Annotated in this window: 22 protein-coding genes, 1 tRNA gene and 3 pseudogenes; 23 read left to right on the forward strand and 3 right to left on the reverse strand. The window is 42.1% G+C overall.

Annotated elements, in window-relative coordinates:
- Positions 1 to 550: 550 nt before the first annotated feature.
- A complete protein-coding gene (locus O9332_RS21845; RefSeq protein WP_288027393.1) occupies positions 551 to 3,268 on the forward strand; it encodes an AAA-like domain-containing protein in 2,718 nt (905 codons plus the stop codon).
- Here the strand turns inward: O9332_RS21845 and O9332_RS21850 are convergent.
- Positions 3,265 to 4,707, reverse strand: coding sequence for an AAA-like domain-containing protein (locus O9332_RS21850; RefSeq protein ID WP_288027395.1), 1,443 nt, complete (start codon positions 4,705 to 4,707; stop codon positions 3,265 to 3,267). The two genes, O9332_RS21845 and O9332_RS21850, sit on opposite strands and share 4 nt — an antisense overlap.
- Positions 4,708 to 5,435: 728 nt before the next feature.
- Here O9332_RS21850 and O9332_RS21855 point away from each other — a divergent pair.
- From O9332_RS21855 to O9332_RS21915, 13 genes are all read left to right on the forward strand, one after another.
- Positions 5,436 to 6,365, forward strand: a complete 930-nt coding sequence (locus O9332_RS21855; protein WP_288027397.1) for a VOC family protein — start codon at positions 5,436 to 5,438, stop codon at positions 6,363 to 6,365.
- A 34-nt stretch (positions 6,366 to 6,399) separates the two neighbouring features.
- Complete coding sequence (locus O9332_RS21860; RefSeq protein WP_002741314.1) at positions 6,400 to 7,059, forward strand: nitroreductase family protein; 660 nt, start codon at positions 6,400 to 6,402, stop codon at positions 7,057 to 7,059.
- A gap of 93 nt (positions 7,060 to 7,152) precedes the next feature.
- The gene (locus tag O9332_RS21865; RefSeq protein WP_288027399.1) at positions 7,153 to 10,947 is read left to right on the forward strand and encodes an AMP-binding protein; all 3,795 of its coding nucleotides are present in this window, start codon (positions 7,153 to 7,155) and stop codon (positions 10,945 to 10,947) included.
- A 195-nt stretch (positions 10,948 to 11,142) separates the two neighbouring features.
- Positions 11,143 to 16,587, forward strand: coding sequence for a type I polyketide synthase (locus O9332_RS21870; RefSeq protein ID WP_288027401.1), 5,445 nt, complete (start codon positions 11,143 to 11,145; stop codon positions 16,585 to 16,587).
- A 70-nt stretch (positions 16,588 to 16,657) separates the two neighbouring features.
- Positions 16,658 to 20,590, forward strand: coding sequence for a beta-ketoacyl synthase N-terminal-like domain-containing protein (locus O9332_RS21875; RefSeq protein ID WP_288027403.1), 3,933 nt, complete (start codon positions 16,658 to 16,660; stop codon positions 20,588 to 20,590).
- A gap of 28 nt (positions 20,591 to 20,618) precedes the next feature.
- Positions 20,619 to 21,938 (forward strand): flavin-containing monooxygenase, encoded by a 1,320-nt coding sequence (locus O9332_RS21880; RefSeq protein ID WP_002798961.1) that lies wholly within the window; start codon positions 20,619 to 20,621, stop codon positions 21,936 to 21,938.
- 49 nt (positions 21,939 to 21,987) lie between these two features.
- Entirely contained in the window at positions 21,988 to 23,163 is a 1,176-nt protein-coding gene (locus O9332_RS21885; RefSeq protein ID WP_002731880.1) for a type III polyketide synthase, read from the forward strand.
- Positions 23,164 to 23,175: 12 nt separating this feature from the next.
- Positions 23,176 to 23,781, forward strand: coding sequence for an isoprenylcysteine carboxyl methyltransferase family protein (locus O9332_RS21890; protein WP_002731647.1), 606 nt, complete (start codon positions 23,176 to 23,178; stop codon positions 23,779 to 23,781).
- A gap of 80 nt (positions 23,782 to 23,861) precedes the next feature.
- Entirely contained in the window at positions 23,862 to 25,493 is a 1,632-nt protein-coding gene (locus O9332_RS21895; RefSeq protein WP_288027405.1) for an FAD-binding oxidoreductase, read from the forward strand.
- Between the two features lie 48 nt (positions 25,494 to 25,541).
- Positions 25,542 to 26,843: an MFS transporter gene (locus O9332_RS21900; RefSeq protein ID WP_287737395.1), complete on the forward strand. Its 1,302-nt coding sequence runs from the start codon at positions 25,542 to 25,544 to the stop codon at positions 26,841 to 26,843.
- A 60-nt stretch (positions 26,844 to 26,903) separates the two neighbouring features.
- Positions 26,904 to 28,259 carry an efflux RND transporter periplasmic adaptor subunit gene (locus tag O9332_RS21905; protein ID WP_288027407.1) on the forward strand — a complete coding sequence of 452 codons (1,356 nt, stop codon included), beginning with the start codon at positions 26,904 to 26,906 and terminating at the stop codon, positions 28,257 to 28,259.
- A gap of 42 nt (positions 28,260 to 28,301) precedes the next feature.
- Entirely contained in the window at positions 28,302 to 31,400 is a 3,099-nt protein-coding gene (locus O9332_RS21910; RefSeq protein WP_288027420.1) for an efflux RND transporter permease subunit, read from the forward strand.
- A 436-nt stretch (positions 31,401 to 31,836) separates the two neighbouring features.
- Positions 31,837 to 32,616, forward strand: coding sequence for a pentapeptide repeat-containing protein (locus tag O9332_RS21915; protein ID WP_002763888.1), 780 nt, complete (start codon positions 31,837 to 31,839; stop codon positions 32,614 to 32,616).
- Between the two features lie 228 nt (positions 32,617 to 32,844).
- Here the strand turns inward: O9332_RS21915 and O9332_RS21920 are convergent.
- Positions 32,845 to 33,271 (reverse strand): annotated as a pseudogene (locus O9332_RS21920) (hypothetical protein); the annotation flags it as partial.
- 461 nt (positions 33,272 to 33,732) lie between these two features.
- Between O9332_RS21920 and O9332_RS21925 the strand changes: the two are divergent.
- The 3 genes from O9332_RS21925 to O9332_RS21935 are packed head-to-tail and all read left to right on the forward strand — an operon-like array spanning position 33,733 to position 36,332.
- A complete protein-coding gene (locus tag O9332_RS21925) occupies positions 33,733 to 34,242 on the forward strand; it encodes a coiled-coil domain-containing protein (protein ID WP_002763892.1) in 510 nt (169 codons plus the stop codon).
- Between the two features lie 44 nt (positions 34,243 to 34,286).
- Positions 34,287 to 34,709 carry a hypothetical protein gene (locus tag O9332_RS21930; protein ID WP_002763893.1) on the forward strand — a complete coding sequence of 141 codons (423 nt, stop codon included), beginning with the start codon at positions 34,287 to 34,289 and terminating at the stop codon, positions 34,707 to 34,709.
- A gap of 57 nt (positions 34,710 to 34,766) precedes the next feature.
- Positions 34,767 to 36,332 carry a protein kinase domain-containing protein gene (locus O9332_RS21935; protein WP_002763894.1) on the forward strand — a complete coding sequence of 522 codons (1,566 nt, stop codon included), beginning with the start codon at positions 34,767 to 34,769 and terminating at the stop codon, positions 36,330 to 36,332.
- 48 nt (positions 36,333 to 36,380) lie between these two features.
- Here the strand turns inward: O9332_RS21935 and trhO are convergent, their stop codons facing one another.
- Entirely contained in the window at positions 36,381 to 37,193 is an 813-nt protein-coding gene (gene trhO / locus O9332_RS21940; RefSeq protein ID WP_002763895.1) for an oxygen-dependent tRNA uridine(34) hydroxylase TrhO, read from the reverse strand.
- 77 nt (positions 37,194 to 37,270) lie between these two features.
- Between trhO and O9332_RS21945 the strand changes: the two genes are divergently transcribed.
- From O9332_RS21945 to O9332_RS21970, 6 genes and pseudogenes are all read left to right on the forward strand, one after another.
- A tRNA-Ala gene (locus tag O9332_RS21945) sits at positions 37,271 to 37,343 on the forward strand.
- Between the two features lie 292 nt (positions 37,344 to 37,635).
- Positions 37,636 to 38,418: a DNA repair protein RecO gene (gene recO, locus O9332_RS21950; RefSeq protein WP_002763897.1), complete on the forward strand. Its 783-nt coding sequence runs from the start codon at positions 37,636 to 37,638 to the stop codon at positions 38,416 to 38,418.
- A gap of 22 nt (positions 38,419 to 38,440) precedes the next feature.
- Complete coding sequence (locus O9332_RS21955; RefSeq protein ID WP_002763899.1) at positions 38,441 to 39,931, forward strand: MFS transporter; 1,491 nt, start codon at positions 38,441 to 38,443, stop codon at positions 39,929 to 39,931.
- A gap of 136 nt (positions 39,932 to 40,067) precedes the next feature.
- A pseudogene (locus O9332_RS21960) lies at positions 40,068 to 40,544 on the forward strand (DUF4351 domain-containing protein); the annotation flags it as partial.
- A gap of 125 nt (positions 40,545 to 40,669) precedes the next feature.
- Positions 40,670 to 41,623 (forward strand): RpnC/YadD family protein, encoded by a 954-nt coding sequence (locus O9332_RS21965; RefSeq protein WP_288027425.1) that lies wholly within the window; start codon positions 40,670 to 40,672, stop codon positions 41,621 to 41,623.
- A gap of 139 nt (positions 41,624 to 41,762) precedes the next feature.
- Positions 41,763 to 42,464 (forward strand): annotated as a pseudogene (locus O9332_RS21970) (Calx-beta domain-containing protein); the annotation flags it as partial.

A 42,464-nucleotide genomic window follows, 5' to 3' on the forward strand; every position in this document is an offset into this window, starting at 1 on the left:
TTGACATCCTCGCCGCACTTTTAGGGCGGCGATTCCTAAACCTCACGATTTAAGTTTCTGCTTCCACCACCGTCGCATACCACAGTTAAAAAACCATGTACTGTCTTACACAGAGTCCACAGACTTTCGCCCCATTTCAGAAGCCCGATTCCGTGTGTCCCACGGTACGTTTCCAGCTAAACGCTTCTTGTACTTGTTGCGCGCGACTTTTTACCCGGCCAAGCTTTTCTGGTCGGAACCCCCTAAGCCGAGTTTTCAAGGCTTCGGCCGTGAGCTCAGCCGAACGGTGCTGCGCCGTCCACTTGGTTTTCGAGACTGGCCTTTTAATTCTAACGTAAAGCCAACCTAGAACGGCGGGGTTTCAGACCCAAAATTTCCGATGAGTTTACCCTAAGAAAATATGCCAATTTCATTCAGAGTAGAACTAGCTTACCAATAATCGGCTATGAGTGAGCGCGGTTTTTTTCTGGATTTATCACCGGGGTTAGTGTAGTTCAAACTGGTATTACTTACCCAAGTTCTGGTTATCTGGTCAATGAAATACCGAAATATGCAAGAAAACGGAACCGCCGAGAATGTTTATAAGTTTTCTAGTACCTTATCTCCTTCCGATCCAAGCTATGTGGATAGAAGGGCTGATCTGGAATTGTACCAAGCTCTGATGAACAGTCAGTATTGTTATATTTTTAATTCTCGCAAAATGGGCAAGTCAAGTTTGACAGTACGCATCCAAACTCAAATTGAAGCCCAAGGAGTTGCCTGTTCCCGTATAGACTTAAATGAATTGGGGACATCAGTAGATCAATCTAGCTGGTATCATTCCTTAATTATTGAAATTGCCGAACAATTAAAACTAAATATGACGGATCTAGAATCTTGGATTGCCAGTCAATCTGTTTCTAATGTTGGGTTACTTAGACAGTTTATTAAAGAAATTTTATTGATAAAAATTTCAAACAACATTGTTATTTTTATTGATGAAATTGATGTGGTTAGAAAACTACCCTTTGCTACTGATGACTTTTTTGCTTACATTAGGTCTTGTCATGAAAAGCGAGTTATTAATGCAGATTTTAATCGTATTTCATTTGTTTTAATTGGCACGGCTACCCCCAATCAATTAATTCAGGATAGTCAAAGAACTCCTTTCAATATTGGTAAAGCAATTGAATTAAATGGACTGTCGTTAGAAGATAACTGTCAACCCTTGATGCAAGGACTAGAAGGGTTGGGTGTTTCCCCTCAAGAAATTCTACAAGAAATTTTTAGCTGGACTAATGGTCAACCTTTTCTAACTCAAAAATTGTGCTATTTAATGGCCAAGTTTAAAGTTACAATACCTCAGTCTCTCTTATCAGCTTGGATGCGAGATTTTGTTTATAAACACATTATTGATAACTGGGAAAAAAAAGATGAACCTGCTTTTTTATCAAGTATAAGAGAGCGACTTATTTATCATCCTGATCAAGGGTATTTACTAAGGGTTTATGCTAATGTTTTAAAAGGTAAATTGGTGAAAGCGAGTAACACACCAGAACATGATGAATTATTACTATCTGGATTAGTTATCGTCGATAATCAGGGCTATCTTAGAGTGGCTAATGCTATTTATCAGGCAATTTTTAATCAAAAATGGTTATATAATGTATTAGCAGCTAGTCGTCCTTATCAATCGGAAATTGCTAAGTGGGAAGACTCAAATTTTACCGATACAAATTGTTTACTGACGGGGAAAAAGTTAGAGGAATCTAAAAAATGGCAAGAAGATAAAGAATTAGATAGTATCGATTATCGTTTTTTAGCAGCCTCTGAAAGCATTACTCGTCAAAAACAATCTCGTTTATTTATGTTAGCAGCGGGAATATTTACTAGCATTGTTACAGGGTTACTTGGGTTGGGATTCTACCAGTCATGGCTGTTACCTTACTTTTATAAAATCCCCTATACTAAGGAGCCTGAACTATTTAGCCAAGGCGAAAAAAAGCTACTTATTAAACAGGAAAATTTTTATAAAGATCGGGGTATTTTAGCTTTTAAAAATGCTAATTATCTGGAAGCTAAACAGTTATTCAAAAAAGCCTATCTTGCTCATCCTGAAGATGCAGAAACATTAATTTATTATAATAATGCCATCGCTTATTTAAGTAATAATTATGTGACTTTGGCGGTGGTTATTCCCAGTGGCAAAAAAAATGAAATTTCCCAAGAAATCCTGAAAGGGATTGCTCAAGCACAATATTTATTTAATAGCCAATTACCGACAAGTGCGAATAATTTATTTTTAAATCTCGTTATTGCCAATGATAATAATGACGAAAAAGTTGCTAAGATAGTCGCCAAGGAAATCGTTAAAGACCCCAAAGTTATTGGAGTAATTGGACATTATTCTAGTGAAGCCACCTTAGCAGCTTTACCTATCTATGAAAGAGCCAAAATTACTTTAATTTCTTCGACAAGTTCCTCGGATGTAATTGAGAGTGAATACTTTTTTAGAACCGTTATCACCAATGAAAAAATTGGTGAAACTTTAGCTAATTATGCCAGCCAACATGATCTAGATAAGGTAATTATTTTTAATAATTATAACCAGATTGATAGCCAAGAACTTACTCAAGAGTTTCATCAAGCTTTCCAAAAAAAAGGCGGTAAAATCACTAAAGTAATTGATTTATCATCTTCCCTAGATATTGACGCAGAAGTTTTAAAAGCATTTTCCCAAGATCAAGTTAGAGGAATTGTCTTATTTCCCAGTTTGGAATCAGCTTCTGTGGTAGTAGAATTATCTCATACTCTTGAACAGTTAAATACCAGCACCACTCCAGAACTGAAAAATAAGCTAGTTCTTTTAGGGAGTCATTCCATGTATGAACATGAAATGTTGGTTGATAGCGGTAAATTTATTAATAATTTAGTTTTGGCTGTGCCTTGGTTTTCCCATCTAATTAAGTCCCAAAATTTTGTCAGAGATGCTCAAGCTTTATGGAAAGAAGATATTAGTTGGCGAACCGCTACCAGTTATGATGCAGCCCAATCATTTATAGCTGCTATTAGAGCCTTGCAATCCCAGAATAAAATTTCTTCAGAGTTGATACAAGAATATTTAGAAAACCTCAATCTTTCGGCCAGTTTGACCTCAGGCAATTCTCTCAGGTTTGTAGATAATGAATCCGAATCTAATCGAGAACCAATTACTGTCAGGGTTAAGAGTAAGTTAGAAGCAAAACTTGAAAACTCAATTCAGTTTCAATTGGAATCTCAACGAGACTAATCAAGCAAGTCGTCAAAATATACTTGATACAAATTGCAACGAACCTCTAGGTTATCATAACTTTTGTGGATCAGTCCCAATCGTTCCAAAAATTGGACAGATTCTCCTTTCATTTGAGCCGGAGTCAGAGCTTTTTTCTGAAGAATTTGCCTAAAAATATTCTGGAGGTTAGCATTACTTTTCAGATATCTCATCAGTAGGAAAAAATGACTTTGAAATGGCTCTCGTCCCTGCAAGGCATCATCTAGAACCTTTTCTAGAGAATTCCCTTCTTGCAATTTTACCAAGATTAACTTAATTAAATAAGGATTACCTCCCACTAAGTTCATGACCTTGTTAACATCTGATAACGTCCAATTAATGCCATTAACTTGAGCGAAAGTGAGAACTTGTTCCGCATTAAAATCCGATAAACTAGCCACATAACCTACACCAATTAAGGGAGAGGCATAAAAATCGTAGTTGCTATAAAATTCCGTTGAATGAATAATAATTAAGCGCAGTTTCCGCCAAGGTTGGGAACGTCTTTCATGCCAACTTCTGAGAATACCACAAATTTCATTACCGATTGTTTCAGTTTCCAAAATTGTATCAAATTTTTCAAAGACAAAAACCAGAGGATTAGCACTGGGTTGGAGAACATATTCCTCTAAATATCGTCGAGTTTTGTGGGCAGGAGTTCCGGGACGAGACCAAAATTTATCGAGAAGAGATTCGTTAATCTTTAATTCTTGGGTAATGGTACGACAAATCGACAGCAGCAAGTCTTCACAACTAAGGGCAATAGTAGCTTTTTCCTCCTCACAATCAATGATAACTGGTTGATAATTATCTTGTTTGAGATGATGGACTAACCAATTAACTAAACGGGTTTTGCCACTATTATGAGGTGCGCGAATTCTTAGCAACGATTGTTCTTGCTGAAGAACTTTGAGACAATTTTCCTCCAGAGGTGGACGTTTTACATAATCCTTAATATAGGTCTGATAATCCTGTTGTTTTTCCTCATCTAAAGAGGAGAAAATAGCAGCAATTGCGGGAGATTGATGTTTACTTTTGTTTGCCCACTCTTGATCAAAGCTCCTTAGGTTGGTTAAAATATCATGACCCCGTTGCCAAAAAGTAATTTGAAAAGTACGAATTTTTCCTTGATTATTGAGACGATGATCTTCCAAAATACCTAAAAACTTTTCGTTAAGATATTCCGTCAAAGCATCACGAATTTGCCATAACTCCAGCCTTTGACCACATTTTTCAGTCAGCATTTTTAAAGCATTAAGTTCGGCTTGAATTTTCAATTTTTTCTCATTAATCCAGCTAAATTTAATCGCCAGATTTTCACAATTATCCACCTCGTAGTTAGCAAACTTTAACAGAGCATTAAGCAGATATTTGGTTCTTTGTCTGGGAATATCCCCATAGGTAACTTTTCTAGACATTATCTCAAGTTTAGTAATTAAGGACTTTGCTGATAATTGAGAAATTTAAGTAATAATTTGGTTACGGATTAAACTTAAAACAGTGACTTTCCTATCCTCCTTTTTGAGTGCAAGCTTCGCTCCCCTGTTTAACGGCGTGCGCTAAATCCAACCGTTCGAGAAAAATTTGACCTGTCAGTTCGCGAGTTTTCAATTGATGCCATTCAGGTGCAACAAGATTGATTTCAGAGGGGTATTTGGGCAGTGGAAACAGAAATAATCCTTGCCGCTGCTACTGATCCCAATATTCTCTGACTTGCTTACTCGAACGATAGCGGATTTTTCTAGAGGGTACCTCAAAAAATAGATTTACTTCAGCATTGCACCGCCTGAAACCCTGATGAAACCTTTGTTGATTCTCAATTAGTGTGAATATTTTCTCAATAAGTCCAATTTAACGAGGTACTCTAGACAACCTTGACCACATCTCTCAAAAAAATTTTCCGCAAAACCCCGAAGTTCCCCAAGGTTTTTCTCCACCCCCAAGTTACTCAAACTCCAGTCTGGGATAGCAATTGAGGGCAAGAAAAATTAGCCTTTGACTGTGGGTGTACCCACAATGCCATAATCAACCACAACAAAGTTCAGATTTTCTTAATAGTCTTTTTCCCCTTGCTATGGCAGCACTTTGACCGATATCTGTCTGGCTATTTTGTGCCGAATTAGACAACTCCACTGGATGACCGACTATGACTAAAATTGCTGATATTGCCTACGTTACCTATCAACATCCGGATTTAGACCTGTGCGAACGTTTTTTGAGGGATTTTGGCCTGATTACCGCAGTTAAAACCGATACAGCCTTGTATATGCGAGCTAGAGGCAAAAAACAGTTTGTCTATGTCGTAGAATGGGGAAAAAAAGCTAAATTTGTCAGTTTTGCCCTAGAAGCGACATCAGAATCCGTCTTACATGAACTAGCCACTTTAGCCTCCGCTTCGACCGTGGAAACCCTATTCACCCCCGGCGGTGGTCAGCGCATCAAAATTATTGACCCCAACGGTTTTAACCTAGAATTGGTCTATGGTATCGAGGAAGTGGAACCTTTGCCGATTCCTGAACCCCTAGAATGGAATCACGCTAGTCGCAAAACCCGTTTAGGTCGCACCCAAAGGCCGAAAAAAGAACCCGCACCTATTTTACGTCTAGGTCATCTAGCTATTGATGTCAAAGACTTTGAGGAAAGCTATCACTGGTATCAGCAGACTTTTGGCTTAAAAGCAACAGATTTAATTTATTACGGCCATCCCAGTTTACGAGTCGGGGGTTTTCTTCGTTGTCAACGGGGAGAGGAATGGGTTGATCATCACACCATCGCCATGTTGCAAGGTTCTCACCCCAAAGTCCATCATACTGCCTTCGAGGTGCAAGATTTTGACTCTATTAAAATCGGCCACGATTGGTTACGAGAAAAAGGATGGACTCCTGTGTGGGGTATTGGTCGCCATTTGTTGGGAAGTCAAGTGTTTGACTATTGGCAAGATCCTTTCGGTAGCCTCATTGAACATTTTACCGATGGGGACCTTTTCGAGCAAACCACCGAGCCAGAACTTCACGCCGGGGGGTTAGATATTCTCTATCAATGGGGACCGGCGATTCCCGAAAGTTTTTTAGGTTAAACCGTTGAAAACGTCTCATAAAAGGGTTTAGATGATGAATATTGCTGAAATATTTCAAAAAAGACGCTCTACTCGTAAATTTCGCACCGATGCCATTCCCGAAGAAATTTTAGCCGAAATTTTTCGTTTAGGATTCCAAGCTCCCTCTAGTTATAATTTGCAACCATGGCGATTTATAGTGGTTAGAGAACCAGAAAATAAGGCAAAATTGCGAGAATTCGGCTTTGAACAAGATAAATTAGTCGATGCACCCGTGGTTTTAATCTGTTGTGGCGATCGCCAAGTTAACCATCGTGGTTACATTAATCAAGTAATTGAGTTAGGAAAACAAGAGGGGACGATTTCCGAAAAACGGGCCAAGTTCATGCACATGGCCATTCCGCCTTTTTTCCAATTTAAACCCTGTTATCAGTCTCCAGAAGCTTGGAGCAACCGACAAGTTATGATTGCGGTTACTTATCTCATGATAGCGGCGCAAAGCTTGGGGGTGGATAGTTGTCCCCTAGAAGGATTTGTGGCTAAACCCTTGCGCGAGTATTTCCAAATTCCCGATACGGTCGATGTCTGTTGTCTGTTAGCCTTGGGATACGCTGATGAACCCTTGAGCGAGTATGGGGGACGTTTTGGGACTCAGAAGCTCTGCTATGGCGAAATTTACGGAGAAACCTTTAATTTAAGCCCAAATCACCCCTAGAGTGACCGTCGCCCCCCGTCACCAGAAACTTTTCCCGGTGCGAGAGGATTAAATCTTTGTCTTCGATTCCATTCAATAATAGGGAGTAAAAAAATGACTCTTTGTTTAGATACTAAGCTTAATTTGTCAGAAATAAGCAGTTTAGTCGATATTATTCGTTATCGCGCCCAATACCAACCCCAAAAAACTGCTTATACCTTTTTAGTCGATGGCGAAACCGAAGAAAAACGCCTTACCTACGGGGAATTATTTCTGGAAGCGCAAGCGATTGCCAATAGTCTCCAATCCATCCTATTACCGGGGGAACGAGTTTTATTAGCATACCCTTCGGGATTAGAGTTTATTAGTGGGTTTTTCGGCTGTTTATTAGCAGGAGTAGTGGCAATTCCAGTTAATTTGCCCAAGAAAAACCAAAAGATGGCTCGCTTAACTTCTATTATTAATAATTCGCAAGCAAGCTTACTTTTAAGCACACAATCGGAATTAGACCAATTAAAAAGGCAACTAGACAGAGATATTCCCTTTCTAGCTACGGATAGCTTAATCGGCAAAAGTTTAGCCGAAGACCACCCCACTCAGATAAAAGCAGATACCTTAGCCTTTTTACAATACACCTCCGGTTCCACGGGGACTCCCAAAGGAGTGATGGTCAATCACGAGAATCTTTTGACCAACCTCCGAGATTTAGATTTAGGCTGGGAACACGATGAAAAGAGCGTTATGGTGACATGGTTGCCAACTTTTCATGATATGGGGCTAATTTATGGCATTTTACTGCCCTTTTATCGAGGATTTCCCTGTTATCTCATGTCCCCGGTTTCCTTTTTACAACGTCCTCTCGGTTGGTTAAATGCCATCAGCAAATACAGGGCCACCCACACTGCCGCCCCTAATTTTGCCTATAAACGTTGTCTTGACAAGATTAAAGAGGAGCAGCTGGCGGATTTAGACTTAAGCAGTTGGAAAGTGGCTTTAAATGGCGCAGAAACCGTCAGAATGGAAATTTTAAGCGAATTTGCTCGTAAATTTGCCCCCTGTGGTTTTGAGTTTGCCGCCTTTTGTCCGGGTTATGGTTTAGCCGAGGCCACCTTAAAAGTTGCTGCTGTCAGGAAAAATCAACTTCCTCAAATCTGCTGGGTTGAAAAAGCCGCTTTAAACCGTCATCAAATCGTTTTTACGGAAAAAAGCCCAAATTCTCAATCCTTAGTCAGTTGTGGACAAACAGAAATCGACACAGAAATTGCCATTGTTAATCCTGAAACCTGTCAACGCTGTCCCTCCCAGCAGGTGGGAGAAATTTGGGTGAAAGGCAAAACCGTCGCCCAAGGCTATTGGCAACATCCCGAAGCTACAGAAAAAACTTTTCAAGCAGTTATCGCCGATACTGGACAGGGTTTTTATTTGCGTACAGGGGATTTAGGTTTTATTCATCAGGGTCAACTATACATCACCGGACGCTTGAAAGACCTGATGATTATTCGCGGTGGTAACTACTATCCCCAGGATATCGAACAGACCGTAGAACAATGCTATCCCGACTTTTGCCCCAGTGGAACTGCCGCCTTTACCGTAGAAATCGAGGCAGAAGAAAAGTTAGTCCTAGTTCAAGAGGTAGAAAGAACGGCAATTCGCCGTTTTAACCAGCAAAAAGCCCTAGAAGCAGTTCGTCGAGCGGTTTTTCAAGAACACGAATTGCAAGTTTATGATATCGCTTTTATCAAACCCGCATCTCTGTCCAAAACTTCTAGCGGCAAAATTCAACGCCACGCTTGCCGTCAACAGTATTTAAACCAGCAACTTCCACTAATTTCATCCCCTATGCCGACGCTAACCCCCCCCCTCAGCAGTCACCAAGCTGACCCCACAACCGCTAGTCAAGAAAAAACCGAGCAAATCTTGACTTGGTTGCGAGATTACGCCAAAACTCGCATTAATTCCCATCTGATTGATGACCGTCGTTGTGTGCCGCCCTATATTGTCATGGATTTTGGCAATCAAGGACTGATGGGAATGCAGATTCCCGAAGAATACGGGGGAATAGCCCTTAATAATCGCAATTTTTTGCAGGTGATGGAACAATTAGCCGCCATTGATTTAACCTTGGCGACGATGGTGAGTCTCAATAACAGCTTAGGTATCCGTCCGCTGCTCAACTACGGGACTATTTCCCTCAAGCAAGAATTATTACCTCTTTTAGCGACAGGAAGACAATTATCCTCCTTTGGCATGACGGAACCGGAAGCAGGAGCGAATATCGGGGCAATTAGTACCGTTGCAGTGCCGGATGGTCGAGATAAATGGCGAATTCGCGGCCTTAAGCGTTGGAATGGTTCTGCTTGGGCCGGAATGATTAATGTTTTTGTCCGTTTGCTTGATTCGGAAGAACCGGGGAATAACGGTTTGACAGGTTTTCTTGTCCGTCAAGGCACCCCCGGTCTGCGTTTGGGACCTGAATCCCTAACTATGGGATTACGGGGAATTATGCAAAATGCCATCTATTTTGAGGATGTTTTAGTCACTAAAGAGCAATTGCTGGGAGAATTGGGCAATGGCACTGAACCCGCCGACGATGCTTTACTTTATGCCCGTTTAGGTATTGGCATGATGGCAGTTGGCGGCATGAAACGCTGTTTACAATTAATGTTACGTTATGCCAGCCGTCGTTCGATCGCTACAGGTAAATTGCTAGAAAGTCCGATTACTTTAGCCCGTTTTGACCATTTAACTGGGGCTACGGTGGCCTTGTCCAGTCTCTTAAAGTGTATTACCACCGCCTTAGACCAAAAAGTTGCCGTTCCCAGGGAAATGGCAGTTATTGCCAAGATTACGGGGGCTGATTACCTCTGGGAAGCGGCCGATAGTCTCGTTCAGATGCTCGGGGGTAGAGGTTACATGGAAACTAATCTTGCCCCGCAAATTCTCCGGGATGCCAGAGTTTTACGAATTGGCGAAGGTCCTAACGAAAGTTTGAAAATCTTTTTGGGCAAAAGTATCACCCATACGGACAAATTAGGCGAATTTCTGACAAAAGTTCTGGAAGCGCCCGAGATTGCCCTGCAACTCCACAGCACCGCCCAATCTATTAATCAGCGTTGTCTCCAGTCTAATCTCTGGGGTGATCGTTCTGCCGCCTTAGCTTGGGCTTATTCTTTAATCGGAGAATTGGGTTGTTACGCCGCTTTAGTAGCAACAACGGCGAAAATGGCCCAAATTCACCCCGGGGAAAAGTACAGTCATGCCCTAGCTTGGAGTCAATTGCAGTTTGATTTATGTGTGCAGAAAGCTCTCCGGGGAACACCCGAAGAAAACTTTGCTTCTTCGGTGGCAACTATCCGCGATCGTATCCTCGATTATACTCAATCTATTGATGATATCGAACAACGTCTAGAGGGTTCCGATTATCAACTCGACGAGTTATTGACGTTGGAACCAGAAGCTAAACAGACTCATCCTCAAGCTGAAACTTCTCTGGTCGAAATTGCTATTCAAACGCGGCAAGACGGAATAAATAGCCCCTCTAGTCCGAAAAAGTCCCTTCTTAGCCAACAAACTCCCGAAAAGGTGGAAATGTGGTTAGGTAATTGGTTACACCAGAAATTAAAGGTCAATCCAGCCACTATCCAAACCAGCCAGTCTTTTGCTGATTTTGGCTTAGATTCAATTTTTGCCGTGGAATTAGCCCAAGATCTTGCCGATTGGTCGGGAATCCCCGTCGAAGCCACCATTGTTTGGAATTATCCCACTATTGATAGTTTGGCAGAATATTTAGCTAACCAGATTAATCAAAGCAATACTGGGGCTGAATCGGCAAATAATCGGGAAAAAAGCGAAATTTTAGCAGTTTTACCCCAAATATCCGAAGAAGAAATCTCTGCCTTCTTTAGTTAATCGCTGGTGGGGATAGGATAGCTAATTTCCCTTGACCTATCCCCCACCTCGGAGTCACGGGGACAATTGTGACTATGCTACTAAATTTTCCCATCCCGACAGTATCAAGGTTTTTCCCGCTTATCCGTGACTTTTTCCCAAGCATAACCTGAGATGAAAGTGACGTGACATAACAAGACAAGAGTTGTTAGGAAGATGAATCAACAAAAACAAGCTTTTTTAGAACAATACAAACACCTCGATGCAATGGTCAAAGCGCAAACCGAACCCATCGCTATTGTGGGGATGGGCTGTCGTTTTCCCGCAGGAGTCAATGATTCCGCAAGTTATTGGCAGTTATTGGTTAATGGCATCGATGCAGTAACAGAAATTCCCCTAGAACGTTGGAATATTGCCGATTATTATCACCAAGATGCCGATGTTCCGGGGAAAATGTATAGTCGGGAAGGGGCATTTTTAGACAAAGTTGACGAATTTGACCCGGCTTTCTTCGGCATCTCACCCCGGGAAGCCGCCGCCATGGATCCGCAACAACGGTTACTGTTAGAAGTCTGTTGGGAGTCCCTAGAAAATGGGGCTATTGCGCCCGAAAGTTTGATTAATAGTCAAACTGGCGTATTTATGGGCATTTTTCGCGATGATTATGCCCAATTATGTTTTCATCAAGGCGTAGTCAATCACATTGATGCTTACAACAGTTTAGGAACCAGTCGCGCTATTGCCGTCGGCAGAATCTCTTATCTATTTGGGTTTCACGGTCCGACTCTGCAAATTGATACGGCCTGTTCTTCCTCCCTCTTGGCAGTACATTTGGCCTGTCAAAGTCTGCGCGGCCAAGAATGCAATCTCGCTTTAGCGGGGGGGGTGAATCTGATGTTAACCCCGGCCACTGCGATTAGTAATTGTAAATTAAAAGCCGTTTCTCCCCAGGGTCGCAGTAAAACCTTTGATGCTTCGGCCGATGGTTATGGTCGCGGCGAAGGTTGCGGTGTCGTGGTCTTAAAACGTCTCAGTGATGCTCTCCGAGATGGCAATCTTATTTTCGCCCAAATTCGCGGTTCGGCTGTCAATCACGATGGAAAAAGTAATGGCTTAACCGCCCCCAATGGTCAGGCACAGGAAGCTTTACTCAGACAAGCCCTCGAAAGAGCGAAAATTCAACCTAAAGATCTGCAATACGTCGAAGTTCACGGTACAGGTACATCTTTAGGAGATCCCATCGAGGTTTTATCCTTAGGGAAAATTTATGGCCAGGGTCATAGCCAAGATAACCCCCTGATTTTGGGAACCGTGAAAACTAATATGGGGCATCTGGAAGGAGCTGCGGGAATTGCGGCGTTAATTAAGACAGTTTTACAGCTACAAAATCAGCAAATAGCCCCTAATCTTCATTTTAAGAACCCTAATCCCTATATTCCCTGGGAAAAACTGCCGGTCAAAATCCCCACCACTCTTACCCCTTGGTTGGTCAGAGAAGGAGTCCGACGGGCTGGAGTGAGCGCTTTTGGGATGAGTGGGACTAACGTCCATTTAATCGTGGAGGAAAGCAATTTTGAGCGGCTTGGTGACGAAAAACCTCATTTAGAGCGTCCTTGTCATTTAATTACCCTTTCGGCGAAAAGTGAGCCAGCCTTACGGGAATTAGCTCAACGCTACTACGATTTTTTAGGTCAAAATTCCCAGACGTTCATGGCAAATCTGGCCTATACCGCTAATACTGGGCGATCGCATTTTGAGCATCGTTTAGCTATTCCCTTTCTGGCTCAAAAACAGCTTGAGCAAGCTTTAAAAGACTTTATTAGGGATGAAAATCGCTTTTCAGGTCAAAAAAGTATTTTAACCTCGAAAAAAGCCCCTAAACTGGCTTTTATGTGTACGGGACAGGGTTCACAATATCCCGGAATGGCTAGGGAACTCTACGAAACGCAACCGACTTTTCGCCAAACTTTAGAGAAATGTGACGAAATTTTACGGAGCTATGGGGTGAAATCCTTACTGCAAGTGTTATATGGGGACGAAAAAACCAGTCAGTTGATTAATCAGACTTTTTACAGTCAAATTACCCTATTTTCTCTGGAATATGCCCTCGCCCAACTCTGGTTATCTTGGGGAGTGAAACCCGATGCTCTCATCGGTCATAGTTTAGGGGAATATGTGGCCGCTTGTTTAGCGGGAGTCTTTAGCTTAGAAGACGGTTTGAAGTTAATTGCCCATCGGGGACGCTTAATGCAGACATTACCGAAAAACGGCATAATGGCGGCAATTTTTACCGATTCCGACACCGTGACCAATCATCTGAGGAAGATTAGGGGCATCTGTACCATTGCTGCGGTCAATAGTCGAGAAAATACGGTCATTTCTGGCGAAACTGAGGCTATTAACCATTTAATCGCTAACTTCAATCAGAGAGGCATTGAAAGTCAGACTTTAGCGGTTTCCCATGCTTTCCATTCTCCCTTAATGACGGGTATGGTGGGGGAATTTGCCAAGATTGCCGAAACTATCACCTATAATTCCCCGCGTCTCCCCCTTATTTCTAACCTGACTGGGGATGTTATCGATGCAGAGATAGCAACTTCCCAATATTGGGTTAATCATCTACTGTCTCCCGTAGAGTTTGCCCGGGGTATAGAAAGATTAGGAGAGTTAAATACGGAAATATTCCTAGAAATTGGTGCCAAAACCACTTTAATTAGCCTAGGTCAGCAAAATCTCACCGACCAAGGTCTCTGGTTAGCTAGTTTATCCCCAAAACAGTCGAATTGGGAAACCCTGCTCCAAAGTTTAGCGACCCTTTATGTAAAAGGGGTCAAAATTGACTGGAATGGATTCGACCTGGATTATTTACGCGAAAAAATCCCCTTACCGACCTATCCCTTCCAAAGAAAACGCTATTGGTTAGATTACATTGATTCTCAGCTAAAAACCCCGACAGTGGCGGCAGCTTTCCACCCCCTCCTACAGCAACCGCTGCATCTATTGGGGTCAAAGGATGTCCACTATCAATCCTCTCTTTCTCCCTGCTCTCCGAGCTATCTGCAAGAACATCAAGTTTTTGGCCAGGTAGTTTTCCCGGCCGCGGCCTATCTAGAGATGATTATAGTGGCAGCCGGTCAACAATATCCCAATCAGCAGTTTACTATTGGCCAATTGAGTCTGAATCGACCCTTAATTTTCTCAGACAACCAGAGTAAAAAGGTACAGTTAAGCTTACTAGCGGGGGGACAATTTCAGATTCTCAGTCTTGGGGAAGGGGAAGTTTCCCTACTGCATCTATCCGGTAATTTAACCAATGAAAACCAGGACTTACCCAGCTGCAATTGGACAGATATCCGGAACCGTTGTCACCAAAAAATCGAAATTGCACAGCATTATCAGGACTGTTTAAGTAAAGGAGTGAACTACGGGGAAAGTTTTCGAGTTATCCAGGAACTTTACCGCAATCAGTCCGAAATTGTCGCAAAAATTCAACTTTCTTCCCATCTACTCTCGCAAGCGGTGGATTACCAGCTACATCCTGTCTTACTTGATGGTTGCTTTCACGCTATGTCGGCACTATTTCCCGCAGGGAATAGCACCTATCTTCCCACTAATATTGACCGATTGACCTTTTCGGGAGTTAAGGACACCTCTATATACTGTCATGGTCGCTTCAGCCATAGCAATTTGCAAAACGGCATCTTAATCGCTGATTTAACTATTTTCAGCGAATCGGGTCAATTAATTAGCCAAATTGACGGATTAACCTTTCAACAGGCCCGGCCAGAAACCCTCTTTTCCCAGACCAACGACCTCAAGGATAGTTTATACGAAATTACTTGGCAAGCCACGGACTTGACGGGAATGGATTGGACAGAAACAGGAGATTGGTTAATTTTTGCCGACAAAAAGGGAGTAGGGCAACAATTAGCCGAAAAATTGGTGCAACAAGGGCATAGATGCCAACTTATCACCGAAAACAATCGCCAGACTTGGCAATATCTCCTCAAAAAACCCTATCAAGGTCTAATTTATCTCTGGGGAATCGATGACGACCAAGCTTTAGAAAATAATCAAAACCTAGCCGTCACTCAGGAGCGAATTTGTGGAACTTTGCTGGAAATAGTGCAAGAACTAGGCAAAATAGAGGTTAATTACTCTCCTCGCCTCTATATTGTCACCCAATCGGCTCAATACATTCCTTCTCAACCCACAGTGATTGCCCTTGCCCAAAGTTCCCTCTGGGGATTAGGACGGACTATTGCCCTAGAACACCCAGAATTGCGCTGTCTGTGTCTAGATGGAGATAAATTTCAGGATAGCCACACCTTAGCCCTAGAGGTGTTCCAATCTTTACAAAGTTCGGAGGAGGAAAATCAAATCGTTTGGCGGCAAGGCCAGAGCTATGTGGCTCGTTTAGGGCGATTTATCCCGAAATCGTCGCTAAAAAACCGAGAAATTGCCGAAAATGCCACCTATCTTATTACTGGTGGTCTAGGGGCCTTAGGGCAGCAAGTGGCTAATTGGTTAAGGAAAAAAGGAGCAAAATCCCTCGTCTTACTAAGTCGCCGGGGAATAACTCCAGAAACCCAACCAATTATAGACCAATGGCGACAAGAGGGAACCAATGTAGAAGTTTTTGCCGCCGATGTTAGCGACTTTGGCCAAATGCGTCGGGCTTTTGAGATAATCGAGCAACAGTTACCCCCCTTAAAAGGAATTATTCACACGGCCGGGGTGTTAGAGGATGCCAGCTTATCCAAACAGACTTGGGAGAAATTTGAGCGCGTCTTTTCCCCCAAAATACTCGGCGCTTGGAATTTGCATCTCCTCAGTCAAGAAGTGGATTTAGACTGGTTTATTAATTTTTCCTCGATGGCCTCGGTGTTAGGGTCTTCTGGACAGAGTAATTATGCTAGTGCTAATGCCTTTTTAGATAGTCTAGCCCATTATCGTCAAGCGCAAGGACTGCCGGCCCTGACCGTTAATTGGGGTCCCTGGGCAGAGGGTGGTATGGCCGAAAATTTAGGCGAAAAAGCGAAAAAAAGGCTAATTAAACAGGGTTTTACCCCTCTTGATCCCCAAAAATGTTTGCATCTCCTCGAAACATTGCTGACGACTTCTCGGACACAGGTAACTGTCGCTTCTCTCAATTGGAATAGCTTTTTTAACAGTTTCGAGAATCAAAAAATTCCGCCTTTATTACGAGATTTCCAGAGTTTTTCAGCCCAAAAATTAACCCCAGACAATAATTTTATTGATGTCTTAATTACAGTACCAATTGAGGAGCGTTTTGCGGCTTTGACTGCTCATGTTCAAGGGATTGTAGCGGAAATTCTCGGTATTCCGGCTAGAGAATTTACCAAAGTTGACCAAGGTTTTTTTGAGTTGGGAATGGATTCTTTAATGACGGTGGAATTACGCAATCGTTTAGCCAAGGATTTAGGTAAATCTCTGGCGGCAACTATCACTTTTAAATACCCAACAGTGACCAGTTTGGTCGATTATCTGGTAACTGAAGTTATTGACCTTGACTTTAGTTTAAAACCCTTAGCAATAGGAGCAAATCAAGATAGCAATATTGATCCCCTCAACGAAGAAGACTTATCCCTAGAAGAATTGTCCGATTTACTGCTACAGGAATTAAATTCCTTAGGTTAGAAAAGCAGACCTCAAACCCTATCTAAATAACCTGTTTACCATGACACAAATACCTGCCAAAACTGATCAAATGAGCTTAATAAAAGATGCCTTAAATCAAATTAAGGTCTTAAAAACTAAGCTACATACCCTAGAAAAAGCTAAGAATGAACCAATTGCAATTATTGGTATGTCCTGTCGCTTTCCCCAGGGAGCTAATTCACCGGAAACTTTTTGGGAATTATTGCAATCAGGAACCGATGCCATCAGCGAAATTCCGCCGCAGCGCTGGAATATTGACAATTATTACGATCCTAAGCCCGATGCAAGGGGAAAAGTCTATACCCGTCACGGTGGCTTCTTAAATCAACCGATAGATCAATTTGACGCTGATTTTTTTGGTCTTTCTCCCCGGGAGGTAGCACAAATGGATCCGCAACAGCGATTACTGCTGGAACTAGCCTGGGAAGCTCTGGAAAATGCGGGAATATCACCCTTAAATCGGCGAGGAAGTCAAACGGGGGTATTTATAGGCATGATGACTCAAGATTACTCCCATTTTAGCCATCATCCCGATCTGATTGATGCCTATACGGGAACGGGAAATGCTAAAAGTGTAGCTTCGGGACGTTTATCCTATCTTTTTGGATTTCATGGCCCAACTTTAACGGTTGATACTGCTTGTGCCTCCTCTTTAGTCGCTGTTCATTTAGCCTGCCAAAGTTTACGCAATAACGAGTGTGAAGTTGCCCTAGCCGGGGGAGTCAACCTAATGTTAACTCCCTTCGTTACTATCATGGAATCCCGCGCCCAGATGTTGTCTCCTGACGGTCGTTGTAAAACCTTTGATAGAACAGCGAATGGCTATGTGCGGGGAGAAGGCGGCGGTATTATAGTTTTAAAGTCTTTATCTGCGGCTATTCGGGATAATAACTTGATTTTAGGACTAATTAAAGGTTCGGCTGTTAACCATGGCGGTACGAGTAGCGGTTTAACAGTTCCCAATCAACTTAGTCAAGAACAATTGATTCGTCAAGCTTTAAAAAATGCTCAGGTAAAGCCAGAGGACATTAGCTATATTGAGGCCCATGGAACTGGCACTTCTTTGGGCGATCCCATTGAATTAGGTGCATTATCGACAGTTTTTGCTAAAAATCCCCACCCGGTTTGGGTTGGTTCCGTCAAAACCAATATCGGCCATCTAGAAGCGGCCGCTGGTATTGCCGGACTGATGAAAGTGATTTTATGCTTGCAACATCGACAAATTGCCCCCCATCTCCACTTCCAGCAACCGACACCCCATCTAGACTGGGAAAATCAGCCGCTGAAAGTTCCGACTAAAAACCGTGAATGGGTTAGTGAAAATTCTTCTCGTTTAGCTGGAGTTAGTTCTTTTGGCTTAAATGGCACTAATGCCCATATTATTCTCGAAGAATACCCTTACGAACCTCAAACGACTGCGGCACCTGATTCATCGCCCTATCTGTTCACCCTCTCAGCCAAGACCGAATCGGCTTTAATCAAACTAGCTCAAAAATACGCACATTACCTAGAAAATGCGAAAAATATTGCTTTAAGCTCCATTTGTGCCACTAGCAATCGCAGTCGCTCCCAATTAACCCATCGTTTCACCTGTATTATCTCTAGTCACTGCCAACTTCAAGAAAAATTAACCGCTTTCGTTCAAGGTGAACCCAGTTCTTTTCGCCAAAAAAGTGAATTTAATGGCAAAAATCGGGCAAAAATTGCCTTTCTCTTTCCAGGACAGGGTTCTCAATACCCCGGTATGGGAAGGGAACTATACCAATCCTATCCTCTATTTCGTCAAACACTCGATCGCTGTGCTGAGATTCTCCGTCAATATGGGGACTATTGCCTAACGGAGATTATTGACCAAGAAAATCATCTCAATCAAACTTTTTACAGCCAACCTGCCCTATTTGCTCTCGAATACGCCCTTTTTAAACTCTGGGAATCCTGGGGAATTACCCCCCATGGGGTTATGGGTCATAGTTTAGGGGAATATGTGGCCGCCTGTGTTGCTGGAGTCTTTAGTTTAGAAGATGCCTTAAAATTAGTCTTCTATCGGGCTAAATTGATGGATTCTGTGGGAAAAAGTGGTTCAATGGTCGTTATCTCGGCTAGTGAAGCTGAAATTAGTCCTTTAATTGCCCCCTATCAATCTCAGGTAGCTATTGCCGCTATTAATGGTCAGGATAATATTGTCCTGTCTGGTGCTGCAGAGACCATAGAAACCCTGGTAAAACAGCTTCAGGTCAAAAATCTGAAGATTACCCGGTTAAATGTCTCTCAAGCTTTTCATTCCCCTCTGATGGAGGAAATTTTAGACGAGTTCTGGCAAATTGCTGAAACTATCACCTATCATCCCCCCCAACGAGCCTTAATTTCTAACCTTAATGGCAACTTAGTCAATTTTGAGGTCACTACTCCCGATTATTGGTGTCGTCATCTCCGGTGTTCTGTTCGCTTTGCCGATGGGATAAAAACCTTACTGGACAACGGTTATGAGCTATTTGTCGAATGCGGCTCCCATCCCGTTTTATCGGCCATGGGCAGCCTACTGGATAAAAATTATTCTTGTCTTTGGTTGCCCAGTTTGCGTCGTCAAACCTCTGACCGACAACAGATCCTCGAGAGTGTCAGTCAGCTTTATCTGCGGGGATTCGCCCTGAATTGGCAAGAGATAACGGCCAATCAAGACAGTAAACCCTGTATCTTACCGACCTACACCTTTGAAAGAAGTAGTTATTGGCTAAAAACAGGCGACTTGACCCCAGAAGAAGCGCAATTATTGCCTAAATTGTCGAAATATCTCCTAGAAACACCTCCTCAACCGCCAGAAGTTGTCAAAACCACCACTGCATCATCTTCTGGTCATCTAATTACCCTTGACTCTCTTTTGGCCACACCCGCAGAGAAACAGCTTAAACAACTAGAAACCTACATTATCGGTGTTTTAGAACAGATTACCGGTTTATCCATGGTTAAGCTACATAGCAAGCAACCGCTCTCTAGTTTAGGCTTAGATTCTCTCATGTCCAGTCAATTACGACGTCAACTAGAGGAGGATTTAAAAATTATTGTTCCCGTAGAATACCTAGCGGGATTGAGTATTGAGCAGTTTTTACCGCAAATATTCAACTTAATCATCCAAAACTCCCAACCTGCAACTAGCAACAAAACTCCTCTCCCCTCAAAACAGAAAAAACCAATCAAGACGACTAAAGCCGAAAATATCTCTAATGATCCGAAACTTTGGCTAATTCGCAAACAAGCTAATCCTAACGCCCGCATTCGTCTATTTTGTTTTCCCTACGCCGGTGGGGGTGCCTCCGCATTCCAAAATTGGCTGAATTACTGCCCCAAGGAAGTGGAATTTTGGGCGATTCAACTACCCGGACGCGAAACGCGTCTTCAGGAAACTGCGATTACATCGCTAAAATCCCTGATTAATCGTCTCATTCCGATTCTGACTCCCTATTTAGACCAACCTTATGCTTTTTTTGGTCATAGCATGGGTTCTTTAATCAGTTTTGAATTAACCAGAGAATTAGCTAAAACTCGCCAAAATCTACCCCAACATTTATTTATGTCTGGATTTCGAGCGCCTCAAATTGTCAATCCCGATTTACCCATTCATCGTCTGGGAGATGAGCAATTTTTAACAGCTTTAGGTCATTTTCAAGGAACCCCAGAAACTCTCCTCAAAAATCCTGATTTAATGGCGGCTTTTTTACCAATTTTACGAGCAGATTTCAAACTCCTAGAGACCTATTCTTATCAACAAGGTCAACCCTTAAATTGTCCTATTACCGTTTTTGGAGGCCACAACGATGCCAAGGTTTCTGCCGATCAATTACAACAATGGCAACTGCAAACCAATCAAGATTTTGTCCTGCATACCTTACCCGGAGGACATTTCTTTATCAATCAACATACGGAGAAAATTATGAAAATAATTTGCCACAGTTTACGAGAGTTTCCTGAACAAATGACTGCCTAATCAACCAATTATTCAAGGGAGAAAAATCATGACTTTAGATTACAAAGAGCAATACTGTATTATTGGGGCTGGTGCCGCAGGATTAGCGGCGGCTAGAGCCTTAAGCAAAGCCAAAATTCCCTTTAATGTTATCGAATCTGCTCAGGATGTTGGGGGTATTTGGATTTATGACCGTCCCGATAGTCCAATGTATAAAAATACGCATCTAATTGGCCATAAAACCACACAACCTTTTTCCGATTTTCCCATGCCAAAAGATTACCCAGATTATCCCAATCATCGGTTAGTCTATGAATATCTTCGCAATTATGCCGCTCATTTCAATCTCTATGATTTCATGGAATTTAATCTCAGCGTGGAGAAAGTAAAAAAAGCGGGTAACTTTTGGGATGTCACCCTTAGCAACCAAGAAACCAGACGATACCGAGGGGTTTTAATCGCTAGTGGTTATCATAGTAAACCGAATATTCCTCAATTTTCTGGGCATTTTGACGGGGAAATTATCCATTCAAAAGATTATGATAATCCCGCTCAATTAAATGCTAAAAAAGTCCTGGTAGTTGGAGCGGGACAATCAGCCATGGATTTAGTCGTCGAAGCGGCTATTAATGGTAGTAAAACTTTCCATAGTACCCGCCGTGGCTTTCTCTGTATGCCGAAATTTTTGTTCGGTTTGCCCCCAGAATGGGTGATGATTAACACGCCAATCATGAATCTAATTCCAGCCCAAGAACACATGAAAATGATGGCTTTATTATCACCAATAGCTCTATTCTTACAAGGAGTTAATCTCAAAAAACTCAATATTCCTACAGATTGTAAAAGTAACGGTCTAATTATTCCCAACAGTGACCAACAAATCTATCGTTATTATGTGCATGGAGATGTCACCCATAAGCCTAATATCCAAGAATTAGACGGAAAGAATGTTATTTTTGCCGATGGCAGTACAGAAGAAATTGATCTGATTATCTACGCCACTGGTTACAAAATTGAATTTTCTTTTATTGACAAATCAGATTTAAATTGGCAAGAAGGAACCACCCAGCCCAACCTCTATATGAATGTTTTTCACCCAGAGGAAAATAACCTGTTTGTCATCGGAATGGTTCATCCCACTGGCACCCACTGGCGAGTATTTGAAGAACAAAGTAATTTAGTGGCCGCTTATCTACAAGCTCAGGATAAAAAATCCCGGTTTGTCTATAAATTTGAAAAGCTAAAACGTCAAATTAGTGCCAATTTAAGCGCCGACAATAAACACCATAGCGGTACTCACTCCTTAGTGATTGACAAATTGGGTTATATACGCCAAGCCCAAGGATTAGCTCGCCGATTACTGGCTTAAATCTCCCAGGATAATTCCCCCCCTCTGAAATCCCTCTCTCTTAACTCCAATGCCCTACATTATTGAGACAGCTACCGGTTTTCCAGAACATTACTATCCCCAAGAAGTTCTAGAAGTCAATATCAGAAATCATTGTGCTAATCTTCTTCAAGATTATTGCCGAGAAAATCAACTCGACTTCCAGGAACAAACCTTTTTTGATTTAGAACAAATTCATCGTTTTTTCAGTAATGTCAAAATTCAAGGGCGATACTTCACTATTCCCCTAGATGAATTCGATGCCGATAATCCTCCTGGAATCGCCCAACCCTTTCGTCAAATGGTCGATCTAACTATGGATTTAGTAACATCGACAGTAACTAATTTGCTCAAAAAAGCCGCTCTTTCTCCCAAAGAAATCTCCCTAGTTACTTCCGTTACTGTTCTTCCTTCCGTTCCTTCCCTAGAAAGTTTACTCCTCAATCGTCTAGATTTTTCCCTCGATATCAAGCGGCAAGCGTTATCCGGTGTCGGCTGTTTGGGAGGCGCCCAAGGATTAGCCAGAGTAAACGATTATCTGCAAGGACATCCCACCGAAGCAGCGATTTTGTTTACCACCGATCCCTCCTCTGGCCTTTGGCAAGGGTCAATTCATAGCGATTTAACGGAATTATTGGGACAATTACCCGAAGATCCGTCTCAATATAGCAATATCATTATGACCCTTGTGGTAGCGGCTTTATTTGGCGATGGAGTCGGCACGGTTCTCTTAGCGGGAGATGAACATCCCTTAGTCAAGCAAGGTAAAGCAAAACTGAAGATTATCGGCACTCAATCGCTGTTAATGCCCCACACAGAGCATTTAATGGCATTACCTTTAACAGACTACGGTTTTCGCCAAATTCTTCGCCCAGAAGTCTCTGATTACGTCAAGGGTGGGGTGAGAAAAGCGGTGACATCTTTACTGGAAAAAACAGGAGTTTCCCTCGAGGAAATTGTCTGTTGGATGGTGCATCCGGGGGGTCCAAAGATTCTCGATGCAATAGTTGAAGAATTTCAGTTAGAACCAGATGTTTTACAGGTTAGTTGGGATATTTTGGCAGAAATTGGCAATATTGCCTCTGCTACTATCCTCTGCATTCTCGATGAAACCCTTTCCCGTCCCCATCCTCCCACGGGTTCCTACGGATTAATAATTTCCATGGGGCCTGGATTTGCTCAAGAAGCCATTTTAGTTCAATTCTAAGGATATTTAAGGATGTTAAGCCAAATAGTTTTCATTGCCCTGATTAGTTACATTATTGTCCAACGAGTGCGCGTTACTCGTCTGAGTAAACAGAATATGGCCAAAGTCTTAGCGGAAGGTGGCAAACTGCATAGTTCTAATTATGTGGGATTCGTCAAGATTTTCCAATCTAGCTGGATGCTTTGCATGATCGGGGAAGTTTATCTGCTCGATCGACCTTTTATTCCAGCATTGGCTTTATTTTCCCTAATTACTACTTTTTTAGCTCAAAAGCTCCGCTATGCCTCCATTGAAGCCTTGGGCGATCGCTGGATTCATCAGGTGGTCACGGTTCCTCAGACACCCGTGATCGACAATGGCATTTATCAATATATCCGTCATCCTAACTGGTGGGCCATGATCACGGAATTAGCGGTGGTTCCCCTGTTTCATACCGCTTATCTGACATCTATAGTCTTTAGTCTCCTGAATGCTTGGTTATTAATCCAACGCATTCCGGCTGAAGAAGAAGCTTTAAGTCAAGACACCAATTATCAAGCAGTTTTCGCCAATACTCCCCGTTTTATTCCTAGTTTTAGCGCAATTTTCTCTCGCAAACAGCAACCGCTTAAAAGTTAATTGCCACGGATAGCAGGGCCGGTTCCCTACGGCCCTTTAATTACCCCTCATACCTGAATTTCAAGGAGAAAAAAAATACTATGGACTCTCTAATTGTTTCCGAAAATATTATTAGCGACAATTTAACTAACGCTCTACAAGAATGGGAAAATTTATTAGGCTCCGAATATGTCAGCACCGATAACAAAAAACGCCTAGAAGCCGAGACCGCTACCTACGAAACCCATGCTAAAATCCCGGCAATTATTCGCCCAGGTAATCGTCAAGAAGTCCAAGAATCTCTAAAAATTGCTAATCGCTATCAAACCCCTGTCTATCCTATTAGTACAGGTAAAAATTGGGGTTATGGTTCGCGAGTTCCTAGCCGCACCGGTTCGGTTTTAATGGATTTGAGTCGATTAAATCAGATTTTGGATTATAATGAAACCCTAGCTTATGTAACTATTGAAGCGGGTGTTACTCAGCGACAACTCTACGATTTTTTGCAGAAAAATGGCAATAAATTATTAATGAGTGTCACCGGTTCGACTCCTGATTCTAGTATTATTGGCAATATTCTCGAACGGGGTGAAGCCAAAGGACCTTTGGGAGATCGCTTTAATCATGTCTGTGGAATGGAAGTAGTTTTGCCCACAGGTGAATGTGTTCATACGGGATTTAATCGCTTTGAAAACTCCCAAATAGGGGCGGTCAATCGTTGGGGAGTCGGTCCCTATTTTGATGGAATTTTTACCCAATCTAACCTGGGAATCGTCACCAAAATGACTTTTTGGTTAACGCCCTATCCTGAATATTTTCAGGCTTTTTTCTATAGCATCGATCAAGAAAATAAATTAGAGTTATTGATCGATCAACTACGTCAACTGAAAATGGCAGGGGTAATTAAAACCACCTTCCACATTAATAATAACTACCGAATGTTGTCCATTCAACAACAATATCCCTGGCAGGAATGCCAAGAAAAAACTCCTTTACCCCCCGATTTATTAGAACAATTAAGTCATCAATGGGGCGGCGGTGTTTGGATAGGAGAAGGAGCTTTATATTCGGCTTCACCAGAACAGGGAAAAGTCGAAAGAAACCTAATTGAAAAAGCCTTGAAAGGAATTGTCAATAAACTTATGTTTTTTGATGAAAATAAGTTCAAAATGGCCAGCAAAATGAGTCCCATTTTTAAAGTATTTACTGGTGTGGAAATTAAGGACAAGGTGGATTTAATTTATCACAAAAATCCCCAACGAGGAATGATTACCGAAAAAGTGCTGAAGATGGCTTATTGGCGCAAAAAAACGCCCCCCACCGATAGGTTGAATTTAGACCTGGATGCCTGTGGCATGATTTGGTGTGTTCCCGCTGTTCCTTTTCTGGGAAATCATCTCAGAAATGCTCTCAATATTATCAGCAGCATCGCTCAAAAATATGGTTATGAACCTAATATCGGCATTAACTGTGTTACCGAGCGCAATATCAACATCAATGCTGCCATTTTTTATGATCGATTGCTAGAAGGAGAAGACCAAAAAGCCTTAAATTGTCACGATGAAATGTTGGCAGAATTGATCAATCAAGGCTATTATCCCTACCGTCTTAGTACCCACTCTATGAATAGTTTACCCGTAGCCCAAGACGATTATAGTTGCTTAATCCAGAAAATTAAAGACAGCTTGGATCCGAATCACATTCTCTCACCCGGTCGCTACGAATTTCTTTAAATAAGCCTAACAATCTACTGCTAACTACCCATCTCTCCCCCAATTCTAATGACTTCTAGCACTTCTAGCAAATGGCAACATCTCCGAATAGATTATCTTCCTTATATCACCGGTTGGTTTGGTAACTTTATCGTTAACAATGCCCTTCTAACCATGCTAATTTATCGCTACGACCCGGGCATTCCCAATGACTATAACTTATCCATTTTATTGCCCTCTGCTTTAGTGGGGATAGCGATAATGATTAGCCGTATTGCTGGGGCTTTTGTGCAGCCAGTAGTCGGTTATTTTTCCGATCGCTTTTGGAGTCCTTGGGGCAAAAGAAGACCATTTATACTGGCCAGTTTAGTCCCTTTAATTGGTGGTTTTATCCTGTTGTTTAATCCCCCTAATAACTTAAATCAAACCACTTACTTCATTTATTTAGTCACCATGCTTTGGGTGTTTTATGTGGGCATGGCATCCTACCATGTTCCCTATTTAGCCTGGTTGCCCACTCTCGCTAAAAGCCCAGAAGGAAGAGTTAAATTATCAACTCAAATCGGAATTTTTGGTTTAGTTGGTGCCACCATTGGTGGGATTATTGCCCCTTGGTTAACTGATAGTTATGGCTTTCATGGGATGGGTATTGCTATTAGTCTTATTGGGCTAATTACTCTAGCTATGCCCTTGCTAGAAAAAGAAGAATATAGTCCTTCTAAGGGGAAATATCCTAACTTTAAAACCACCTTAACGGCGGCTTTTACCAATCGGACTTTTTGTATATATATGATCACCATGATCTTGGCGTGGATGGTGATTAGTATTATCTCGGTGATTCCGACTTTTTTAGTAATTGCTCTCCTCAAACGAGAGGTAAGTTTTGCCGCCGTGATTAATACTATTATCGTGGGGAGTGCCTTAGCTGGATTTACCCTAGTTTTACCCTTAGCGCAAAAATATGGCAAAAAACTGGTTTTTCAAGGTTCTTTAATCTGGGTTGGCCTGGGTATGATTGCCATGGCCTGTGGTCGCTTTTGGTGGCAAGATTCTTTGATTCCTTGGTTAATCCTTTCAATCATCGCTAATTTAGCCCTAGCCAGCTTTTTTAGTCTGCCGAATGCCATGTTATCGGACATTATCGATCAAGATGCGGAGCAACAGGGAATGGGACGAGAAGCAATATTTTTTGGAACTAGGGGTCTCCTAATTCAATTTAGCCAAGGTGCGGGGTCTTTTCTAACAGGATTAATCCTTTCTTTCGGGAAAACTCCTGATAACCCCTGGGGGGTACAAATTGCCTTTTTGTGCGCCGGTATATTATCCCTAGCAGCGGCTTTTGTCCTCCGGCCTTATGCGATCAAAAAATAGTTCTTTCCTCGCTAATCTGTTATTACTCTTGACAAAACCCTACTCATTTGGAACTAGATTATGACTTCCCCCAATCCCATCACCAAACAGCAAGAAACTGCTATCAAAAAACTGCGATTGCCCTGGCGATTAATTATTACTGGGATCCTAGCGGCCACCTCGGTTTTTGCCTATCCTACCCTGCGTAATGTCCTCTTAGAAGACACCTCTGAATCCACCACCTCAGAAGAAACCGCTTCGTTAGCAATCGATAAGAGCAAGACGGCAGCCTTACCTGTGCGAACCTTAACTTTAAGTCCTGTCACCCATCACCAAGAACCGCGCCGTTATACGGGTAATATTGTGGCTAAACGGACAAGTGAACTAGGATTTGAGCGTTCGGGACAATTAATTAGTTTATTGGTTCAAGAGGGTCAAGAGGTACGCCGAGGTACTTTAATTGCTACTCTAGATACACGCAATTTAGAAGCACAAAAACAAGAACTCATCGCCCAGCGATCGCAAGCGACGGCTAAACTGCAAGAATTACAAGCTGGTTCCAGGAAAGAAAGTATCGCCGCAGCCCAAGCAAAAGTCCGCGATCTCAGGGAACAATTAGCTTTAGCCCAATCTAAATACCAAAGACGGCTAGGATTGTATCAAGAAGGGGCAATTACTAGAGAACAACTCGAAGAAGTGCAAACAGATGTTAATGCACAACAAGCGAGAATTGATGAAGCCCAAAGTCAATTAGATGAACTCAAAGCTGGTACTCGTCCCGAATTGATTTCTCTGCAAAAAGCCGTTATTGACCAATTTGATGCCCAACTGAAGAATATTAAATTAGAGATTGAGAAAAGCCAACTTCAAGCCCCCTACGATGGCACTATTGCCCTCCTTCACGTCAATATTGGCACTGTTGTTTCTGCAAGTAATCCGATCGTTCGTTTAGTGGAAAGTAATAAACTGGAAGCGCGTATAGGGGTTCCCATTGACCAGTCCGAAAACTTACCAATTGGCAGTAAACATCGTTTAAAAATTGGTAACAAAATATTAACAGGACAAGTCACTTCAACCTTGCCCCAAATCGATCCGACTACCCGTACCGCCACGGTTATTTTAAGTTTAAATCAGACTCAGGGCCTGATTCCGGGGCAAGTGGTCAGCCTAGAATTATCTCAATCAGTTCCACAATCGGGCTATTGGTTGCCCACAGAAGCTTTAGTACAAGGCACGAGAGGATTATGGTCTTCCTATGTTCTAGGAGAAGCTAATCCCGATAATCCTCGACAGTTTACCGTCAAACGCCAAGATTTAGAAGTTCTAGCGATTCAAGGCGATCGCTTGTTGGTGCGCGGGACTCTCACCTCCGGTGATCGAGTGATCGTCGAAGGGGTTCACCGCATCGTACCCGGGCAAATGGTGGAAATTTGGTAGTCAGTGGTCATTAATCAGCTTTATTATCCCTAATAATCTCCAATGAATAACTTATTTGAACGTAAACCTAGATTACTAATTCTGACCTTAATTCTGATTATTGTCTGGGGATTGTCTTCCTTTCAAATTTTGCCGCGCATGGAAGATCCCGAAACAATTAATCGAGGTGCCACCATTACCACCAATTTACCCGGTGCCAGTCCTTATCGGGTCGAATCCCTAGTGACCGAAAAAATTGAACAATCTCTCTCTAGCATCAAAGAAATTAGCCTGATTGAGTCCTCCTCAGAATTAGGGCGTTCCACGGTCAATATTGAACTTAAAGATGAAGTGACTGATGTGGATCCCGTCTGGTCACGCATTCGCGATCGGATTACCGATGTCATCCCGGAACTACCCCCAGAAGCCCAAAGACCCTTATACGAAGAAGGATATAGTAAAGCCTTTAGTTTATTGACTGCCATCCTTTGGGATCTAGATACCGCTCCTAATTACGCTATTTTACGCCGACTTGGCCAAGAACTGTTCGATGAATTAGAAGCCCTTTGGGGAACCGAAAGGGTTGAGTTAGTCGGGGTTCCAGCCGAGGAAATTTTAGTCGAAATCGATCCGGTGAAATTATCCTCCCTGGGCCTAACCGCCGTCGAAGTTGCCCAACAAATTCAAACCAGTGATGCCAAGGTTGCCGCCGGACAACTTCGCAGTAATCGCAATAATTTATTATTGGAAGTCGATACCAGTTTAGAATCACTCTCTCGGATTCGAGCCATTCCGATTCGTTACAGTAATGAGGGACAATTTACCCGTTTAGGAGATATCGCTCTAGTTACCAAGGGAATTCAAGAACCACCACCAGAACTAACCATTATTAACGGTAAACCGGCTATTGTGGTGGCCGCTATGATGGAATCGGGGCAACGCATAGACGAATGGACAGCGGCAGCCCAGGCCAAGTTAGACCTGTTTCGCCCTTCTCTCCCCCAAGGTGTGAGCCTCAAGATAATTTTTGCCCAAAATCGTTATGTGGCTAACCGACTCGATGGATTATTCAGCAACATGATCCTAGGGTTACTCTGTGTCATGGGGACAGCTTTTGTGATGATGGGATGGCAGTCCGCCTTGGTAGTAAGTGTATCGCTGCCTTTATCGATCCTGATGGTCTTTGCCGGTATGAATCTCTGGCAAATTCCCCTACATCAAATGTCGGTGACAGGAATTGTTATTGCTTTGGGACTTTTGATCGATAACGCTATTGTGATTGTCGATGAACTGCAAAAAGGACTACGGACGGGAATAGCTCACGAACATATTGTTGCTGAAACCGTTAAACAGTTAGGGATTCCCCTCTTAGCTTCTACCCTAACCACGATTTTGTCTTTTATGCCGATCGCTCTTTTGCAAGGAGGCATTGGCGAATTCGTGCGTACTATCGCCCAAACAGTGATCTTAGCCTTGGTTAGTTCTCTAATTTTGTCCCTAACGATTATTCCTGTCCTCAGTTTACGTTTATATCAACTGACTCATCGATCGCACCAGACAAAAACCCATTGGTGGGATACGGGAATTAATTTACCGCTCCTAACGGGGTTATATCGCCAAATTTTGAAGTTAATTCTCTATTTTCCCGTATTAGGTCTGGTTATTGGCTTGATTGTCCCAATTACTGGCTTTGTTGTCGCTGGCACTCTCCCGGAAGAATTCTTTCCGCCGGCAGAACGAGATCAGTTAACCCTAGAAATCGAACTGGCCCCCACCACAACCCTAGAAGTAACTCAGGTAAAAGTGGCTCAAGCTGAAAAAATACTGCTAGATCATCGAGAAATTGGGGAAGTTCACTGGTTTTTAGGGCGTAATGCTCCCCCCTTCTACTATAATCTCTCCGATGGCGTCAAAGACTCTCCTAATTTTGCCCAAGCGTTGATTCAACTTCGGCAAGTTTCTGATGAACCCCAATTGATCGAAACCTTACAAAAACAATTAAGTCAAGCTCTACCGATGGCAAGGGTATTAGTCAGCCCCCTAGAACAGGGTCCACCGGTGGGAGCCCCGATCGAAATTAGGGTTTATGGCTCAGAATTGGAGATGTTAAGGAAAATTGGCGAGTCCCTACGGGAAGAACTGGCAAAAATACCCGAAATAACCTATTCTGTTGCTGATTTAAGTGAAATTCAAGCTAAATTAGCCTTAAAAATTAATGAAGAAAAAGCTCGACTAATTGGTTTGGATAATGCGGCGATCGCCAGTCAATTGGATAACCTTTTAGAAGGTTCTGTGGGTGGCTCGATTTTAGAAGCAACGGAAGAATTACCCGTACGAGTCCGAGTCGCTAATCGCGATCGCGAGCAACTGCCACAAATTGCCTCTTTAAATATTCTCGGTAATTCCGCCACTGCTGAACGGGCGAATATTTCCCTTTCCTCCGTGGCAGAATTTGATTTTCTCCCCGAATTAGCCACGATTCCTCGACGAAATGGCAAGCGAATTAATACGGTGAAGGCCTATGTTCAAGCTGATGCGATCGCTGCAACGGTTTTAGACGAATTTCGCCAAAACTTAGAATCGGGCAAATTTTCTCTTCCGCCAGGGTATCGGCTCGAATTTGGCGGAGAGGAAGAAGAAAGAGATACGGCTGTGGCTAATCTAATTGCTAGTGTGGGAGTCTTGGCGATTCTAATGCTATCAACCCTTGTTCTTTCTTTTAACTCCTTCCGTCTTGCTGCCCTAGTTACTGTCGTCGGTATTAGTTCAATTGGACTAGCCTTATTTTCCCTCTGGTTATTTGAATATCCCTTGGGATTCATGTCCATTTTAGGCACTATCGGCTTAGTTGGGGTTTCCGTTAATGACTCTATTGTCGTGGTGGCGGCTTTACAAGCTTTACCGCCCCATCTTCAACGCCAACGCAAGGCAATCCGGGAAGTGGTCATTGCTTCCACCCGTCACATTCTCACCACTACCTTAACCACCGTGACGGGATTTGTGCCATTATTCCTCTACGGCGGCGCTTTTTGGGAACCCCTCGCTATCTGTATTTCCATCGGGGTGGTCGGAACCACCCTAAGCGCGCTGGTATTTGTCCCGTCGGGATGGTACTATCTCGCTCAAGCCCAAAAGGTTTCCCCTCTGTCTGTTTCTGAGTAGCTTGATTAAATGCCACTTTTGTAGAGACGTTGCTAGACAACGTCTCTATTGATTTGGGTAAAAATAGCCTGAAAGTCCTCTCGGCTCCACCGCCCTGATCCGAGAAAATAGGGATAATTGGCTGGGTTAAATATAATCGAGTTTGAACAATAGATAAGTTTTTTAACAAGAGTAGTTTTAGATACTAATTACCCGATGGACTGGGGTAGAATTGGGAAAACCAGTCCAACTGTTTTAGCCAAGCTATTTAACTATGATTAAAATTAACTTGCTGTTCGGGTTATCTTCCCTTAAAAAATCGAAAAAAAACTTTACATAAACTCAAAGGAGGGCCTCGTAAATTGCTCATCTAAAAGCAGAGTGAGTTATCGGACAAAGTTTTTAGGTGCTTTTGTTGATTACTTCTTAACCACCGTCTTAAAGTAGAAGAAGGGAGATGAAAGTTAATCAGTTACTAAGACGCTACGAACAAGGAGAGCGGGATTTTTTAGCCATTGACTTGATGAGTCTAGATCTACAACAAGTGACTCTGATTGCCGTCAATTTTGCTGCGGCCAATTTGCGCGGAACTAATTTGAGTCGCTCTTTTCTGACTAAATCAAATCTGCGGGGAGCGAGTTTGAATTGGGCGAATTTAACCTATGCCAAATTAAGTCAAGCGCAATTAGTGGAAGCGGACTTAACCAAAGCCAATCTCACCGGGGCCTTTATGGTTCAGGCAAACCTGCGTAACTCGCGATTAAGTGGGGCGGATCTTTCCCATGCTAATCTCCGGGGGGCGAATTTATGCGGGGCGAATTTATGCGGGGCGAATTTATACTTAGTTAATCTCTTGGAGGCAACCCTAGATAAAGTTAATCTCAATTGGGCTAATTTGCAAGAGGCGCGGTTAAGTGGGGCTAAATGTCGTCAGATTTCCGCAAGGGAAGCCAATTTTAGCGGCTCTTTTCTGAAAGAGGTGGACTTTCAAGGGGCCAATTTAGAAAGGGCTAATTTTAGCGAGGCACGTCTGACGGGTAGTGATTTACGCGGGGCCAATTTAGCGGGTGCTAATCTAGCGGGAGCGCGTTTACAAGAAGTAAATCTACAGGGAGCGGACTTGAGGGGTGCTAACTTGACGGGGACTTGTTTTGAGAGCGTCACCGGTTGGACAGAAACCGCCCAAGAAGATGATATTTTTCCCCTAGACTGGTTTCAGCCCCGTTTTGCCACTTAAAAGTCAATATGTCTGCCGAAAGTCCCTCCTTTTCCTATCAATTAACGATTAGCTGGAGTGGTTAATCTTTGGTTAGGAATGGGGATTGGGGGAGCATTATTCGGCTCGTCCTCGAAGGGTAAAGCAGGAGGAGGAGGAGTGGTAAGCTAAACGGCGCTTAACCTGCATGATCCAACAGCTATAACCCTTTTGGAGTCTATATCGGTGATCCGAAGTAAAAGCCGTTTAGCTTAGCACTGGGAGATGGTGCTGGAGATGGCGTGGGATTAACGGCAGCGGGGGGACTTTTCGGGGTGACTACGGGTGCGGGAGAGCTAAAACCGAGGAGATCTTTGCCAAAGGGAAAAACATTTCTCCAGCGTTGAATATTGGGATGACCAAACCAATCTTGACGGGACACCTTCACCGAGAGCAAAGGTGCGATCGCCCCTGATTTTTCGGCCGTTATCAATAAATCAATTTTATTAAGACCCTGTTGTTGATTAAAACGACTGATGATAGTTTTCTCTGCTAATTGCGATGCTCTAGTCAATAATCCTTCGTAGGATTCTCCCCGTTTAACTGTGATGGGAAGATTAACAGTGGATTGAGCAAAAACCACATCAACGGCGATAATTCCCGTCAGCAGCGTTAAAACAGTAATAGACTTGTACATAGGACAGACGGTTAAACAGGCACTCCCTCGCTAGGGTCGGGATCTTCCCTGTTAGAGTTCCCCGATCGCTTTCTTAAATTACCATGACCGCTCTCTGGCCACAATTGAAATTTTTCGGTAGCGAAATCGTCCTTAGTCCCTAGTAATAGGCAATAGGGGAATAATTGGGGCTGGCTGAATAAATCTAAAAACTTTGTTGGATAAGCTAAACGGCGCTTAACCTGCATGATCCAACAGCTATAACCCTTTTGGAGTCTATATCGGTGATCCGAAGTAAAAGCCGTTTAGCTTAATATCTTTAGGCTTTTTTCAAATCAAAAAGTGCCAGCCGAGAGTAATCGGGGGGAAAATTCAGGGACTTTTTTCCTGAAAATGGGTAAAACCCCACACCCCACACCAACGCAAAACTTTTTTAGTATAACCTAATTGTATTTGGCCCCATCGACCAGAGGTTGTTAATTATGACACAAACTAGCGAAACCGTTACCTATTCTCTCGAATCTGTCCTAAAAGAAATTAAAGATAGCATTAAAGAGGTTAATCAGAAAATTGACTCTCTCCAAAGAGATATGGGTCAGAAAATAGATTCCTTTCAGAGAGATGTGGATCAAAAATTTGACACCCTGCAAAGAGATGTGGATCAGAAAATCGACAATCTCCAAAGAGATATGGATCAAAAATTTGACAGTCTCCAAAAAGATGTTAATCAAAAATTTGACAGTCTCCAAAAAGATGTTAATGATTTAAAAGTGGAAGTCACAGAAATCAAAGGAGATATTAAAACTCTTGATCAGAAAGTCGAAACAATGGATAAACGACTAGAAAAAGTTGAAGATAATTATGCAATCTTAGTTAAAGATATTGCTGACTTGAAAGGGTTTAAATCCCTGATTATCCCCATGGTTGTGGCTTTTTTAAGTGCCGTGGTAACTTTGGGATTGCGCGGCTTTTTTCTTGGCAACAAACCTTAATTTTTTATTTCAATAAAGTAGTTATCTGTAAGAGGGGTTTAATTATGACACAAACTAGCGAAACCGTTACCTATTCCCTTGAATCTGTCCTGACAAGAATCGAGAGTAAAATCGACAATCTCCAAAGAGATGTTAATCAGAAAATCGACAATCTCCAAAGAGATATGGATCAAAAATTTGACAGTCTCCAAAGAGATATGGATCAAAAATTTGACAGTCTCCAAAAAGATGTTAATGATTTAAAAGTGGAAGTCACGGAAATAAAAGGAGATATTAAAACTCTTGATCAGAAAGTCGAAACAATGGATAAACGACTGGAAAAAGTCGAAGATAGTTATGCAATCCTAGTTAAAGATATTGCTGACTTAAAAGGTTTTAAATCCCTGATTATCCCCATGGTTGTGGCTTTTTTAAGTGCCGTGGTAACTTTGGGATTGCGCGGCTTTTTTCTTGGCAATAAACCTTAAATATATCGGTGAATATTTTAATCATCAAGTTTATTTTGTAATCTACCAATAAAATCCATGAGTTTTTGTATTAATCCTCATTGTCCCAAACCGAAAAGTATCACGGAGAGTCGTTACTGTCAATCCTGTGGTTCCGACTTGCTTTTAAATGGTAAATATCGAGTCACAAATTTATTGAGTGCCAAAGGTGGATTTGGTAATACCTATGAAGTGATAGATGAACGTAAAATACCCAAAGTATTAAAAGTTCTTACCTACGATTCTAGCAAAGCTATTGATTTATTTCAACAGGAAGCCAATCTTTTAAAACAATTAAATCACCCCGGTATTCCCAAAGGAGAAAACTATTTTATTTATCATCCCCGGGAGAGTCAAACTGCTTTACACTGTTTAGTCATGGAGAAAATTGCTGGTATTGACTTAGAAGAACATCAAAAACAAAGAGGATTTAAACCGATTGATTATAATCTCGCTTTGGATTGGTTAACTCAGTTAGCTAATATTCTCCATGAAGTTCATAAACATAAATTCTATCATCGTGATATAAAACCTTCTAATATTATCTTAAAACCCGATGGTCAATTAGTTTTAATTGATTTTGGGGCAGCGCGACAAGTGACTAAAACTGTCCTAGCAGGAGGTAAAAATACAGGAATTTATACCCCCGGATATGCTCCTCCTGAACAATCTCTTGGTCACTCTGTCCCCCAATCAGACTTTTATGCTTTGGGCAAAACTTTCGTCTTTTTGTTAACCGGTAAAGAACCCAGTGACCCGAAAATTTACAATATTAATACCAATGAATTTAACTGGCGTAAATATGCGCCAAATATCCCTTCTCGATTAGCAGATTTTATCGATAATTTAATGGCAGAAAAACCTATTGATCGACCTAAAGACACCAAAACTTTGCTAAAAATTATTACTGATATTAAAGCCAATACCCATCAAACTAAAAAAACTAAAAAAACTAAAAAAACTAAAAATTCTTCTCTTGAAAAACCTAAAATTATTCCTATTCCCAATCCTGCACTTATTTCTTTACTCGCTGCAATTTCTCCCAGTTATGCTGGGTTTTGGCTCCGGTTAAAAGCCTCTTTAATTGATTCTTTTATCGTTCTTATTATCGCCGCTTTATTAGGTGGTTATATCTGTTTTCGCTTACAACAATGGTCAACTTTTCAAGATTTAAACCTTGATTTTGATATAGCCAAAGAAATCTGGGTTTACTACGCAGCAGGATTAAGTGCAGCTGGAACAACAATTTTTGGTTTTGCTTTATTTATAGCGGCAATTATCTATAATATTCAAGCCAAAGTTAACTTTACTCACGAACATATTGCCATCCTGACCGCTCTCGGTTTAGGAATAGTTATTAAATGGTTATATTATGTTTTCTTAGAATATCTTTTTAAAGCCACTATTGGTAAAATGTTTTTTGATTTATCCGTCACCGATAGCCAAGGCCGACGCATATCTTTTGCAAGAGCAAATCGCCGCTACTTACTAAAATATCTCTCCACTGCTCCCTTATATTTGGGCTTTTTACTGGCAGCCTGGACAAAGAAAAAACGCGCCCTTCATGACATGATTTCTGGTACACAAATCCGCAAGAAAAAGTAACCAGATGCTAGAAAAGTAGGGAGATGAGAGCGGGACGATAGGATAAAATTAACTACAATAGGGACAAGATATTCCTGCTCGGTAATTGGGGGACTGTTTATCTTTTTCATCGATGGGATGACCGCAAGCGGGACACATTTCATAATGTCCTACCTCTAAATTAGCTGTTAGTGCCACTCTTTGATCGAAAACAAAACATTCTCCTTGCCAAAGACTCTGATCAGGACTAACTTCTTCTAAGTATTTCAAAATACCTCCCTCTAGCTGATAAACTTGAGAAAAACCTTGATTTAATAAAAAAGCTGCCGCCTTTTCACAGCGAATTCCCCCCGTACAAAAAAGAGCTATTTTTTTATCGTTAATACGATCAAAATTGTCGTGAATATACTCAGGAAATTGGCGAAAATGCTGGATTTCTGGGTTAAGCGCTCCCGCAAAAGTACCGATCTTCACTTCATAATTATTACGAGTATCGATCACTACCACGTCCGGCTCTTTCAGCAATTGGTTCCACTCTTCAGTTTTGAGATGAATTCCTGTGTTTTCGAGAGGATTAGCCTTGGGTTGACCAAAAGTCACAATTTCCTGTTTTAAGCGAATTTTTAAGCGTTGAAAGGGCAAATAATCGCAAACAGACTCTTTCACTTCTAGATTAGCTAAACGAGTATCGGTTTTTAACCAACTAATCACCTCAGCGATCGCTTGACTGTTCCCGGCGATCGTTGCATTAATCCCCTCGGCTGCCAGAAGAATAGTTCCTTTAATTCCTCTTTCTTGGCAGTATTTTTGTATTTCTGGCTGTTTTTGACGATAATCTGACAAAGCCACAAACTGGTAAAAAGTGGCGACTAGATAAGACATGGCAGGCAAGGGAAAAATTAACTTGTAATATTTTTCACTATAGGTTATGATAACGAAAGTGTCCTAAAAACCAGATCGGGGGTTTAGCTCAGTTGGTAGAGCGCCTGCTTTGCAAGCAGGATGTCAGCGGTTCGAGTCCGCTAACCTCCATAGTCCTGACTGATTTCCCCTTGCTTGGTGATTAGCTCAAGTCTTCTTGGGGAGACAATTAGCTAGGGGTTGCCGAAAAAATCTAAAAACCTTGTTGGGTAAGACTTTTAGACCTTTTGTCAATCAAAAGGTACCAGATATGGGAGTGATCGGGGGGAAAATCCCTGGACTTTTTCCCTGAAAATTAGGTAATTGACCCCCTCAAAATCGGTAAAACCCTACACCCCACACCCCACACCCCACACCCTGTCCCCACGAAAAACTTTTTCAGCAGACCCTAGTTAATTATTAAATGATGTCTCGTACCTATCAAGCTACTGGAATCAATCTACAAGGAATGGCCTTCGGAGAAGCCGATCGCCTCTTAACTATTTTGACCGCCGAGTATGGTTTAATTAGAGCCATCGCTCCAGGTGCGCGCAAGTATAAATCTTCCCTGCGGGGTAGAAGTGAACTATTTGTGGTCAATAATCTGTTGATAGTCGCTGGAAAATCCCTAGATAAGGTCGTTCAAGCTGAAACTATCGAATCTTATCCCAAATTAAGTCAAAATCTCGCCAAACTCACCGTTAGTCAATACCTCTGCGAACTGGTTTTAGCGATCGCACTGAGCGAACAACCCCAGAGGGAATTATACGAATTAATCTGCAGCCATCTGGCCAGAATTGAAGTCCTCGACGAGAATCAATACATACTTCCCTACCTTTGTCAAGCAATTTTTCATTTCTTAATAATTGCCGGCTTAGTGCCGCAAGTCCATAACTGCCTGTTGACGGGAAAAGCCTTAATTGGGGACAATTGCCTAGGATTTAGTTTCGAGGCAGGGGGCATAATAGATCTAGCTGCCCTCACAGAAACAATCAACCCGCCCAAAATCGATAGTAAACTGACGTTGCAAGAACTGCAATTACTGCAATGCCTAGGAAAAACAGATTTTCCCCCAGAAGAAAACCTTACCTCAGAACTAGCTTGGATTAACCTCGATCGTTTGCTGCGTCGCTATACTCAATATCATCTGGGAAAAACTTTTCGCTCCTCGGCATTAGTTGAGGGTTTATCTCCCTTAGAATTTTAAACAGATAGCAAAAATCATCATAATGCAACTGTTTGACTCAGAAACTGACGACGCTACGTCCAGCGCCTCCCCCACTCCTGTTTTTAATTCTTCCGATTCCTCACCGAGGCAATCCGACGCAGAAACCATGAACCGCTTGCCTAAACGTGCGCCCAAATCCAATCCCAGTCAGGGTTTTGCCCCAGTGCTAAAAAACCCGCGCTTTCTCATTCTCTGGGCGGGGGGAATTTTTTCCCAATTAGCGGATAAATTCTATTTAGTCCTGATGATCTCCCTAATTGCCACCCATTACCAAGAAGCCGATCAATCGATTAGCGGCTGGGTATCGGCGATAATGATTGCTAATACAATTCCGGCGGTGTTAGTGGGTTCGGTGGCGGGTGTATATGTTGATAGATGGTTAAAAAAACAAGTTTTAGTTATTTCTAACCTTTTACGCGGGGCTTTTGTCCTCGTCATACCCCTATTATTATGGTTAGTGCGCGAGCAAACTTTAGCGGTTCCCCTCGGTTGGTTGCCTGACGGTTTAAGAAATTGGCATTACCGGTTACAGGGAGAATTTAATTTACCCTTCGGTTTTTTCCTGTTGTTAGTCATTACTTTTCTTGTCTCCACCCTAACCCAATTTTTTGCCCCCGCCGAACAATCTACCCTGCCATTAGTGGTAAAACGTCGTCATCTTCTACCCGCTAATTCCCTCAACACTTTAACCACCATGGCAGTATTAATTATCGGTTTTGCCATCGGTGAACCGGTATTAGCTTTTGCTGATAGCATTTTCGGCACGAGAGCCGGACAATTTGATATTGGCAAAGTGATGATTGTCGGTGCTTTTTATATAATTGCCGGTTTAATTCTAATTATCCTGCGAACTAGCGAAAAATATGTTATTCCTACCGCAGAACAGCCCCATGTTTGGGAAGATATCCGCGACGGCATTCGTTACCTCAACAAAAATCATAAAGTTCGTAACGCTCTAATTCAATTAGTCATCTTATTCTGTATTTTTGCTGCTCTATCAGTATTAGCCGTCAGTATGGCGGAAAAACTACCCGGGTTAAAAGCCTCTCAATTTGGCTTTTTATTAGCCTCCTGTGGTGCGGGAATGGCAGTTAGTGCGATTACCCTAGGTTATTGGGGTCAAAAATTCTCCCACACCCGATTAAGTCTCTGGGGTTCCCTGGGTATGGCGGCAGCTTTAATCGGTTTATCCCTAGCAACAAAAAGTTTAATTTTAGCCTTCGCTATGACGGCTTTATTAGGGATTTTTGCCGCTTTAGTCGGGGTTCCCATGCAAACTACCCTACAGGCAGATACACCCCCCGAAATGCGCGGTAAAGTCTTTGGTTTAGAAAATAATGCCGTTAATATTGCCCTCTCTTTACCCTTAGCTGTCGCGGGTATCGCCGAAACTCAATTCGGACTCCGACCGGTACTATTAGCTTTAGCAGTTATGGCAGTTATCGGCGGTGGTTTTACTTGGTATGTTTCTCGCAATTTATCTAAAGATTAGCGTAACTTTTCAGTTATCAGTGATCAGTTATCAGTAATCAGTAGTTAGGAGTTAGGAGTTAGGAGTTAGGAGTCAGGAGTCAGGAGATTGAATAGAAAACGGGTTTCTTGAAGAAACCCGTTTTCTGGATCACCCTATTGCAGACAAAGAGCGAGCTAAGGTTAAGGCGGAATGTCTGCGCTTGTTAATCACTTTAAGGTTAGATGCGGCGAAAATGGAATTAATTTCTGGATTTATTGATACTTATCTCAATCTAAATCCGGTCGAAGAGATACAATTTCAAGAAGAGATTAGCACATTTAGTTAACCCGTACAGGAGGGAGTTATGCAAATTACCACCAGTTGGATGCGTCAAGGTATCGAACAAGGTATCGAACAAGGTATCGAACAAGGTATTGAACGCGGTATTGAACGCGGTATTGAACGCGGTATCGAACGCGAAAAGACATTGATTCTTCGTCAACTTAAACGCAAGTTAGGGGAGATTAATCCTTTATTAGAAACTCAAATTATGGAGTTAAGTATTGATGATGTCGAAGCATTAGGAGAAGCTTTATTCGACTTCTCTGCGGTTGAAGATTTAATCAATTGGTTAAATACTTTAACTGCCTAGCTTTGACGTTAGCGATCGCCTTTTGGAGAAAACGGGTTTCTTTAAGAAACCCGTTTTCTGCGTAAGTACAGTATATCACAAAAATTGCTTTGGTGGTTCAAGAGAACTGATAACTGATAACTGAAATGAATAACCCAAATACTGATTTTGATACTCCTTGGAAAGATGTCTTAGAAATCTACTTTGAAGACTTTGTTTCCTTCTTTTTTCCTCAAGCTCACGCGGGTATTGATTGGAATCAAGGCTTTGAATTTCTCGACAAAGAACTTCAACAAGTGGTGCGGGATGCTGAGTTAGGCAAACGTCTCGTCGATAAGTTGGTGAAAATTTATCGTATGGCGGGAGAAGAGACCTGGGTTTTAATCCACATAGAAATCCAGGGTCAGCGAGAAATTGACTTTGCTGAACGGATGTTTGTCTATTACTATCGCATTTATGATCGTTACAGGCGTTCAGTAGCGAGTTTGGCAGTTTTAGGTGATGATAATGCTTCTTGGCGACCCAATCAATTTGAGCGTGAGTTATTTGATTGTCAAGTGAGTTTTCGCTTTCCGGTCGTCAAGTTGCTAGAATTTAAGCAGCAGTGGTCAGCTTTAGCAGCCAGCCGCAATCCTTTTGCTACAGTCGTGATGGCGCATCTCCAAGCTTTAGAAACTCGGCAAAACCGAAAAAAGCGCAAAGAAGCGAAATTAGCATTAACTAAACGGTTGTACGAACAGGGTTATCAACGAGAGGATATTCTCAACCTCTTTAAGTTTATCGATTGGCTGATGAGCTTACCCACTGAATTAGAACAAGAGTTTCAACAGGAATTAAATCAGTACGAGGAGGAAAAAAGAATGCCTTATATTACCAGTGTTGAAAGAATGGGAATGGAAAAGGGGATGATTCAAAAAGCTCGAGAATCTGTCATTGATGCCCTTGAGATTCGCTTTGAGAATGTGCCTTCGGAACTGGTTGATGAGATTAGCCAAATTCAAGACACTTCTCTTCTGAAAAATCTCTTAAGACAAGCGATTACTCTTGACTCAATCTCAGATTTTCAAGGCTATTTAAATCAGTTAATCAAACCTGAATAATTCTGGTTTGTCGCCCAAGAAAACGGGTTTCTTCAAGAAACCCGTTTTCTGTATAATGTTAATTTCTGTTACAGGGGTCTTGAAAGATTGGCCATTGTTATGCTAAAACTGTTATCAATAAACTTTTGCTGTCAATGTCATGACTTCTACCCTTTTGTCGATTATTCCTGCTGTTTACGATGTTTTGTTCAATTTCGCTCAATCTGATGGTTTTTGGGCGAATTTGGCTATCGCTTTTGGCACAAGTTATGATGTGGTTAAGGCGACGGAATTACGACAACAGTGGCAAAGCCGAAATTTTAGTCAAATTCCCCCGATTGAGGTACTCAGTGATGAAGTTTTGGGGACGGCGAATGGTGCTTATGCCAGCAGTACCAATAAGATTTATCTATCAGCATCTTTTTTAAATACGGCCTCGTCAGCATCGATAGTTAATGTAATTTTAGAAGAGATTGGGCATTATGTGGATGCTCAAGTTAATCAGGTGGATAGCGCGGGAGATGAGGGGGCAATTTTTGCAGAGTTGGTGCAGGGAAATAGTCTGGATGTGGCAACCTTAGACGCTTTACGAGCAGAGAATGACCAGACAACAATTATAGTAAATGGGGAAATTATTCAAGTAGAACAGGCGAATTTTACGGGGACTAATGGGAATGACAATATTACTGGAACTTCTGGGGATGACACTATTAGTCCTTTACGAGGACAAGATAACGTCAATGGTGGGGACGGAAACGACCTATTAATTGTCAACTACTCCAGTAACACCTACGCGGGGACAACCACCTTTCCCGCAGGAATAGGTAGCAGTATTTTTGAGAGTGGTGGGGCTTGGAGTGGT

Origin of the sequence: Microcystis sp. LE19-10.1B (genome assembly GCF_027530565.1) — a bacterium.
Classification (GTDB): domain Bacteria; phylum Cyanobacteriota; class Cyanobacteriia; order Cyanobacteriales; family Microcystaceae; genus Microcystis; species Microcystis aeruginosa.

Bases quoted from the DNA above. Each gene is read 5' to 3' on its own strand.
- O9332_RS21845 (WP_288027393.1), top strand. From the start codon at position 551: ATGCAAGAAAACGGAACCGCCGAGAATGTTTATAAGTTTTCTAGTACC.
- O9332_RS21850 (WP_288027395.1), bottom strand. From the start codon at position 4,707: ATGTCTAGAAAAGTTACCTATGGGGATATTCCCAGACAAAGAACCAAA.
- O9332_RS21855 (WP_288027397.1), top strand. From the start codon at position 5,436: ATGACTAAAATTGCTGATATTGCCTACGTTACCTATCAACATCCGGAT.
- O9332_RS21860 (WP_002741314.1), top strand. From the start codon at position 6,400: ATGAATATTGCTGAAATATTTCAAAAAAGACGCTCTACTCGTAAATTT.
- O9332_RS21865 (WP_288027399.1), top strand. From the start codon at position 7,153: ATGACTCTTTGTTTAGATACTAAGCTTAATTTGTCAGAAATAAGCAGT.
- O9332_RS21870 (WP_288027401.1), top strand. From the start codon at position 11,143: ATGAATCAACAAAAACAAGCTTTTTTAGAACAATACAAACACCTCGAT.
- O9332_RS21875 (WP_288027403.1), top strand. From the start codon at position 16,658: ATGAGCTTAATAAAAGATGCCTTAAATCAAATTAAGGTCTTAAAAACT.
- O9332_RS21880 (WP_002798961.1), top strand. From the start codon at position 20,619: ATGACTTTAGATTACAAAGAGCAATACTGTATTATTGGGGCTGGTGCC.
- O9332_RS21885 (WP_002731880.1), top strand. From the start codon at position 21,988: ATGCCCTACATTATTGAGACAGCTACCGGTTTTCCAGAACATTACTAT.
- O9332_RS21890 (WP_002731647.1), top strand. From the start codon at position 23,176: ATGTTAAGCCAAATAGTTTTCATTGCCCTGATTAGTTACATTATTGTC.
- O9332_RS21895 (WP_288027405.1), top strand. From the start codon at position 23,862: ATGGACTCTCTAATTGTTTCCGAAAATATTATTAGCGACAATTTAACT.
- O9332_RS21900 (WP_287737395.1), top strand. From the start codon at position 25,542: ATGACTTCTAGCACTTCTAGCAAATGGCAACATCTCCGAATAGATTAT.
- O9332_RS21905 (WP_288027407.1), top strand. From the start codon at position 26,904: ATGACTTCCCCCAATCCCATCACCAAACAGCAAGAAACTGCTATCAAA.
- O9332_RS21910 (WP_288027420.1), top strand. From the start codon at position 28,302: ATGAATAACTTATTTGAACGTAAACCTAGATTACTAATTCTGACCTTA.
- O9332_RS21915 (WP_002763888.1), top strand. From the start codon at position 31,837: ATGAAAGTTAATCAGTTACTAAGACGCTACGAACAAGGAGAGCGGGAT.
- O9332_RS21925 (WP_002763892.1), top strand. From the start codon at position 33,733: ATGACACAAACTAGCGAAACCGTTACCTATTCTCTCGAATCTGTCCTA.
- O9332_RS21930 (WP_002763893.1), top strand. From the start codon at position 34,287: ATGACACAAACTAGCGAAACCGTTACCTATTCCCTTGAATCTGTCCTG.
- O9332_RS21935 (WP_002763894.1), top strand. From the start codon at position 34,767: ATGAGTTTTTGTATTAATCCTCATTGTCCCAAACCGAAAAGTATCACG.
- trhO (WP_002763895.1), bottom strand. From the start codon at position 37,193: ATGTCTTATCTAGTCGCCACTTTTTACCAGTTTGTGGCTTTGTCAGAT.
- recO (WP_002763897.1), top strand. From the start codon at position 37,636: ATGATGTCTCGTACCTATCAAGCTACTGGAATCAATCTACAAGGAATG.
- O9332_RS21955 (WP_002763899.1), top strand. From the start codon at position 38,441: ATGCAACTGTTTGACTCAGAAACTGACGACGCTACGTCCAGCGCCTCC.
- O9332_RS21965 (WP_288027425.1), top strand. From the start codon at position 40,670: ATGAATAACCCAAATACTGATTTTGATACTCCTTGGAAAGATGTCTTA.